The sequence below is a fragment of the Frankia sp. Allo2 genome (assembly GCF_000733325.1).
GTDB classification, from domain to species: domain Bacteria; phylum Actinomycetota; class Actinomycetes; order Frankiales; family Frankiaceae; genus Frankia; species Frankia casuarinae.
Window position 1 is genome coordinate 115343 of the sequence record NZ_JPHT01000003.1, and the last position, 57671, is coordinate 173013.

Sequence of the window (57671 nt, forward strand, 5' to 3'; positions counted from 1 at the left end):
CAGGCGGGCGTCATCCGCTATCTCACCCTGGGTATGTCCCGGGAGCCGATGACGGCGGCGACGACCGTGCGCGACCCCGCCGGCCCGCGGGCCGAACTCGTGCTGTCCCTGCGCGGGCGGCGCGACAGCGTGCTGCGGCGGTTGGCCGTGCTGGCCGCCGTCCCGACGGTCGAGGGCCGTCCGGTGGCTCCCGGGTCCGGCCTGGATCTCGGGGAACCGCTCTGGGACGGCGCACCGTTCACCGCGGTGCTCGTCGGCGAGCCCGGCGGGCTCATCCCCGATCTCGCCACCGGGCTCGCACCTGTCCGCTTTCTCCCCCTGCTTCCGATGACCCCCAACGAGTCCGCCTACAAGCGGGTGCACGGCCCGGACGCGCTGCACCAGCGGTGGCTGGCGGCCGGGACGGATCTGCGCGACCCCGGCCGCCGGGAGGTCCATCTCGGCTGACCCCCGGCGTGGGGGTGATCCGCTGTGAACGGGCCGCGAGTTCATCCGTTTCCACTACTCTCATCCAGTTGTGACCCGTGACGCCGCGGCCGGCTCTCCGCGTTCCCGCCGATTCCCGCGGGCGCCCTCGCCGTCAGCCGCCACCGGCTCGCCGTCAGCCGCCACCGGTCAGACTGGTCGACCGGCCGGCACCGATCCGTCGGCACGCGCCGATCCGGGCACCGGTCCTCGCGCCGCCGCCCGGTCCGGCCACGGGACGAACCCGGGGGCCGATCCACGTCGCCGTGCCGTCCTGCTCGGCGGCCTCGGGCTGGCGGGCGCCGCGCTGGGCGGGGCGAGCCTGGCGGCCTGCGGCGGCTCCGGCGGTTCGATCCCNGCCCCCGCGCCGACCCTGCGGGCACCCACCCCGATCGCGGGCGTCACCGACGGGGTCTTCGGGCTCGGGGTCGCCAGCGGCGACCCGTTGCCGGACGGCGTCATCCTCTGGACCCGGCTCGCGCCGAGGCCGACCGAGGGCGGCGGCATGCCCACGCGGGACATTGAGGTCGACTGGCAGATCGCGACGGACGAGGGTTTCCGCGATGTGGTGCGCGCCGGCACGCAGACCGCGCAGACGGCGTTCGCGCATTCCGTCCACGTCGACGTCCGCGGACTCGCGCCGGAGCGTGACTACTTCTACCGGTTCCGTGCCGGCACCGTGCTCAGTCCAGTCGGCCGGACCCGGACGGCCGCGGCACCTGGGAGGGGACCGGAATCGACCGGCGGTGCCCTGACCTTCGCGCTGGCCTCGTGCCAGGACTTCCAGAACGGGTACTGGCCGGCCCTCGACGGCATCGCCACCGACGCGCCGGACCTCGTCGTCCACGTCGGCGACTACATCTACGAGTACGACCCGAAAAGCAACTACCCGGACCGGCGGCACACCACCCCGCAGCGGCCCGGTCTGGACCAACTCCAGACGCTGGCGGACTACCGCAACCGGTACGGCCAGTACAAGTCCGATCCTGCCCTGCAGGCCGCTCATCACGTGGCCCCCTGGGTCGTCACCTGGGACGATCACGAGGTCGAGAACAACTACGCCGGACTGATCGACGAGGCCGGCGACGCCGGGGAGCAACGGCAGGNCCCTGCGGTGTTCGCCCGCCAGCGTGCCGCCGCCTACCAGGCGTACTACGAACACATGCCGATCCGCGCGGAGCTGAATCCGGGATCGCCCGACATGCGGATCTACCGGCGGTTNGTGTTNGGGNANCTGGNGNCGNTNAACGTCATGGACACCCGGCAGTACCGGACCCGGCAGCCCGGCGACTCCCCGCAGGGCATCGGGCTCGCATCCCTGGGCCGGGACAACACGGCCGGCACGATGGCCGGCGCCGCCCAGGAACGCTGGTTGCGCGACGGCCTGACCACGTCGCGGACCCGCTGGAACGTCCTCGCCCAGCAGACGATGATGGCCCAGCTGAACGGGCAGCTACCCCTCGGCGAGGGACCACGGCTGGCCAACCTGGATCAGAACGACGGGTACGGCCCCTACCGGACCCGGCTGCTGTCGGAGATCCGCGACAGCGGCGTGCGCAACCCGGTGGTGCTCTCCGGTGACATCCACTGCGCCTGGGTAAACGACCTCCGGGTCGATTTCGACCGGCCCGAGACGCCGGTCGTCGCGACGGAGTTCGTCTGCACCTCGATCAGCTCGGCCTTCTTCCTCGTCAGCGAGGACTTCATCCGGCAGAACAATGCCCGGCTCAACCCGCATGTCCGGTATTTTCGCGGTGACCGGCGAGGTTACACGCGCGTTCGCGTCACCCCGGACGAATGGCGCGCGGACATGCGGGTCGTCGCCGACATCGCCCATCGCCACTCGCCCACGTCCACGGATGCCACCTGGGTGGTCGAGAACGGGCGGCCCGGCGCGCGGCCGGCCTGAGAGCGAGCGTGCGGCGGCACGCTCCGGCCCTGCCGGCCCGCACTGCCGGCCCGCACTGCCGGCCCGCGCCCTGCCGGCCGATTTCCACCCGATTCATCGGAAAAGGCGCGGGAATTCGACCACCGGGTGGCCTCACTGGCCTGCGCATCGCGAATAAATCCGAAGAAACTCGACGGTTCTACGGCCAGGACACCGGTCGCCACGTTAGCCTTTCCCCGGCCCGTCCGCCGCTTTCCACACGCCTTCTGGCGCCGCGCGGACGACGAACATCGGGAGCCGAACGTGACGATTCTACACCAACCGAGAGAACCGGGCGGAGCGGCGGATACCGGGACGCAGCCAGCGGATATCGTCGCCGCGCACACCAGGCCACGTACCCCTTTGCTCGGCTATCTGCGGACGACGTCCCACAAGGACATCGCCNTCNTGTACNNCGTCACGTCGTTCGGGTTCTTCCTCTTCGCCGGTGTCCTGGCCATCATGATGCGGGCGGAACTCGCCCGCCCGGGGCTGCAGTACTTCTCCAACGAGCAGTACAACCAGTTTTTCACGATGCACGGCACGCTGATGCTGCTCATGTTCGCGACCCCGNTNGCGTTCGCGTTCGCGAACTTCCTCGTGCCGCTGCAGATCGGCGCGCCGGACGTGGCGTTCCCGCGGCTGAACGCGCTGTCCTACTGGTTCTTCCTGTTCGGCAGCCTGACGGTGATCNTNGGGTTCCTGACCCCGAACGGCGCCGCGTCCTTCGGCTGGTTCGCCTACTCGCCGCTGAANANCNAGGTGTACTCGCCGGGGGCCGGGTCGGACCTGTGGATCGTGGGNCTNNCGGTNTCCGGTNTNGGTACCATCCTCGGCGCCGTCAACATGATCACGACGATCCTGACGATGCGGGCCCCGGGCATGACGATGTTCCGGCTGCCGATCTTCTGCTGGANCTTCCTGGNGACCTCGATCCTCGTGCTGNTNGCCTTCCCCGTGCTCGCCGCGGCGCTGCTCGCCCTGGAGGCCGACCGGCGCTTCGGCGCGCACGTGTTCGACGCCGCCAACGGCGGCGCGCTGCTCTGGCAGCACCTGTTCTGGTNCTTCGGCCACCCCGAGGTCTACATCNTCGCCCTGCCGTTCTTCGGCNTCNTCAGCGAGATCCTGCCGGTCTTCTCCCGCAAGCCGCTGTTCGGCTACAAGGGTCTGGTCTTCGCCACCATCGGCATCGNAGCCCTGTCCGTCGNGGTGTGGGCGCACCACATGTTCGTCACCGGCGCGGTGCTNCTGCCCTTCTTCGCNNTNNTGTCGTTCCTCATCGCGGTNCCGACCGGGATNAAGTTCTTCAACTGGATCGGCACGATGTGGCGCGGGCAGCTCACCTTCGAGACGCCGATGCTGTTCNNNNTCGGTTTCCTGGTGACCTTCCTGTTCGGTGGTCTGACCGGGGTACTGCTGGCCAGCCCGCCGATCGACTTCCACGTCAGCGACAGCTACTTCGTCGTCGCCCACTTCCACTACGTCNTCTTCGGGACCGTGGTGTTCGCCGCCTACGNNGGCACCTACTTCTGGTTCCCGAAGGTCACGGGCCGGCTGATGAACGACCGGCTCGGGAAGATCCACTTCTGGACGGTCTTCCTCGGCTTCCACACGACNTTTCTGGTGCAGCACTGGCTCGGCGTGCAGGGTATGCCCCGCCGGTACGCCGACTACGGACCGAACGACGGGTTCACCACGCTGAACACGATCTCGTCCGCGGGTTCGTTCCTGCTCGCCCTCTCGACGCTGCCGTTCATCTACAACCTCTGGCACTCCTACCGCAAGGGCCCACTCGCCGTCGTCGACGACCCCTGGGGCTACGGGAACTCGCTGGAATGGGCGACCTCCTGCCCCCCGCCGCGGCACAACTTCCGGACGCTGCCGCGCATCCGCTCCGAACGCCCGGCGTTCGACCTGCACTATCCCCAGGCAGCCGGCCACATCGACTATCATGCGACCCCCGAGATCACACTGACACCCGAGACCACGCCGAGGCCCGAGACCGCGGACCCGGCCGAATCCACAGCGGCCGAATCCACAGCGGCCGGACCCGACCGCCCGGCGCCGGAATCCGGCTTCAGGACGCCGGAATAACCGGCACGAGCAGCCGCAGGGCACCGGGGCGCACGACGATCTCCGCCGGCAACGACGCCAGCGGATCGCCGTCGGCGTAGACGGCGAAGGGCCGGTCGGCCTCGATGCGCACCCGCCGGGCCCGCAGCACCCGCACGTGCCGGGTGTCGACGTGACGCCCGGAGAACACCCGCGGGAACAGCGCCAGGAACGTCAGGCGGGAGGTGCGCGAGATCAGCAGGACGTCCAGCAGCCCGTCGGCGATGTCCGCCCCGGGGGCGAACCGCATCCCGCCGCCGTAGTACGCCGAGTTCGCCGCCGCAACCGTCCACCCGACCAGGTCCCGAGGCGCGAGGTCGTCCACCGTCACCGTGAAGCGCGCCGGGCGCCAGGCGGCCAGCGCCCGCAGCGCCGCGTAGGTGTAGACCTGCTGGCCGCGCAGGAACCGGGTCCGGTTGGCGATCACCTGGACGTCGGAGTCGTAGCCAACGCTCGCGATCCCGAGAAACGGCCGGCCGCCGACCTCGGGCAGGTCGACCCGGCGTTCCCGGGCGTGCGCAAGCCCGGCCGCGACGCGGCACGGGTCGCGGGGCAGGCCGAGACCACGCACGAAGTCGTTACCGCGCCCGCCGGGGAGCACCGCGAGCACGCCGCCGCAGCGGGCCACCCCCCCTGCCACCGAGCCAGCTAGGCCGTCGCCCCCGAGCGCGACCACGACCCGGCCCTGGGCGGTGGCCGCCGCCGCGAGATCGTCCGCGTGGGCGAGGTCGCGGGTCGGGGTGACCCGGACGTCCCGCGCCCAGCGCGCGAGCTCGATGCGGACGCCGTCGAGCATCCGCATCGCCCGCCCGTGACCCGCGCTCGGGTTGACGATCACGGCCAGCCGGTTGCGGTCGACCTCGGCGGGTTCGACCCGCAGCGGCTGCGGCGCCACCGCACCGAGGCTTCCCCGGGNGGGNGTGCGGGGGGCAGCGGCGTCCGTCATGGTGAGCGAGCTTACGGGCGGGTGCGGCAGGTCCCCCAGCGGCCGGGGATTCGGAGCCGGGGATGCGGAGCCGGGGATGCGTGACCATGGCGGCTCACCGCCCGGGCAGCGGCCCCGCGGACAGGTGCTGGCTCGATGCACCGAAGAACGACCGCTCGNCGAGCTGCGGATCGTCGCGCAGGTCCCGCAGCACGAGGTGTTCCAGCAGGAGCAGGGCCGCGTCGGCCGGCCAGAGCACCAGCCACAGCCACACCCCCCGGGCCTCCCCGACGAACGCCGCCCGATCGGGGGGTACGACCAGCGGCCACAGCGCCGTGGGATGCCCGGCGGCCTCTACCTTCGCCTCCGGTACGCCGGGCAGCGGTTCGGGATCGGGACCGCTGATGCCCGCGAGCCGGGCGCCGAGTCCCACCCGAGGCGCCTCGGCGACGAGCACCATCTCGGCCGGCCCGCCCAACGGAGAGGGCCCGGCGGCGGCGACTGCCGTGGCACGCGGCCCGGTACGCTCGTCACCGGCCCAGCCGACGCCGCTGACGTACCAGTGGACCGGCATCGGCTGCGGCAACCAGATCGGGACCGTCGAGGTCTTCGACAGCGCGTGGAGCGCCTGTTCCCGCGACGACACGGCGGTGCGGTAGGGACTCACCTCCCCGTGATCGTCGCACCGCCACTGGCTGCTCCACAGATCGGGTGGACGCAGCGGTCCGAGACAGCGCGGGCAGGCCGCAGCAATGGTCACCGGGCGCCTCCTGGCGTAGGTGGAGATGTCGCCGAACATCGGCACTCCGGCACCGGTATGCCCTCGGCTTTCCACCCGCAATCGCCCCACCAGGTTCCCACCCGCAATCGTCCGACCTGGGCAGATATGCCGAACAGCCGGGTGCGCCATCCCTCCGTCACCCCTCCGGGCGGGCCGGGGAGGGAGGCTGACGGCGCGCCGCGAGCTCCGCGAACGCCTCGTCGAGGAGATCGAGGCCAGCCAGCAGCAACGGCTCCTCGATCACCAGCGGTGGCAGCAGCCGGAGCACGTTGCCCCAGGTGCCCGCGGTGAGCACGATCAGGCCGCGACGATGGCAGGCGGCGGCCGCGGCGGCGGTGAGGACCTTGTCCGGGCTGTCGTCGCCGGCGCCCCGGACCAGCTCCAGGGCGACCATCGCGCCCCGCCCCCGGACATCCCCGACGAAGTCGTACCGCTCGCGCAACGCGTGCAGGCGGGGCAGGGCGATCTCGCCGATCCGGCGGGCCCGGCCGGCCAGGTCCTCGGACTCGATGAGGTCGATCGCGGCGAGAGCCGCGGCGCAGGCCGCCGGGTTCCCCCCGTAGGTGCCGCCGAGCCCGCCGACCTGGGGGGCGTCCATGATCTCCGCACGGCCGGTGACGGCCGCGAGCGGCAGGCCGCCGGCGATGCCCTTGGCGGTGGTGATGAGATCCGGGACGACGCCTTCGTGCTCGCAGGCGAACATCGTCCCGGTCCGGGCGAACCCGGTCTGCACCTCGTCCGCGACGAACACGATCCCCGCGACCGTACAGAACTCGGCGAGGCGGGGCAGGAACCCNGTCCCGGGGNCGATGAAACCGCCCTCCCCCTGGATCGGCTCGATGACCATCGCGGCGACGGACGCGGCCCCGATCTCGTCCCGCACGAGCTCGATCACCCGCTCGGCGGCCTCCTCCCCACAGCGGTCGGGACCGGTCGGCCAGCGGTAGGGATACGCCAGCGGCATCCGGTAGACCTCGGGCGCGAACGGCCCGAACCCACTCTTGTAGGGCATCGACTTCGCGGTCATCGCCATCGTCAGGTTCGTCCGGCCATGGTAAGCGTGCTCGAAGACGACGACCGCGCCCCGGCCGGTCGCGCTGCGCGCGATCTTGACGGCGTTCTCGACGGCCTCCGCTCCGGAGTTGAACAATGCCGAGCGTTTCTCATGGGTACCCGGCGTCAGCCGGTTCAGCGCCTCACAGACGGCGATATAGCCCTCGTACGGCGTCACCATGAAGCAGGTGTGGGTGAACCGGCCGATCTGCTCACGCACGGCCTCGACGACCCCGTCCGCAGCGTTGCCGACGCTGACCACCGCGATCCCCGAACCGAAGTCGATGAGCGAGTTGCCGTCCACGTCGACCACGACCCCGCCGCCCGCCGCGTGCGCGTAGACCGGGAGGGTCTCACCGACCCCCCGGGCCACGGCGCCGACGCGGCGCGCGGCGAGTGCCCGGGACCGCGGGCCGGGGATCTCGGTGTGCAGACGCGGCTCCTGGGGCAGCCGCGGGCCGCCGGTGGCGGGCAGGCCGATTCCGGTCGCCGCCGGGTTGGGANTGGTCATCGTCGGCTCCTACCTGATCGTATGCGCGCACGTACCTGTCCACGGCCCGGGCCACGCCGCCGCGCCGCGGCCCTGGTCCGGTCTGGGCCGGGCCGGGCCGGGCCGGGCCGGGCCGGCCATCGTCCCCCGCCGCCGGGATCCGGCCGGTGGTCCTCGGGCGGGACCGGGCGCGCCGCAGGCGCCCCGCCCGCGCGGGCGCCTAGAATGAGCTCGATGGTGATGACGACGGCAGGCGGCTCGACGCCAGGCGGCCCGGTGGCCGCCCGCGCCGACCGGTCATCCGCGCGATGAGCGAGCCGACGCCGTTCTGGCTGGCAGGCAAGCCGGCCACCGGGTCGGCGACGACCACCGTTCGGCACCCGTTCGACGGCGCGGAGGTCGCCGTCGTCGCGCAGCCGGACCCCGACCAGGTTGAGACGGCCGTGGCCGCCGCGGCGGCGGTCGCCCCGGCGTTCGCGGCGCTGCCGGCCCACGTCCGCGCCGGCGCGCTCGCCGGCGTGTCGAAGGAGATCGCCCGTCGAGGCGACGAACTGGCCCGTCTCATCACCGCGGAGAGCGGTAAGCCGCTGACCTGGTCGCGTGCCGAGGTGGCCCGGGCAAGCTCCACCTTCCGCTGGGGGGCGGAGGAGGCCCGGCGTTTCGCCGGGGAGCTGACCAGGCTGGACACCGATCCCCCCGGGGAGGGACGGCTCGCGCTCACCCGGCGTTTCCCCCGCGGGCCCGTGCTGGGCATCACCCCCTTCAACTTCCCGCTCAACCTGGTCGCCCACAAGGTGGCGCCGGCGCTGGCGGTCGGCGCGCCGATCATCGTGAAGCCGGCCCCGCGCACGCCGCTGTCGGCGCTGTTCCTCGGCGACCTGCTCGCCGACGCCGGCTTGCCCGAGGGGTCGTGGTCGGTCCTCCCGATCCCCAACGACCGCCTCGGCCCGCTCGTCGCGGACCCTCGGCTGCCCGTGGTGTCCTTCACCGGCTCCGGCCCGGTGGGCTGGTCCATCCGCGACACGGTCCCCCGCAAGCATGTGGTCCTCGAACTCGGCGGGAACGCGGCGGTGCTGGTCGCCGCCGACTACGCGNCCCCCGCCGATCTGGCCCGGGCCGCCGGCCGCATCGCCCTGTTCGCCAACTACCAGGCCGGCCAGTCGTGCATCGCCGTGCAGCGGGTCTACGCCGACCGCACGATCGTCGACGAGCTGCTCGCCGAGATCGTCGCCGCCGTGCGGGCGCTGCACGACGGGGATCCGGCCGACCCGGCCACCGACGTGGGGCCGCTGATCGACGTCGCGGCGGCGGAACGGGTCGAGGCGTGGATCACCGAGGCCGTCGAGGCGGGGGCGACACTCGTCTGCGGCGGGACGCGCCACGGCACGAGTCTCAGCCCGGCCGTGCTGACCGGCGTTCCGCCCACCGCCAAGGTGGTGAGCGAGGAGGTCTTCGGCCCGGTGATCGTCGTGGCGGCGGTCGACGGCGTTGACGAGGGCTTCGCCCGGATCAACGACAGCGCCTACGGCCTGCAGGCCGGGGTGTTCACCCACGACCTGGCCACCGCCTTCCGCGCCCACCGGGAGCTCCAGGTCGGGGGGGTCGTCATCGGCGACGTCCCGTCGTACCGGGCCGACCAGATGCCCTACGGCGGGACGAAGGGTTCCGGCATCGGGCGGGAGGGGGTCCGCTCGGCCATGACCGACCTCACCGAGGACCGGGTGCTGGTCCTGACCGGTCTGGACCTGTAGGCCTCCCTGCCGCCCGCCGTCGCCCACCACCACGGCCCGCACCGCCCGCACCGCCGTCTCACCCCGGCCTGCCGCCCCGGCCTGCCGCCCCGGCCTGCCGCCCCGGCCTGCCGCCCCGGCCTGCCGCCCCGGCCTGCCGCCCACATCATCGCCGCGCGGCGAAAAGCTGCCACTATGAAGCATTATGGAGCGGGTGGCCATCGACCTGCACACCCATTCGACCGCCTCGGACGGCCTGGAGTCACCGGAGAACCTCGTCCGGCTCGCAGCCGGGCAGGGCCTGTCGATCCTCGCGCTCACCGACCATGACACCATCGCGGGCATCGGCCGCGCGGCCGCGGCCCTGCCTGCCGGGCTGACCCTGGTGCCGGGCGCCGAGATCTCCTGCCAGGTCGAGGTGGCAGGTGCGTGGGTATCCCTGCACGTGCTGGCCTACCTGTTCGACCCGGCCGAGCCGGCGTTCGCGGCGGCCCGGGCCCGGGTGCGGGAACATCGCGCCACCCGGGCCCGTCGGATGGTCGACCGACTCGCCGCGGACGGGCATCCGGTGCGCTGGGAACGGGTCCTGGAGCTGGCGGCCGGCACGGTGGGCCGCCCCCACATCGCCGCGGTCATGGTCGAGGCCGGGCTGATCCCCGAGGTGGCGGCCGCGTTCAGCAACCGGTGGATCGGCGCGGGCGGACCGTACTGGGTGGGCAAGGAGCAGCCGGACGTCTGGGAGGCGCTTCGCCTCATCCACGGCGCCGGCGGGGTGAGCGTGTTCGCGCACCCGTTCGCGAGCAGGCGCGGCGTCACAGTCGGTCCCGAGGTGATCGAGGCGATGGCGAAGGCGGGCCTGACCGGCCTCGAGGTCGATCATCCCGATCACCTACCCGTCGCGCGGCGCCGGCTACGTGGCCTCGCTGCCGAGCTCTCGCTGGTGGCGACCGGTTCCAGTGACTTCCACGGCGCCAGCAAGCCCCAGGGGCTCGGGGCCGAGACCACCTCCCGGGAGGCGTACGAGGCGTTGATCTCCACCGCGCGGGGGGCGGTCCCGATCACCGCGTCCGGATGACCGGCCGCGCGGTGCCGGGCACGCGCTGCCGGGCACGCTGCCGGCAGGCCATGGCCGCTCAGGCGTTCGCGTCGTACCCCCGGCCGTTGCCGCCCGGCCTCGGCGGGCTCAGCCGGCCCAGCAGCTCGGCGAGCAGGTCCTGCTCGGTTCGGCTGAAGTGGGAGAGCACGTGCCGGGCGACCCCCTTGAGGTGGGTGCCCGAGGCCGCCCGCAAGCGGTCGAATCCCTGCGGGGTGAGGGTGGCGAGCGTGCCGCGGGCATCCGACGGGCAGGACCGCCGGGCGACCAGTCCCTCCCGTTCCAGCCGGTCGACCAACCGGGTGAGACCGCTGCGGGAGAGCAGCACCGCCTGGGCGAGTTCGCTCATCCGTAACTCGCCGTTCGGGGCCTCGGCGAGCTGGACCAGCACGTCGTACGAGGCCAGGGGAAGCCGGTGAGCCGCCTCGAGCTCGGCCTCGAGGACCCGGGTCACGTGGGCATGGGCGTGCAGCAGCTCACGCCAAGCCCACATCCCATGTTCGTCGACCCAGTCCTCGCCGGTCTCGGAGCTGGCGCCGAACATCTCTTCGACTGCCATCGCGTCCTCCCGCCTCCGCACGATCAGCCTACGTCGCGGCCCGCCCGCAAAACCGTCCCAAGCAGCCGCCTCCGTCACCGGGACACATACCAGGCACATACCGGGACACAATCACCCCTGGTCATGACGATGGGCACGCTCCGCACCCGTCGTGAAGCCGACAGGGCGGCTCACGCTCCCCGGTCCGCCGAACACGGCGGACCGGGGATCGTGAGCCGGCGCCGTCACGTCCCCCGCGGGCTATCGTGGACCCACAGGCGGCCCGGCGGGCCGCACCTGATACCAACCTGTGACTGAGGTTTCCCTTGTCCCTATCCCGGCCTTCCCCCGACGCGATTCAGTCGGCTCTGGCGACGGTGCACGATCCCGAGATCGGTCGTCCCATCACCGAGCTGGACATGGTCTCGTCGGTTCGCGTGCTCGACGACGGCTCGGTCGACGTCGGGGTCCTGCTCACCGTGTCCGGCTGCCCCATGCGCGACGAGATCATCAATCGGGTCAGTCGAGCCGTCAGCGCGGTCGAGGGCGTCCGCGAGGTCCGCGTCGATCTGCAGGTCATGTCGGACGAGCAACGCGGTGCCCTGCACGCGAAACTGCGGGGGGGCAACGCCCCCAAGGCGATTCCCTTCGCCCAACCAGGCTCGACCACCAGGGTCTACGGCGTCGCCAGCGGCAAGGGCGGCGTCGGCAAGTCCTCGATCACCGTGAACCTGGCCGCCGCGATGGCCCGTTCGGGCCTGTCGGTCGGTGTGCTCGATGCCGACATCTATGGGCACTCCGTGCCCCGCATGCTGGGCATCGACCGCCCGCCCACCCAGGTCGAAAAGATGATCATGCCGCCCCAGGCACACGGGGTGCGAGTCATCTCCACCGGGATGTTCACGCGCGGCAACCAGCCAGTGACCTGGCGCGGACCGATGCTGCACCGTGCCCTGGAGCAGTTCCTGTCAGACGTCTTCTGGGGTGACCTGGACGTCCTTCTCCTGGACCTACCGCCCGGCACCGGTGACATCGCCATCTCCCTGGCCCAGCTGGTGCCGTCCTCCGAACTGCTGCTGGTCACGACCCCGCAGCTGGCGGCCACCGAGGTCGCCGAGCGGGCCGGGACCATCGCCGTGCAGACCCGGCAGAACGTGGTCGGGGTCGTCGAGAACATGGCGTGGCTGCCCTGCCCGCACTGCGGCGAGCGGGTCGACGTGTTCGGCTCTGGCGGCGGGGCTGCGGTGGCCGAGCGGCTGACCAGGGTGCTCGGTCATGACGTACCGCTGCTGGCCCAGATCCCGGTGGACGTCCGGCTCCGGGAAGGCGCCGACAACGGCATGCCGCTGGTCATCGGCGAGCCGGACAGCGAGGCGGGCAAGGCCCTGCACGCGGTGGCGGGCCGGCTCACCTACCGCTCCCGTGGGCTCGCCGGACGCAGCCTCAACCTCACGCCGGTGGGGCGCTGAACACCTACGATCGGCCGTCCGTCCGGGTTCGCGCAGCCTGATCGACGCGAGCCCGGCCCCGGCTGGCCCCGCCCCGGGGCGGGTGCATCGAGCCGGCGGCGACGCCGAACCTCAGGCGACGCCGAACCTCAGGTGGCGTCCGAGTCGAAGGGCACCTCTGTCGCCGGGCCGTCGCTCCGTGCCGGCTGCGCCGGCACGGAGCGGGCGGCGGACGCCTTGCTCGGCGAGACCTTCGACAGCATGGGGGACACCGGACCGGGCGGCGCCGCCGGAACCGCGGCCTCGGCGCCGGGACGAGCCGGATCCTTGGCCGCGGGATCTCTCGGCAGCGAGGACTTGGTCAGTGACGGCGCCGCGGGCGGATCGTCACCGAGGAGCAGCGAGTCGAGCGAGGTCCGCTTGGTGAGGTATGGCGGCAGAACCGGATCGTCCTCGAACAGGTGCTTGCGGACGAAGGTCTTGGGATGCAGGTCCCGGATATCCAGATCGGCGAATTCCGGGCCCAGCTCGGACCTGAGATCGTTACGCATGCCGTTGGCCAGCTGACGCAGCTGACGCAGCACGCGTCCCGCGTCCCTGGCGGCCTTGGGCAACCTGTCCGGGCCGAAGACGAACAGCCCGATCAGAAGCAAGACGACGACTTCACCCCACCCGACACCGTTGAACACGCGCTGAGCGTACCTCTCCCGGTGTTGCGGGCAAGGAGCTCGTGGGCAACGAAAAGATGTCTGCGGCTCAGCGCTGTTGTTCCTGCAGCGTCAGCTGGGTGGTCGCGGTGGCACCGGCGCGTTCGTAGGCGACCGACACCCGGTCACCTACCCGGTGGAGCCGGGCTGCGACGATGAGGTCGTTCATCCCGCTGATAACCCTGGTGTCCACCCGCGTGATGATGTCGCCGACGCGCAGCCCGGCGCGCTCGGCGGGGCCACCGGGCGCCAGGTTGACGACGCGGGCACCCGACGTGGTCCCCATGGCCTTCGCCTGGCCGGCGGTGACGGTCGCGGCTGACACGCCGAGGTACGGGTGGGTCGCCCGACCGGTCGAAATGATCTCCTGAGCGACCGAGCGGGCGAAGTCGATCGGGATGGCGAACCCCACGCCGATGCTGCCGCTCTGGCTCTGGGACTCATGGCCGGGCACCGCGGCGATCGCGGTATTGATCCCCACCATCTGGCCGAGGCCGTCGAGCAGCGGACCACCGGAGTTGCCCGGATTGATCGCCGCGTCGATCTGGATCGCCCCGATGAGCACCGTGGGGTCGGTGCCGCTCTCGGCCGGGACCATGGGATTGCGGTCGAGCGCGCTGACGACGCCGGTCGTCACGGTGCCGGCGAGGCCGAACGGCGCCCCGATGGCAACCACCGGCGCTCCCACGACCAGCGAGCCGGACTGGCCGAGCGTCACCGCCGGCAGGGGCTGCGGGGCCGGGATCCGCAGAACGGCAATGTCAGTCTTGGGATCCCGCCCGACCAGGTCGGCCCGGACCTGGCCGAACTCCTGGTAGCGGCGCACGGAGATCGGAGTTCTGGCGGCGACCGCGGACGCCACGACGTGGTTGTTCGTCAGGATGTACCCCTCCGGGCTAATGATCACCCCGGAGCCGGTACCCGCGGCATCGCCGTCCCCCCCGCCACCGGCGTCGATCGTCACCACACTGGGCAGAGCCGTCGCGGCGATCGACGCGACCGACCTGCGGTCGGAGCTGGGCGCGGCGGTACCGACCGGCAGGGCCGCCGACGCCTGTTGGTCGCTGCCGCGCTCGGTCATCGAGACGAGCAGCGCACCGATCCCCCCACCCAGCAGACCCGCGACCAGGATGCTCGCGAGGAGGACCCGGTGACCGAGAACGACCGGGCGACCAGGAGCGACCAGGCGCCCCCGCGGCGCCGAACGACCAGTCAGGACATCGGCGAACGGCACGGCGAACGGCGCGGCGTTCGAGCCGCCGCTGTCGGAGCCGCCGCTCTCGGAGCCGCCGCCGTCGGAGTCCGCGGGCAGCGGATACGGCGTCGAGGTCGGCGACCACGCCCGCGGGGAGCCCGTCTCGGCGGGCGGTGGGGCCGGCGGCTGCGTGCCGAAGCCACGCACCGCGGTCACCGTCGGCAAGCCTCCCGACGGCTCCCGCGGGTTCCCGTCCGCCGCAGCGCGCCCGCGGTCGGTCGCGGCGGCGCCCGGGTCGCAGCCCGCCCGGGCGCCCGGCGCCCCCGGACCCGAAACGCCCGTCCTCGAAACACCCGCCCCCGGAGCACCCGCCCCCGGAGCACCCACGCCCGGAGCACCCACGCCCGGAGCGGCCCCCTCGACCCGCCCGGAATGCCGGGGGTGGCGATGCCCTCCAGGAGCGGAGCCGGCCCTGTCCTCACCGGGTGGGAGGGTCGGCGGACGCCGGCCGGGCTGACGTACCGGAATCCGCGCCGCCCCGGATTCCGGCGTCGCACCCTCACGGGCCGTGGGCCGCGGCTGCGGCCCCGCACCCGATGGACCCGCACCCGATGGCCCCGCACCCGATGGCCCCGCACCCGATGGCCCCGCACCCGATGGCCCCGCACCCGATGGCCCCGCACCCGATGGCCCCGCACCCGATGGAGTCCCCGGGGCCGGCTCAGGAGCGCGTGCCGCCGGGCTACCCGTGCCCGGCGTCCCGGCGGCCGTGGGTCGCCGCTCGGGCCGGGTCTCCTCCGCCGGCCCGGTCATCGCGGTGGTGGATGCCGTACGAGGCGATTGCGGACGGCGTGTCCCGGCCGCCGGTTCCGACCCGGACGGCTGCACGGGTCCCGACGGCTGCACGGGGACGACCACCCCGGGCTGTACCCGCGGCCCGGCACCGCCGGCCGTGGTGGGCCGGGGCGTGGCGGGAAGGCGGAGCCGACTGACGGGTATCGTCCCACCGGTCGAGGGGACGGTCGTCTCGTCGCGCGCCGCCGCGACCCGGCCACCGGCCTGATCGGTCCGCGGCTTGCCGTCGGTGGCGGAAGGCGCCGCGCCGGCGGCTCGCGGGACACCAGGGCGGGAAGGATCGGCGCGGTGGCCCGGGCCGGCGGGAACCGACCGCATCGTGGATGACCGCTCGAGACGTCGGGGCCGTACGGGCGGGTCGACCGGTTCCACGCTCGCGACAGGCACCTCGTTGTCGCTGACGTCCACACGTCCTCCCCGACTCGCTCGTCGCACGGCACGGCGGAACGCCGGCGACCGGTTCCGTCCTGGAAAGCACGCGCGACGCGTCCGAGCGGGTAACACGGTAAAGCCTCACATCAGGCCAGACGAGACCTCTCCTCCAGAACACCCAGAAAATGTCTTTCAGGTACCGGAAAGATGCGTCCCGCCGGTTTCCGGCGGCGACCGGGGCGGACAGCCGGACAAAGGCGACCAGCCAGGGCTTGGCGCCGGGAGACGGAGCAGGCGACACCCTGAAACTCACGGCCCCGACCGCCTCCCGGTACCCGGGACGGCCTACCCCGTCCGAATACCCCCGTTCAAACACCCCCGACCGGGTCGATGGGGAACGTGTTCGCCCGGGTCGGCCCGAATTCGCCCGAGTCGGCCCGAACGGGCGGACGATCAACGGCGCAAGGACACCCGGACCGGGGCGAACATCGGGGTGAGCCGGCTCGGGACGCCGTTCGCAACGCCCGGGGCGACGACCGAGGACACCGTCGGCACCGCGACGGGCCCCGGCGTCTGGGTACTCTCCTGGCCGTCGGCGATGGCGGCACCAGCGACGGCGAGCAGCATCAGCGCGGCGGATCCGAGGAGGGTTCGGCGCATGCTGGTCCGGGGGGTGGGACGACGGTGCGGGGCCGGCAGCCGCCGGCGCGGGGCGGGCGAAGCCGGCCGCCGCAGGTGCTGACGCGCGGGCCCCGGCGCGGGACGGCCCGCCTGACCCGGACCGCGCGCAGCCCCGCCGGTGGCTGCCGGCGCCGGTCGAGCGGCGGGCCTGGGCGAGGCGGGACGAGTGCCGGCGCCCGGGCGAGGATCGAAGGGGGGCTGTCGGAGCTCGACGGAACGCGGCAGCAGGGCCGGTACTGTCACCGTGAACGCCCCGGGAAGCCTGACCGGGTCGAGACGGGTAGGCCCCCGCCTGTCCGGCGCAGGACGGAACTGGGAGCGCTGGGATTGCGGGGAGCGCTGGGATTGCGGGGAGCGCTGGGAGCGCGGGGAGCGCTGGGAGCGCGGGGACGAACCCGGCGGGGGCGCGGGCAGCGCGGTCAGACCGCCCAGGCTCAGCAGCCGGACCGCGAGGCCGCCAGGAAGATCCGGCCCATCGAGAGCAACCAGCCGTGCCTTGACCATCCGCAGGGCCGCCACCTCCCGCTGGCACTCCCCGCAGCGGGCAAGATGCGCGAGCGCGCGATCACGAGCGTCATGATCAAGCTGATGGTCGATGAGAGGCGAGATCCGATCGCCGAGATGCTCGGTCACGCCCGCCGCTCCCGCGGAGCACCACCCTTGCTCCCGGCGGCGACGGGCCCATGCCGTCCCCTGCTTCTGGGCCGCCCGTCGTCGCCTCGGTCCCGACGCGGTCTGGTCGTGTCCGGCGGCGCCACGTCCGCCTCGGCGAGCTCCGCCGCCACCGGCCCGACGGCGGGCTCCGCGGTGAGAAGGGCGTCGTCCGAGACCGTCACGGCGGCGGACAACGCGGCGCCGTCACCAGTACGTGGCGCGCGATCAGCCAGCGCCGCGCGCAACATCGCCCGACCGCGCGAGATCCGGCTGCGCACTGTGCCCAGTTTCACGCCCAACGTCTGAGCGATCTCTTCGTAGGAGAGCTGCTCGATGTCGCACAGCACGACGGCGGCCCGGAAGTCGGGCGGCAGAGCGGCGAGCGCGGCCTCGACGTCCGCGTCGAGATGAGCCTCGGCGTAGACCGCCTCCGGGCTCGCCTCGCGGCCGGCCAGCCGCTCGGTGTCCTCGGGCAGCGCATCGAACCGGATCTTCTGCTGGCGACGCATGCGGTCGAGGAAGAGATTGGTGGTGATCCGGTGCAGCCACCCCTCGAAGGTGCCGGGGGTGTAGTCCGCCAACGACCGGAACACCCGGACGAACACGTCCTGCGTCAGGTCCTCGGCGTCGTGGGCGTTACCGGTGAGGCGGTAGGCGAGGCGATAGACCCGGTTGCCGTGCTCACGGACCACGTCTTCCCAGGAAGGAGGAACCCAACCAGAAGCTTCTGCGGTGGCGGCGACGCCGGCGGCGTCCGAGCCCGCCCCGGGGTCCTGAGCAGCCACGGCCGCCTCTCGGTCGGTTCGCGTCAAACGTACCCGACGAGCCGGCCAGGGAGCGGCGAATCCCGCTGCGGACACCGATGTTTCTCCCCTCGATCCTCGACACGATGCGCGTTGACCAGATGAACGCGCGTCCTCGGTCTCCCGTTCCCGTAGGCTGAGGAAGTCATGCCGGACACTGACATCGGCGANCTCGAGTCCGCCGCCGCCTATGCCGAGGGCTTCCTGCTGGAAGACCCGATCCTTCGCGCTGCCCGCGCCCGAGCCGAGGAGGTCGGGATCGTCCCGGTCAGCCCGGGTACCGGCGCGGTCCTACGCTTCCTCGCCGCTGCCGTGGGCGCCCGCGCGGTGGTCGAGATCGGCACAGGTACCGGGGTCTCCGGTACCTGGCTGTTGCGCGGGATGCGGCCCGACGGAACCCTGACCACCATCGACGTCGAGGCCGAGCACCTTCGGCTGGCCCGGCGCACCTACGCCGACGCGGGGATGACCCCCGGGCGCAGCCGGCTGATCACCGGCCGCGCCCTCGACGTTCTCCCCCGGCTGACCGACGGCGCCTATGACCTCGTGTTCTGTGACGCGGACCGGCGTGAGGGCACCGAGTACCTCACGCAGGCCCTGCGGCTGCTGCGGCCGGGCGGCGTGGTGGCGTTCGCCAGCGTGCTGGCCTTGGCCCAGGGCCAGGCCACCGGCCCCGAGGCGGTGGCGGTCCGCGAACTTGCCACAGCTGTACGTGACGACGTGCGGCTTACCCAGATGCTCCTCACCACCGGCGGCGGCCTCCTGGTCGCCGTGGTCGCCAAGTCCTCCCCGGTCGGCTGACCGGCACCCCGGGCGAGGTGGCCGGCACCCCGGGCGAGGTGGCCGGTCCGCGGTAACACGATCGGGGCCGGCCGATCGTGCCGGTACCCGGTGGCTCCTCAGTGGGCGCGTAAGGTGCGCTTAAGCGTGACATTCCTACGCCTTGGGGAGTAAATGGCACCGGCCGCGCAGGAGTACCGGCGCTACGACGTCTACGACGACTACGGCGACTACGACAGCCGGGCCAGGGACGACTACGACAGCCGGGCCAGGGACGCCTACGACAGCCGCGCCGAGCCACCGCCCGCCCCACGTGAGAGCCTGCTGCCCTACATCACGTTCGTCCTCGTCGTGGCGGTCCTAGCCGGGATCGCCGGTTACACGCTGAACCGCCTGGTGGGACCGGCGCACGGCGCGCGCTCCGCCCACCCGTCCGCACCGGGCGCCACCCCCTCCCCGACGGCCGTGCCCACCCCGTCGGCCGTGCCCACCCCGTCGGCCGTGGGAGGCGGCCTCGCCGGCCTTACCGCCGAGCAGGTGGCGATCCGGCTGGCCGGCGCGGGCCTGCCGCTGCACACCACCGTCGTCTACAGCGCGGCCACCGACCCGGATCGTCTCCTGGGCCGGACGAACGGCTACACCAGCAGAATCGCCTTCAGCGATCCGCGGGTGGGCGTCAACGAGGTCTCCGGAAGCCCCGCGGGCGCGATCGAGCGCGGCGGCGCGATCGAGGTCTTCGCGGACGCGGCGAGCGCGCAGCAGCGGGCGACGAAGCTCCTCACCGTCACCGCCGACAACCCGCTCGTCACCGAGTACGTCTTCGTCCAGCGCACCGTGGTGCTCCGGGTCTCCCTGGTCCTCACCGCGGACATCGCCCGGGAATACGAGGCCGCGCTCCTGCGTCTCGCGGCCTGAGATCCCCTCGCGGCCCGGCAACATCCAGGACATCCAGGGGTATCGGGGTATCGGGGTATCGGGGACGTCTGGAACATCCGGGAGTTCCGGGGGCTCTACACTCAGGCCGCCGGTGTCTGGGATGGCCCACTCGACAGCCAGGTCAGCAGGGTACGCACCCCCCACCCGGTGCCGCCCCGGCTGATCTCGCCGTCGTCGGCGTCCGACCGTGCGGTGCCCGCGATGTCCAGATGTGCCCAGGGCCGCCGGCCCGCGAACTCCCGCAGGAACAGCGCCGCGGTGATGGAACCGCCCCCGACGTCCAGCGCCCGGCCGATGTTGGCAAGGTCCGCCACCGGCGAGTCGATCGCCGCCCGGTACTCCTTCACCAACGGCAGCCGCCACACCCGTTCCCCGGCGCTGTCCGCCGCGGCGGACAGCGCCGCCGCCAGCCGGTCGTCCGAGCTGAACAGCCCGGCGGTGCGCCGGCCGAGCGCCACGGCGATCGCTCCGGTCAGCGTGGCGAGATCGACGATGACATCCGCGTCGAGCGCGCCCGCGGCGTAGGCGAGGCCGTCCGCCAGCACCAGGCGGCCCTCGGCGTCGGTGTTCAGTACCTCCACCGTGGTCCCGCCCCAGCAGGTGATGACGTCGCCGGGACGCATGGCAGTCGCACCGATCATGTTCTCCGCCAGACAGAGCAGGCCGGTGACGCGCCCGGGCACGTTCAACGCCGGCAACGCGGTCATCGCCCCGAGCNCCGCCGCCGCGCCCGCCATGTCGGTCTTCATGCCGGCCATCGGGACGGCCGGCTTCAGGGAGAGCCCACCCGAGTCGAAGGTGATTCCCTTCCCGACCAGGACCCGGTGACCATCGGTGAAGCGGCCCGCCGGCGAACCATCCGGCTCCGCCGACCCGATGGATCCCGCCGACCCGATGGATCCCGCCGACCCGGTGGATCCCGCCGACCCGGTGGATCCCGCCAACCCGGCCTCGCCAGAAGTCCACGGTGGCCCGTGATATTCGAGTTTGACCAGGTAGGGCGGCCGCGGGGAACCCTCACCGACGGCGCACAACCCCCCGAAGCCCTGCGCCGAAAGATCGTCGGGGCCGAGCAGGGTCGTGTCGAGACCCGCCGACGCGGCGATGCGCACGGCACGGTTCGCCAGCCACTCGGGTGACTTCACCAGACTCGGCATGTTGACCAGATCGCGGGCGATGTACACCCCGGTGGCCACCGCCCGCGCGGCGCCGACCGCGGCCACCGCCCCGGGCTCGTCCGCCCGACCGGTGAGCACGATGACGTTGCCGGGCGCGCCGTTCTCCGGCCCGGGCCGGCCGGCCGGGTCGGGCACTCCAGCGGCCCGGTCGAGCACTCCAGCGGCCCGGTAGGCGCCTAGCGCCAGGCCTTCGGTGAAGGCCCGCAGGCCCGGATCGCCGGGCTCCGCCACCACCGCGAGCCGGTCCGGTGCCCCGGCGCGGCGGGCGAGCGCGGCGCCCGCGGCCCGCCAGTCACCCGGTTGACCGGCGCCGATGCCGACCACGAGCAGCCGGGTCGGCCGAGCCGTCCGGGCCAACGGCACCACCAGCACCGAACCCGCATCGCCGCGCAGGGACTCGGACTCGACCAGCAGCGCAAGATCCAGTCCGAGATCGGCGCCGACACCGCGGGCAGTTTCGTCGAACACGGGTCCGTTCTCGGACGACGCGAGGACCAGGGCGACGGTCGAGGGCTCGACGTCGGCGACGGTGGCGGACCGTAGGGTAACGCCGGGAGGAAGCCTGATGAGCCCGTCGATCGCCGGGCCTGACGCGGAATCAACGATGCTCATGCCGGCCTTCTCACCGGGACCGCCGGACTCACTGGGACCGCCGGACCACGACGGAACCCGGCTGCCGCGGGACGGACGCGAGGACGGCGCACGCGGACGGACACCCGGGCGGACGCACGGACGGTTAACTGACCGCGGTCTTCAGGGCATCCCCCAGCGCACTCGCCTCGTCGGCGGTGAGTTCCACGACGAGCCGACCGCCCCCCTCCAGCGGGACACGCATGACGATGCCGCGCCCCTCTTTGGTCACCTCGAGCGGACCGTCACCCGTCCGCGGCTTCATGGCCGCCATCGGTGCACCTCTTCCTGCCGTCGGACCTGCATCTGACGACGATTATCCCGTAGACCGGACCGCAAACCNAAACACGTCTCTGCGCGGCATCACAACAGTCGCCCGCCGCAACATCGAGAGGTGGGCGTCGATGTTGACGACAACGCCTGCGCGTGTCCCTGCATAGGCCAGATCGATCGGCTACCAACAGTCGACTGTGATGCCACAGACAGTCGGCGGCGATCACTCGTCGATCTGTGGCGAGCGAGTATCCCGATGCCCGTCCGGCGATGGCGCGGTGTCGACGCGCGCGAAGGCGGCCAGCCGGACCAGCTCCTCGTCCCGCCGGGCCAGCTCCTCGTCCCGCCAGGCCAGCTCGTCGGCGAGCCGAAGCAGGACGGCGTCGACCTCGGCCATCCGGTAACCACGCAGCGCCATCCCGAACCGCGTGCGGGCAACGTCACCGGCTGTCACCATGCCGGCAGGTAGTCCGGTAGGAGCGCCGTCCGGCGGCGCCGGGGCGAGCCGATCGAAGCGACCGACGGCCAGCGCGGCCACCGCGAAGACGACGGCGGCCACGATCACAATCTCGATGACGAGCACCACGCATCCGATCGTGCCACGGCCCGCCGATCGTGGTGATTCTGGCAGGCTGGCCCGGTGCATGCCGACACTGCCCACCCGGCCCCGCAACGACTGGATCCGCAACGACTGGATCCGCAACGACTGGATCCGCAACGACTGGGTCCGCTACGACTGGGTCCGCGGACCTTCGAGCCGACCGAGCTGATCGTGATGGCGATCGTCAACCGCACCCCGGACTCCTTCTTCGACCGCGGGGCGACATACGGTGCGGCCGAGGCCTTGGCTGCGGTCGACCGTGCGGTCGACGAGGGGGCGGGGATCATCGACATCGGCGGGGTGAAGGCCGCGCCCGGCGGCGAGGNGAGTGCGGCCGAGGAGCTGCGCCGTGTGGGTGGCTTCGTCGCCGAGGTCCGGGCCCGCCATCCCCGGCTGGTCATCAGCGTCGACACCTGGCGCGCGCAGGTCGGACGGGTCGTCGCGGGTGAGGGCGCCGACCTGCTCAACGATGCCTGGGGCGGGGTGGACCCGGCGCTCGCCGAGGTCGCGGCCGAGTTCGGCGTCGGTCTGGTCTGCACCCACGCCGGCCATCTGCCGCCGCGCACCCGGCCGCACCGGATGGTCTACGACGATGTGGTCGCCGACATCGTCGCCACCACGGTGGGGCTCGCCGAGCGGGCGGTGTCGCTCGGGGTCCGGCCGGATGCGATCCTCGTCGATCCGGGGCACGACTTCGGNAANAACAGCCGCCACTCCCTTGAGGCCACCCGCCGGCTGCCGGAACTGGTTGCTACCGGGTGGCCGGTGCTCGTCGCGCTGTCGAACAAGGACTTCGTCGGGGAGACCCTGGACACCGGCATCGACGAACGCCTGGAGGGCACGCTGGCCGCGACCGCGGTCAGCGCCTGGCTCGGGGCCCGGGTCTTCCGGGCGCACCAGGTGGCGGCGACGCGGCGGACGCTGCGGATGGTCGCGGCGATCCGGGGCGACGTCGACCTCGCCGTCGCTCGCCGCGGCCTCGCCTGAGGAACAGGAACGGGCTCAGTCGCCTTCGACGATCTCCCGCGGGGTCGGGGTCGGGGGCGGAGGGGAGGTGACGGTCGCCGCTGTCACGCCCGCCTCCAGGAAGTCCACCGCCTCGCCGATGCCGGTCGCCCAGCGGAGGGTGTCCCGGGCGCGCGGGCGGACGAACCCGCGGTCGACCATCTCGTCGACGAGGATCCGCAGGTGGGCGAAGACCCCGTCGGGGTCGAGGAGCACCACGGGCTTGGTGTGCATGCGCAGGACCCCGGCGACCCAGACCTCGAGCAGCTCCTCGAGGGTGCCCAGGCCCCCGGGCAGCGCCAGGAAGGCATCCGAGCGCGCGTCCATGAGCGCCTTACGCTCCCGCATGGTCTCCGTGACGATGATCTCGTCCGCGTCCAGGTCGCTGACCTCCATCGCGACCAGCGCCCGCGGGATCACGCCGACCGTGTAACCTCCGCTGGCCCGCACCGCCCGGGCGATCGCCCCCATGCACGACACCGAGCCTCCGCCGGAAACCAGGGTGTGGCCGCGCCGGGCGAGCTCGGTGCCGGTCTGGGCCGCCAGCANGACGTACGAGGGGTCGATCAGCTCGGAGGACGCGCAGTACACGCAGACGTTCACGGAATATCCATACCTGCGGGCCGGGTGTGCCCGGCGGTTCCCTCCAGGATGATGCGCACGGCCTCGTGGATGTCGTCGGTGATCGAGAGGATCTGCAGGTCCCGCTCCTGGACCAGGCCGGCGGGCAGCAGGGTCGTCCGCATCCAGTCGACGAGTCCCGACCAGTACTCGGAGCCGATCAGCACCACCGGGAACCGGGTGACCTTGCCGGTCTGGACCAGGGTCAGCGCCTCGAACAGCTCGTCGAGCGTGCCGAACCCACCAGGGAGGATCACGAACGCTTCGGCGTACTTCACAAACATCGTCTTGCGGACGAAGAAGTAGCGGAAACTGACACCGAGGTCGACCCAGTCGTTGAGCCGCTGCTCGTAGGGAAGCTCGATGCCGAGGCCCACCGACAGGCCGCCGGCCTCCTGGGCCCCACGNTTCNCCGCCTCCATCGCGCCCGGCCCCCCGCCGGTGATCACCGCGAAGCCGGCCTCGGCGAGCGCGGCGCCGAGCAGCCGGCCCTGCCCGTAGAACGGGCTGTCCGGGGGAATCCGGGCCGAGCCGAAGACGGTCACCGCCCGTGGCAGTTCGGCGAGCAGGCCGAAACCCTCGACGAACTCGCTCTGGATCCGCATGACCCGCCACGGGTCGGAATGGACGAACCCCGAGGGGCTGCGGGTGTCGAGCAGGCGCTGATCCGTGGTGGAGTGCTCCACCTGGCCACGCCGGGCAATGACTGGCCCACGGAACTGCTCCGGCGGCGGGATGCGGCGCTCGCGCCCCATCGCGATCCCCGTGTCGCTACCGGTCCCGGTCCCACCGCCTGCGGGAGCTCCCGGACGGGCCGAGGTTCCCGGATCGGCAGCGGGACCAGAAGCCCCAGAAGCCGTGGGACGTCCCACGGGCGGGTCGTCAGAAGAAGGCACGGCGCCCTCCTCCTCAGCAAGCGGCGGGGAGGGCGGCTCCGGGCTCAAGGACGGCGTCACCACGGCACCATAGGCCACGGCCCGACAGACACATCACGATGCCCGCACGGTAGTAGGACGACGGTGGACGAGGTCAGGGCGAGGCTATGGCGAGCTGACCAGGCCGAGCGACGCCCTTCTGGCCTCGTCCCGCACCATCCCGAAGTACTCGACATACTCGAAGGCGCCCCGGCTCGAGACCACGCGGGCAGGAGCACCCACCGCGACCGATCGAGCAGCAAGCGATCGGGTTACCACGGCATTGGCGCCCACCAAGGCGTCGTCTCCCACCTCAAGACGACCCAGGATCCTCGCTCCAGTCCCGATACTCACCCGATCGCCGATTGTCGGGCGACCGAACTTCTCGCCAGTACCACTCTTTCCTATCGTCACATCGTGTCCTACGTTGCAGTTCTCACCAATTTCACAGGCACCAATGATCACACCCCCAAAATGGGCGATAAAAAATCCCGGACCTATCCTGGCGGCGGGGGAGATCCAGATACCCGTCACGATCTGCGAAACCCGAGACAGAACGCGGTAGACAACCGTGCCCAAGAGCCGCCCTGCCGCCCCGGCTACGCCTTTCTGCGGACTTGCGACGAACGCACCGAACCGGTAGACGAGGATCGCCTGGAGGCCGGGGTTGTTCAGAACAGCAGCGATGCGACTGGCCCCGATCGAGCGGGGTCGACGGCCATCGTTGTCGTAGTAGACAAATCGGTCAATGTCCCGAAGAACAACATTCTTCAACGAACACTCCCCTGGCAAAAAATGGATGAGAAATGGTCGTCCACTGCCGGTAGATCGTTGATTTCAGCCGGCGGGTATAAGCCACTTCGCAGGGCACTGCCACAGTATCGTCGGGGCGCCAGCCGAAAAAATCTTGGAAGTCCGGCCTTTCTAAGGTCTGCCTGAATAGACACGCACATAGTCTACGAACAGCGTCTGCGGGAACGCGGAGGCCGGCGGAAGCGGGGGGCTCAGCTTCGCGCTGACGGCGACATCCATGATTATATAGAAGTCTTTGTTCCACAGCCAAACCGGCGTGTCCTTCGGCTCGAGATGGCGGATGAGAAGGCCGTCGAAATAGAAGTCGAGCCTGTTCGGCCCCCAGTCAAGAGCATAGTTATGATAGCGATCCGCAAGCGTGCCACCTGGGTAGACATAGTTCTTTCCCCGCCCCCACCAGCCGGCCTCCCAACGATTTCCAGAGCCATCCACTCCAACAATGTTGGTATGGACCGTGGCCGGCTCGTTTGCCGTCGCCTCGACGACATCGATCTCGCCGGAGCGAGGCCAGTCATAAATTCCGTTCGGCCCTAGGAGCCAGAGAGCAGGCAACGTCCCGGTACCGATCGGCAGCCGGGCCCGGAACTCGAAGTACCCATATCTCCAGGAGGCCTTACCGCGGGTCTCCACCCGGCCCGACGAGAAGTGAGTATCCCCACAGGTTTTTACGGGAGATTTCTCCGCAATCGCCGTCAGCTTGAGATGGCCCTTGCCGTCCAGGCCGACGTTACGGGGATCGGCCGTATAACAGGAGACGTCCGTCGGCCCCCATTTCCCCCCTTGCGTGATCAACCACCTGGCGGGATCAACCGAGGCGTTCGCCGGACCGTCAAATTCATCGGACCACAGCAGTCGCGGCTCCATCCCGTCATCCTCTCGCGGAGTCCGCGGACCATTCGGCGGAGAAACCTCTCCGGAGGATCGGGGACTAGAACCTGCCGAGGCGCCGGTCGCCGACGGTGGGCCGGATGGTAGCGCGGAGGAGGTCACCATGCCGCCAACGCCCGGACCAGCCACCGAAGGTCGAGGCGTGGCCTGCGGCGAACCAGATTCCCGTTTCGAGGTTCCACATCCCACGACCAGGCAGACGAGAAGAAGAGCGACCAGTCCTCCGCGTCGACTCCGTCTCCAACGCCTCACCCGAGGTTTCATCCACCACGCCCCACATCTTCCGCCGGCATGACCAGTTGACTCGACGGTAAGCCATCTCACTTTCCGCAGAAACTACCATCCGTCAGAGGAGGTGAGCAAATGGGGATCCCGCCGTCCTGGCGCAGGCATCATCCCACCACAAACCCGTAGGACACCCACAGCGACAACAAGAGAGCCATCGGTCGAGGAACGCCGCGGTCACCGGTCGATCGAAGCCTCGATTCGTGCATGCTACCGGGCTGATCATTAACCGTTACGGCTGCAGGGTGGTGACAGCGCCCTGGCCATACCAAGTGGGCAAGGAGCCTAGACGCCATTAGGCCGGCCGTTCCGCCTGCGGCGAATGGGTATCGCCGCAGCGTGGTTCGACGGAAGGTGACAGGCGATTCACAGCATGTGCTGATCGACTGGCGGGCGCGCGTCGCCACTCCGGGCCTCTGGCGTCAATACGAATCCGGCACGCCCTCCAGGTCCCACTCAGCGCGGGAACGGACGCAACGATACACCGAGTTCCTTGACACGCTCATAGTTCACCACCTGTGGGGCGGGGCGGACAAGACCGAGTATCGAATCCGAACGTACCGGCAGTGGTATCCGCATCGCCTCCAAGGCCACGAGAGAACCGTACAGCGCCTTCCACGGGACGGGGAGGAATCGTGGCGAACGACCCGCCTCGCCCGCAAACTTCGCAACGATGTGCCGGAAGGACACCGGCTCTGGATGCGCGACACCAAGCGGCACCGAAATTTGACTATCCTTGACCAGGATCGCAGCCACCACAGCAGCCAGATCTTCCTCCTCCACAGTGAACTGGTAGGGGTTCCCACTCGGAGCCGGACTCACCGGAAGGCGGGACAACCGGGTGAGCGTGGCGGCCATCCCCCCCGCCCTCCTTCCGTAGACCAGGCCCGGCCGCACTACCGAGGCGCCGAAGGCGAGGGCGTCGCGTTCGATGGCGAGTTTCGCCGTCCCATATAGTTGCGCCGTCCCCTCATAAGCCGACATCGACGAGATGACGACGACCTTCGGGACGAAATTCTGCGCCGTTTCCAGAAGAGCTCGAGTCGGGTGGATGTTTGCCGCCTGAATATCCGGCCAGCGCCGGGCTCTCATGTCGTAGGCACAATGCACAAGCGCATCCAGACCATCGAGAAGGCCGGGGGCGAGAGCTCGCCTGGAGTCATAGAAGCGCCATTCTTCCGTCAGGTCGGCTGGCGGCCGTCGAACCAGTTGCACGGTCGTCCAGCCATCCTTGCGTAGCGCGTCCTGGATCACGCCGCCCACATAACCCTGGGCACCGGTGATCCCCACGGTGCGCGTACCCGTATTCGTCACAACCCTCGCACCTCTGATCCTATTCGGTGTGCATTTGCCATGATCGTAAAAGTGAATGTCGTCGCCGCCACCGAAGGGAACACCGATGCGTCAACCAGGTGAATACGCCGCCACCCCCCTACCCGGCCAAGCATGTCACTTGTATGCCGGGTTCCCGAAACCCCGGAGGAATGCGGGAAGCTCCCACCCCAGTGGTAGCTCTTACCCGGCGCCGAACAGGAAACCATCGGCACCACCGGCCACAGATCGAGGAACGGGGCGGCGGTGACGAGCCGTCGCACCACCTTCCGGAGCAGCCCATTTCCGAGGACGCCGTCACGGGTACCGCTCAGGTGAATTTCCGGGAGATCCGCTTCACCAGCAGACGGGACAGCCTGAACCCGTAGCCGCGGAGAGGCCCACGACGGGAGATAACCCAGACCGACCGTAAGCCGCCGAAGAACCTCGTCACCAAGTACGGAGCCCCAACCGGACTGCAGGACCCGCGGAAGCGCCTCGGTGATCGCGGGATTATAGGGATAAAAGTGGATCTGTGATACATCGAGACCGACGTCATCCAGCACAACAATCATATTGAACTGGTTGAGAGTCATCTCCCCGTCCGCACGCGGATCAGGTGTCCGGCGCCGCGACAGCATGGGAACCGTGAACTGCGCAGATTCGGCGAGCTCGATCCGCTCATCGAACCAACGCAACGAGTTCAGAGCAATCCTCGTGCTGCCCAGGGCGCCCGCGGCGAGAAAGATCCGATCTCCTTCTAGCTCCTGGGTCTGGCCACTCACGGTCTCCCGGGCGAACAGACNGGCCCCGGACTCGGACTCCTCAACCCGGAATACCAGGAGTCCCGGCAGGTACTTGACCCGACCTTCGCTGATCAACTGGTCGAATGTCTGTGCGGAGGAATAGATCAGCCGGTAAGGACAGCCTGTCATACAGAGACCGCAGCGGACACACTCGCCACCCCGGAGGGCCAGGCGAGCCTTTCCGACGGTGATGCCGTCGCGGCGCAGCCGCTCCCGATGCCTACCGTAGTCACCAATAACCTGGCGGGTCCGCGGTGCCAGGGTCGGCAGCGGTCGTGGCTCCCGGAACAATGGAAACAACTCGGCCAGATCGTCGATCGCGCCGGACATCGGGACATGGTCAAGGATTCGGCGGTAATGCGGCTCCAACTCCTGGAGGGTGAAGGGCCAATGGCCGAAAGTCGCCTTGCTGAAGGGCATCAACTGCGAGCCCCACACATTACTGAAACCGCCGTACGCGCTGGAGACTACGGCCCGGTTCGCACCCACCATCGCACTCACCCCGCGGAGCTGCCCCTCGTCCCGGAAGGGGAAGTCGGATCCGTAGACCCGCTTCTCCGGAAGGGCCCGGCGCGAGGTGGGCACCGGCTGACGACTGATGATCTCAACCTGGTCGGAACGCCACTCGTCCGACTCTGAGCGACCGAGCTCGTCGACGATGTTGGCAGCTTCGGCCTCGAGCCGCGTCCCGATGTCCACGACCAGGATTTCCTGGGTCGGGTCCTCGGCCAGTGCCAGAGCCGCTCCCGCGGCAGCGGGACCCGATCCCACGATTATCGTCCGGGACATGTCACTTCCTTTTCCTGGCTACCGGATCGACCACAGCGGCGTACGTTCCCGGGAGAATCACCGACCGGCGCGGTACTGGTGAAAAGTGCCCACGAGGTATCCGCTGCCGGCCGCCGCGACCCCGGCCAGCATGGTGGCCGATCGCAACGCCCCGGAGAGTTCACCCGCACGGACCGCCCGGAGTTCCCGTGCCAGGCCACCACTCAACGTCTGCGCGACGAAACGCCGCTCGGCCGCCATGCTGGCCGCGCTTCCCATGCCTCGGAATGCGGCGACCTTGCCCTTGTTCACCGTGTAACAACGCTTCCAGAAGTACCGCCAGGTCAGCCTCTCCTTCGGCACGTGATGGTGGACCACTGCCGCCGGCTGATACATCACCTTCAGATGAGGCCAGCGGTCTGCCAGCCGATGGCACATATCCATGTCGTCATGGTTGTCGGAGTGGAATCCGTTGATCTCAGCCAGGGCGGAACGACGGACCGACATGGCGGCGCCGATCAGGCGTCGGGTCGGTGCGAGAGTCTTGGGCAGGCCCTCATAACTGCATCCAAAGACCCAGTCGAACTCGCCGGGAAACCAGCGAGGGCGAGGAACGGCGAAGTCCGGAAGCGGCGCGCCGCCGACCGCGACCACGTCGCGACGGCCGAAGACCGCTACGATCTCCGCCAGCCAGGAAGGGTCAGCGCGAGCATCATCATCGAGGAAGGCCAATATCTCACCCGCAGCGATTTCGGCTGCGGTGTTGCGAGCTGATCCCAGCCGTCCCGGATAGCGGTTCTCCACGACCACTACCCGGACATCCGCGTCTCGATCAGAGAATCTCTTGGCGGCCATCTGGAAAAGCTCTTCATTGTGGTCGATGCAGAGAATTATCTCTATCGGACGGTACTTCTGTGCGAGCAGGGAGTCGATCGCTCTGTTCAGCAGTTCCCATCTTTCGAGTGTGTATGCGCATACAATCGCACTCACCGTCGGTTCCGTCGTCGAATGCAAAACGCTTACCTTCCCCCTGATATCCCGGCATTCGTCCATGGGTCTCGCTCGTCGAATCTCCGGCGCCGAGTACAGGTCGTCAGTCGCTGTTCCGTCACCTCACGACCACCCCAAGACGCTTCTGGTCACCGCTCTGTTTCGGGTGCCATGCCAATTCATCCGGGTACCCGCTCGATGGCCACCGATGACGAACCAGACGTCTGCGGCCGGTCACGCCACACGTTCAGGAGGACCGGCGCTACGACGACCGCCTCGATGAAGACGGCGGTGACCCAGCCGACGCATAGACCCGTCGTCCCAAACATGCGGCCCCCCCCGAAGGCCAACGCGATCTCAAGAACCGTTCCGCAGGCAATCACCCTGGCCGCCGCGGCCATGCGGCCCTGTACTCGACGAAGAGTCACATAGTGATCCTTGNCGACCAACGATATCGTGGCAAGGATGAGAATCCGGAAGGCGGCGACGGACCTACCATCGGTGTAGGCTTCTCCGAACGGCAGCAGAATCAGACTCGTGACGGATGCCGCGAGTGCGCAGAGCGTCACGCTGATCAGGAGCCCGAGCGGGATTGTCAGGCGCATCTTGGCACGCGCCTCCTCTTCGGCGCGGCCCGTGTGCGCAAGCAGGGCCGTCGGCAGTGCATAAGGAACAACGAAGAGAAAGGAAGCGGCCAGCCGAGCGGTCGAGAATCGAGCGGTGTCCGCCGGTGTCGTCGTCAGGGCGGCGATTACAGGAAGAATCAGAGTCGGCACGGTCAGCGCGAGGCTCAGCACGTAATTGCCGGCTATCTCACCCTTGATCGCCTTCAGCTCGGCGATCCCGGTCTGCCGTTCCGCTCGTCTGGAGTTTCGATAGGGTGGTCGCCTGAAGTACTTGTAGCAAACCGGGAGGGAGACGACCGACGCAATAAGCCAGGTGGCGTAGAGGTCCATGCCGGTGCGCAGGCCCACGATGACAAAGGCAACGAGCAGACCTGCTCTGACGATTGCGGCGAGCAGATTCCGAACAAGCTGGATCGCCCCACTCGCCGCCCGGAGGATCGCGTAGTCGAGAGTGGTGGTCACCGTAAATGCGGCCACTCCCAGACTGAAGGCAGCTATACTGCCTGGACTGCTACCGATTGGCTGCAGAGTGGTCGAGAGCCAGCGGGTACAGAACGCCCACAACAGGCCGAGTAGCAGCCCGGCCACCGTGACCAGCGCCATGCAGGCGCGGACCAGAGTCAGGCGGCGGTCCTCCGGCAGGTCGGGAAGATGCACCATGAGAAGCGTCCCGAGCCCCAGCATTCCGATCGTGCCGAGGACCGTCATCGAGGACACCGCCGCCGCGCCCACCCCAACGGCGTCGATGGAGAGCGTTCTCGCCGCGACCGACCAGAACACAGCTCCAAGTAAAGACGTTCCGAGCTGGGTGCCGAGTAGGGAGCTCACGATCGTCAACAGGCGCGCGAAACCGGCACCGGAAGCCTTCTGCACGGATTCGCTCGGGACGATACCGCTCCCGGCTGGCGTCTGGCGCCTTAAGAAGATCGTCTCCTCATCAGACCGACTCACGATAAATCCTCGCCAAGGCTTCCGCGCAGCCGTCCCAGGTCGGCAGGGTGGAGATTTCGGGAGTCGGCCTCGTCTCGCTCGGTGAGTCCCCAGCGCTGGCGAGCAGGTAGATGCCCAGCGTCTTCGCCACGAGTTGTTCATCGGCCGGATCCGCAACGCTCTGCGCGAGCCCTGCCGCAGCCAGCTCTCCCAGTCCGGCAGTGGGCGCCACCACCACCGGCCTACCCAGGGCCACGGCTTCCATGACCGCGACCGGATGAGCCTCATACTCGCTAAGCAGGGCCACGACACCCGCTCTCGCGATACAGTCAGACATTGCCTGCCGGTCCTCCGGTGGGATCGAGGTGAAACTCACCCGGTCCACCACACCCAGCCGGTCAGCCAGGCGCCTCAACTCCGGCTCATCAGGGCCCCGCCCCACCAGCATCAGCCGTACGTCAGGAACTAGAGTAATCAGACTCGGCAGAGCGCGGACAAGGTGCCGCTGTCCCTTGTACTTCTCCAACCGGCCGACGCAGACGACAAGCGGCTCACTCGTATCGGGTTTGACATGGCCACTCGGTGGAACGATGGACACTCCGTTCGGGACGACCGAGATCCGGTCTGCAGCGACCCCGGCTTGGCGCATGAAGATGTGGGACTCGAACTCCGCGACGCAGATGACGCGGCGGGCGTTCCTGATCAGTGGCCCGAGCAGGCCCCACTGTACTCGGCGCGCCGTGTTCCGGACCTGCGAGGAATGACCGCCGGTATGCGGTGAGACAATATACGGAATACCCCTCAGGCGAGCCGCCGCCATCGCCACCGGCGGCACGAGATTGTGAATTCCCTGACAATGAACAAGATCATAAGAACCGAATCCGACCACTTTGGCAACGGCCGGCGCCAAATAATAGTCTTTCTCTTGCGGCCACGCCGCGACCCGGTGCACCACCGTTCCCGCGACATTCTCCCTGCTGGGAAGCTTGCCGCTGCGGTCGGTCGTCAATATCTCCACGGTAATGTCACTAGTAGCGTTGAGTCGACGACTCGTCTCGTAGACATGCGTCTCGGTACCACCCATGTCCGGGAAGAATCGTGCCGCCACCTGGAGCACCCTCAGTGCCGTCCCCATTTCCCCCTCCTCAGGTCGACCCATCCTTCCGGGACCGGCTGTCCCGGGGTTCAAGCGCACGTCACCCGCGCCTAATCCTCGATCTCAGTGGAACGGACCACGTAACTACCGACCATCAGTTGAACCGTTGCGACGCGCGGGTCCCCGACATCACGAAGATCAACATAGAGCCGGACGTCATCGTCCCCAAAAAGACGACGAGTCCATACCGACCCGTCATCCCGTACTATCTGTAATATAAAAGACCGCTCATCCTGGTAGCCACGCACCACCTCGATTTCCACCTTGCCGTCGATACTGCGCGCGGCGATTGCTGTGACCGGTCGCCGCGCTACCGATCCCGACTGCCAGGAAAGCGCGATCGCCCCGCAGAACACAGCGACGACAATCGCCAAGAACAGCGCGCTGGACGGTTTCGGCATCGGGATCATGACCAGCCTTGCCGGTCTCCACGGTGCACCAGCCCGGAGAAGAAGTGCCACCACTACGGCAAGAAAAATGTCGTAGCCCACTGCGTGGGTGGCTAACCCCAAAGCGGAGAGAGCGAGAGAGACGAACATCAGGATGCACACGACTGCCAGCGCCGCGCAGGTATGCACATAGAAGCCGGTTAGCTGAGGCCGGCGTTGTAAAACCAGCCAGCGGATCCCCTGATACACGAAGGCGATTAGCGAAGTTCCCACGAGCCCCTCGAGCACGAGGATCAAGACTCTCATCGGCCGGCCCGGACAGCCGAGGTCGAGTCTTCCCAGAGGCCCGAGACGTCATAGATACGGACGGCTCCGTTGTCGTAGATCCGCCGCGATCCAGGCGTGATATCGAACTTGCCGAGTTCTGCATGGGTGAGACGCGTCCCCTTCGGGGCCTCACCATTCACCACGTAGTACGTCTCATGCGGCAACCCCTCGGCCAGCCGCTGATCGATCACATAATACCGTATCTGACCTCTCCGGAGCAGATCCCGCGCCTGGGCATGGAAGGACGGCGCGAAAAGGATCTGTCCGGTGTTCCCACCTCCAGGTACACCGATCACCAAATACTGATTTCCGGTGGCAGCCAAAAGCGCCCCTAGCTCCCGGTCCGCGGCAAAGTGGGCGCCGTCGGGAAGATTCCGGGCCGCCCACTGCGCCGCGGCGTTGGCGGAGCTATCGATGGAACGGCCGTCGGCAACGACGAGGTAGGGGCCCGGTATGCGGTTCCAATCGAGTCCAGAGCCCATCAGGGTGCCCCCCATGAAGGCTATGGTGCCGAAAAGGGCCACCACCCACCGCAGCGGCCTCCGATGGTTCTCGATATACCAGCCAATCGAGTATGCGGTGATGATCGACAACCCGATGAAGATGAAGGTCGATAGACGTACGGATATCTCCGCCGCCTTCGGGGCGATCGTGGCCACCAGGGCGATCGGATACAGGAGTTGTAGCAATCGAAGCGACCGCAGCACCGCACCCGCACGTCCGTCCGCCGCAGGTCTCCTCCGGAATGGGCCCAACGGCATGAGTGTCGCCATCCAGATAAGCAGCGAGAGCACAATGAGAACAGTTTCCCAGCGCGGGTTCCTGGTGCCACTCGAATCTGTCGAAATTTTTCTCGTCTCACCGGTCCCGCTCGCGATTCCCGTCAACTGGAAAACGGCATCGTGAAAAACTGGACCGAGATATCGGTTGAGCAGCGGACCACTGACAATCGCCCAAGACGCGACCAGGACAAGGTCCGCCACTGTGATACCCAGGAATATGGTAGCGGTGCGGCGGTCCCGTCGGGTAAACGCGGCGACCGTCACCATTCCCAATATGGCGACGAACACCCAGCTCGTGGCATGGTGCGAGAAGGTGAGAGCCAGCGCCGCGCCCGCCGCCAAGACGGTTTCAGTGCGGCCCGCCGCCTCGTTCGTAACCAGCATGAGAAGCAGAACACCGAGAGCCACGGCTAGCGTCTGATACGAGTACTGCGCGTTGAAGAAGAAGAACTGCGGGCTACAGCTGTAGATACCGACAGCAATACCCGCGGCGTGGGCGGAACGAGTCACCTGCTCGGCGAGAAGGAACAGGCCGGCGATCAGCAGACCCCGAGAGAGCACGATGACAAGAAAGGCGGAGAGCTGTGGTGGCAGACGGGTGATCTGTGCCACCGCGTTGGTGACCACCTCGAGTCCAGGGAAGCGCGGGCTGACCGGCAAGCCAGAGTTAGCCGTGAAGAGACGACCCGTTTCCCGGATGTCATGCAAGGTCCGGATATGGAGCATCTCGTCAAAGCGGACGAACTGGTGGATCTGGAGTATCAGATACGCCAGCAGGAGGCCCATGCCCAACAACAAACAATCCGTTATTCTCGCCCGCCGAGATGTTGCCGGATCCAAGAGCCCCAGACCGGCCGGAACGAAGATCAGGAGCAGGCCAATCCAGTAGAGCAGGAGGCCCGTGCCACTCTCACCCTGGCGCCCGAGTACGTAGCTACCAGAGACGGCCAGCAGTCCCACCGCGGTGGCTGCCGCCACCGGTAGCGTCTCCCTACAGTNCCTCTCGNAATCAGCGCGNAAAAGTANCCCGCCACGATCGCGGTAGTGCAGATCGGTCAACAAACTCGCACTCAGCCCAGCGGATACCACTCTCCGGGTCGCCTCCGGCCCCCGGCCTCGCCCGGTGCGTGCGGTACGAAGATTCCGGGGTATGAGAGTCGTCTCCTCCTCATGGAGGCGGTAGGCCGGCATTCCGCCGACCGAGGATGAGTCGAGTTTCTCGACTGGTGAGGCCTCGTTCCTCCGACGGTCAACGAAGCGATGCACGGACGACCTCGCGATAGACCTCCTCGATACGTGGCACCACCCGACTCGCGGTGAATTCTTTCGCACGCTCCTTCGCGGCAGTGCCCATGCGCGCCCGCCTAGTACCATCCGCCAAGAGATGCTCGATCGCGTCGTGGAGAGCCACCGGGTCGGCCGGGGGAACCAGGACTCCCTCCCGACCGCCAGTGATCATATCGGCGATGCCTCCCATCGGCGTGGAGATTACTGGTGTCCCGGACGCCATAGCCTCGAGGACAACGGTCGGACAGGGATCATGCCAGGTAGATGGCAGAACAGCGAAGCTGGCGTGAGCGAAGGCACGCATGATCTCAGCATGAGCTCGCGGCTCGCTCAGAATCACCCCGGGCGGAAAATAGCTCGGTGAATCTGCCGTCCGACGGCCGACAACGAGCAGCGGCGGACGATGATCCGGAAGCCTCTCGTAAGCCCCGAGTAGTGCCCCTATCCCTTTGTCCAGGCTCAGATCACCGACGAAAACCAGGTAGCCATCGGAGACGAGCCCGTCCGGCGGTCCGCCAGGCTCCGCGCCGATGAGCTCGTCGGGGATAAAGTTCGGGACGACCTCATAGGGAATCCGCCCACTGTCCAGCCGGTTGAGCCGGGCCACGGCGTTGCTCACCGCAAGGTATCGGTCGACGGCCCTGTCGCGCCGTCGTGTGCCACCGCGGTTAGCCGCGAAGGTCAAGGGCCCCACCACCCCGGAGTAGTGGTTTCTGGTGCATCGTATGCATCGTGACAGTGCTGGGCCGGAGCACACCAGCTCCCCCATAAACATCATCCGCTTAGTGGCACAGACATGGCTGTAGTCATGCAGGGTGACGACGATCGGGACGTCGAGGTACCTGCGCAGCGGCAGCGCACTGTTCACGATCCAGTTGTGCGCATGGATAACGTCGGGCTTCACCTCACGCACGATCCTGGCGATCGCCGCTGCTACTAGCGGATCTGGCACCGGCGGCGCATAGACTCGGTCGGTCGTGTAAAGCAATGGAAGACCTGCGGTTGTCGGCCGCACTAGACGCACGTCCAAGCCATCCCGCTTCTCGGCCGCCGCCCGAGGGCCAAAAGTTATCACCGTGACGTCGTGGCGTTCAGCCAGTTGCTTTCCGAGATTGAGGACATGACGTTCCTCCCCACCGACGATCGGCGGAAAGAACTGTGCCAGCAGAATTACTTTCACGATGATCGCGGTCCGGACCCCCGAGGCGGGACTCTTGACGGTTTGGGTGAAGTCATAAGAGGCGGTCTCGGTTCATGTCGTGGTAGGACCGCCTCATGGGTAGGGGAACTATCAGGCTTCTGATACATCGAAATTTGACCATCCGCCACACCGGCGGAACCGCTCCGCACGGCCCATACTCGGGAACAATCGTCCCGGCACAGGGACATCAGGCCGTTTCTTCGAAAGCGGGTAGGGCGCTCACCGTTTCGGCACCCCGCTGGATTGGAAGCGGATCGGTCCTAGGATAGATCGCCAATTCAGCCTTCTCGCTCGACGCGGAAGACTCGACGAAAATCGTGCGCAACACCCGGAAACCATCCGAGAATGCGTTCAGGTTACTGACCCCATGCAGGCGTGGATGTTCAAAACTCGGGACCTCCGCTATGCGAAGTCCAGCCCGCACGGCCCGCATGTTGATCAACGTCTCGATCTCGAATCCGTCCCCCCACTGCTTTTGGGGTCCGGCACCGCCTGTGTCCAAGTCGAAGATGGGGACGACCCGTCGCCAAAAAGCGTTGTAACCGTAGCAGAGGTCGGTGAAGTCCGAGCCAATGAGCATGTTGACCAGGAAGTTCAGGAGACGGTTCCCGAGGCGACGGAGACGAGTGATGTCGGCGCTTCCGCCGTTGGCGACGAAACGCGAGCCCTTGGCAAAGTCAGCACCCGCTTCGAGCGCATTAACGAACGCAGGAATCTCGCTCGGGTCGGCTGAGCCGTCGGCATCGAGCATGACAATGATGTCACCACTTGCCTGGGCGAACCCACAGGCCAGAGCGTTTCCCTTGCCACGGCGATTCTGGTGTGTCACGACTATATCCGGCCGAACACGACGAGCGACTTCGACGGTTCCGTCGGTCGAGTGGCCGTCAACCAGAATTATTTCAGCATCGCCCGGTAGTCGAGCGAGAACATGTGGTAGATTTTTTGCTTCGTTGAGAGTCGGGACGATGATACTGACAGTCGGCGAAATACGGCCTCGCATAAGAGGTCCCCCCGATTTCGATATACTACTGAATTTGGAGTCTTCTCACGCTTCTCGTGCACTAGCGACAGCAAAGCCTGACGGAAATCTGCGGCAATCAGGAATGGACGGAGCAGGTCGCTAGAAGAGACTGCGAGACAGGACTCGATCAGCGTCCGCTCAGCGAAGCAAAGACTCAACTACCACCCCCGCGACGGCTTGCCACTTCTTTACGAAAAAAATTAAGCTGAGCGCCTCACTTCGCCCCCGATCTCAAAGCGTGCCTCACCTCGCCAAGAAGCGCCGTCGCGTGCGGTAAGTGTACCAGGTAACCTTCTACAGGTTACCCCTATGGGCGTCGCCAACAGAGTGTGCACTGCAACACTATACGAAGACACACCGGATCACCGCTCCAACCCCCCTAGATCGCTACTCTCTGTAGGACTCAACTCCCGTTCNCCCTCCCGCCGACACCGCGGCACCAGCATTCGAGACGGCCATCGGTGTCTTCATTTTGCTGCCACGACCCTCCACCGCAAGCAAGAAGTTGATGGGGGAGACGGCCAGAGATGGGCCCACGATCTGCTTCGCAGAGCATCCTTTGATGCATCTCCGCTCGGCCAGCGAGATAGAGCCGCCGAGCCAGGTGGGTCTCAGGCCAGGCGCAACAACGCGTCGTCGATCCGGTTAGAGTCCGACACGTCTCCCCGATCGACGGTGGGTCACACAGCTCCTCGCGCGCCCGACACCAATCGTCAGATCGCCCGGCATGCTGAGCTACCGGTCGTTGACGGGTTCCGGCTGGCAGGCTGCACGAGTCCTTGCCTGGGGCAGGACGGGACAAGCCAAAGTGATCATTTTCGGCAAACATCCCGGGACCCGCGGTCCCAAATACTCCCCGAAGGCCCCGGCCAACCGTCCCGGGAGGATCCCGTTCGGGATCCTCCCGGGAGAGAACCCGGACGACACCCAAGATCGCGAATCACGTCAGAGTACTGCCACTACGTGAGGAAGGCTCAGTACGCACCCTCGCGGCGCAGGACCGCGAACACGGTGCGCCAGAGGATGTAGAAGTCGAGGGGGAGCGACCAGTTCTGCACGTACCGCAGATCCAACCGCACCGACTCGTCCCATTCGAGGTCCGACCGGCCGCTGATCTGCCACAGGCCGGTCAGCCCCGGCTTCACCATCAGCCGGCGGTGCACGTCGTCCTCGTAGCGGGCGACCTCCGACGGCAGCGGCGGACGCGGCCCCACCAGCGACATCGTGCCGTTCGCGACGTTGAGCAGCTGCGGCAGCTCGTCGAGCGACCACTTGCGCAGGAACTTCCCGACCTTGGTGATCCGCGGGTCGTCACGCATCTTGAACAGCAGCCCCTCGGCCCGCTCGTTGCGCGACTCCAGCTCCGCCTTGCGCGCCTCCGCGTCGACGTACATCGACCGGAACTTGTACATGGTGAAGTGCTCACCACCCCGNCCNACCCGGATCTGCTTGAANANNGCCGGNCCNCGNCTGGTCAGGCGCACCGCNAGCNCNAGNNCNAGNANCANCGGNGNGNACAGCAGGANNANCNNNNCGGCCACNCNNCGGTCGAANANNNNCTTCATNNCCCGNCGNGNNCCGGTGAGCTCCGGCTCCTCGATGTGCAGCAGCGGCAGCCCGGCCACCGGACGAATCGAGATCCGCGGCCCGGTCACGTCGGTCAGCGCCGAGGAGACCAGCACGTCGACGTCGCTGCCCTCCAGCGTCCACAGCACCCGGCGCAACGTCTCGCCGTCCATCTGCGGACTGATGGCAACCGTGGTGGCGTACGTCGCCCGGATGGCCGTGTGCAGGGTTTCCGAGGTGCCGACGATCGGCACCCCGAGCAGGTCGAACCCACTGCGTTCCGGGGAGTCGTGACTGTGCCGGCCGGGCGAGCGGTCGAGCACGACACCGACGACCGACCAACCCGACGTCGGATCCCGCTGGGCCAGCCGGACCANNGNNGCNGCNGANTCCCCNGCCCCGACCACNAGCACCCGGTGCAGGCAGCGGCCCGCCCGGCGCATCCGGTGCAGGTAGCCGCGCGCGGTGGCGCGGCCGGCCACGGTCAGCAGCAGCGCCGTCGGGAAGGCGATCAGCACGTAGGCACGCGCGAGCTCGGCCTTGGTCGCATAGGACAGGACGGCCACCACCGCGGTGAGCTGCGCGGCGGCGTTGAGGACCCGGCGGAACTCCTCCGAGCCGCTGCCGAGGAACCGGCTCTCGTACGCCCGGCTCAGGTACATCGACAACACCCACGCGACGGGCAGCAGGATCGACATGGCGACATACGGCGTCGCGGAGACCGGCTTCAGGTCGAACTCAACCAGTCCGCCGAACCGGACCAGGTAGGCCACTCCCGCCGCGACCACGCAGGCGGCCGCGTCGGAACCCACGAGCAGCCAGCCGTACGGCCGTTCCCAGCGAACCTTCGCCCGGTAGTCGACGACACCGTCGGATGTTCCGTCCGCGCCGGGGCCCGCGCCCACCTCGTACCCGTCGTACCGGGCGGGCTCATCGGCCCCGTCCAGCGGTTTCGGGATGGCATCCGTGCCCGGCCCCGCGGCCAACCCCACCTGTGCATGGCTGAAGACAGTGTCCGTCACCTGGCAGACCCCCCACGGCCGCAACATCTTCGGACCGACGACGACGGGGGGAGCGCTGCTTGGCGCCGACCACGCGTGTCNCCTGCGTATCGACGTNCCCAGGCCTGGTNCCGANCCCCCGAACCCGCCGCACCACCGGCCATCCGGACCCCCCATCCGACCGGCACCGCACATACGCGAGTAACTCTAACGTGCCGAGATAGGAGGATCCACGACGTCAACCCCGATGACTCATACGCGTAACAAAAATCGCGACTAGGCGGTCAAGGGACACGACAGTCAGGAGACACAACAGTCAGGAGACACAACAGTCAGGAGACACCGGACAGGTACGCCCGTAGCAGCCGCTCGGCCTCGTCGATCGCGGCGAGCTCGACGTACTCGTCCCGGGCATGGGCCAGGTTGGGATCGCCCGGCCCGTAGTTGAGCGCCGGGATCCCGAGCTCGGCGAAGCGCGCCACGTCCGTCCAGCCGTACTTCGCCACCGGCACACGACCGGTGGCGGCGACGAACGCCGCCGCGTGCGGGGCGGCGAGCCCGGGCAGCGCCCCGCCGACGAGATCGGTGACCTCGACGTCGTAGCCACCCAGCACCTCGCGAACATGCGCCACCGCCTCGTCGGGGCCCCGGTCCGGAGCGAACCGGAAGTTCACCGTGACCTGGCACCGGTCGGGGATCACGTTGCCCGCCACCCCACCGTCGATCCGCACCGCGCAGAGCCCCTCACGGTAAGTGCAGCCGTCCAGCGTCACCGTCCGCGCCCGGTAGCCGGCGAGGCGGCGGAGCAGATCGCCGGCCTTGTGGATGGCGTTGTCCCCGAGCCACGACCGGGCCGAGTGCGCCCGGGTGCCGGGAAGCGTCACGACCACCCGCAGGGTGCCCTGGCAACCCGCCTCGATCTCGCCGGAGGTCGGTTCCATCAGGATGGCCAGATCCGCATCCAGCCAGTCCCGGTGCCGGGCGGCGAGCCGACGCAGCCCGTTGCGGGCCGCCTCGACCTCCTCGTGGTCATAGCAGACCCAGGTGACGTCGTGGCTCATCGCGCCGGGCGTGGCGACCGGGAGCGTGGCCGCGAGCCGCAGCGCGACCGCGACCCCTGCCTTCATGTCCGACGTCCCGCAGCCGTAGAGCCGCCCGCCCACCACACGCGAGGGCAGGTTGCCCGCCAGCGGAACGGTGTCCAGATGGCCGGCAAGCAGGATCCGGCCGGGCAGCCCCAGCTCGGTCCTGGCCACCACGGCGTCACCGTCCCGGTCAACCCGCAGCCCGTCCACCGCGGTGAGCGCCTTCTCCACCGCGCCCGCGAGGGCGGCCTCGTCCCCACTCACCGAGGGCACGTCAACCAGCGCCCGGGTCAGCTCGCCGACGGGCGCCGTGAGGTCGAGGCTCATGCCGTCACACCCTACGGTCACCGGGCCAGCGGATCGTTAACCGGCGATAAGATCATTAACCGGCGACAGGACGCCAGCCGGCAACAAGATCGTTAGCCGGCGACGCCATGCTCCCGCAGGATGTCGTTCAACGCCAGCTTGTCGTGGATCTCGCCCTCGGCGAGCGTCCGCAGCACCAGGATGCAGGGCATCGCGAACTCTCCGCCCGGGAACGACTTCACCCGGTTGGAACCGACCGCGACCGCCCGCTCCGGGATCTCCCCGCGCGGGTACTCCGCGCCGGTCGCGGCGTCGAAGACATGGGTGGAGGCGGTCAGGATCGCCCCGGCGCCGAGCTTGGCCCCGCGGCGCACCCGCGCGCCGTCCACCACCATGCAGCGACTGCCGACGAAGGCGTCGTCCTCGACGACGACGGGGACCGCGTTCGGCGGCTCCAGGACCCCGCCGAGCCCGACCCCACCGGACAGGTGCACGTTGCGGCCGACCTGGGCGCAGGATCCGACCGTGGCCCAGGTGTCGACGAGGGTGCCGGCGCCGACGTAGCCGCCGATGTTGGTGTAGCTCGGCATGAGGACGGCCCCGGGCTCGACGTGCGCGCCCCAGCGCACGATCGCGCCCGGTACCACCCGCACGCTGTCGAACCGGGTCTTGAGCGGCACCCGGTCATGGAAGTGGAAGTCGCCCGCGGACGACTCGACCATGGCGAGAACCTTGAAGGACAGCAGGATCGCCCGCTTGGCCCGCTCGTCAACGGCGACCGAGCCGTCCACGGTGACCGTGGCGACCCGGGCCACTCCCGCATCGATGGCGTCGACGGCGGCCACCACGATCTTGCGGGCGTCGGCGTCGGCGGGGGTCAGCTCCGCCCGCCGTTCCCACAGTTCGTCGACGGCGGGATCGATCGGAGAGTCGAGGGATGTGTTCGAGGCGCTCACAAGCCCGACCCTACGAGGNGACCCCGGCCGCACGAGATGGCGGGGCCGCGGATCCGGGCCGGGTGCTAACGGATGTCCGGCTCGGCACCCCCATAGCTGCCCTGAGTGACCGGCTGACCGTAGTCGGGCCGAGCGCCATGGTCAGGCCGAGCGCCACGGCCGGGCCGAGCGCCATGGTCAGGCCGAGCGCCACGGCCGGGCCGAGCGCCATGGCCGGGCCGAGCGCCATGGCCGGGCTGCCCCGTGGCGGCGACCGGCGACAGCATCGTCATCCGCTCGGGAACGGTCGCCACCTGCGAGTCCGCGGCGGTCAGGGCGATCCGGACGTGATACCGGCCAGCCTCCCCGTAAAACGTCCCGGGCGCGACGAGTATCCCGACCTCGGCCAGCGCGTCCACCGTGGCCCAGGCCTCCTCACCCCGGGTTGCCCACAGGTAGAGGCCGGCCTCGCTGTGATCGATGGTGAANCCCGCGNCCGCGAGCGCCGCCGCGAGGACGGCCCGCCGGTTGGCGTAGCGCGCCCGCTGATCCGCCACATGCATGTCGTCGGCGTACGCAGCCGCCATGGCGGCCTGCACGGGCGTCGGCATCATGAAGCCGGCGTGCTTGCGGACCGCGAGGAGACCCTCGACCAGGGCCGGGTCACCGGTGACGAACCCGGCCCGGTAGCCCGCGAGGTTGGACCGCTTCGACAGCGAATGCACCGCCAGCAGTCCCTCGTGGGAGCCGCCGCACACGTCGGGGTGCAGCACCGAGACGGGCCGGCTCTCCCAGCCCAGCTCGATGTAGCACTCGTCGCTGGCGACGATCACACCGCGCTCCCGCGCCCAGGTGACCACGGCGCGCATCTCGTCGACCGTGAGCACCCGCCCGGTCGGGTTCCCCGGCGAGTTCAACCAGATCAGGGTCACCCCGTCGGCCGGGCCCGCCACCGGTTCGCAGCGGGCGAGCAGCGCGCCGACCTCGTAGGTTGGATAGGCCGGGGTCGGCACCCACACCCGGTCACCGGGTTCGAGCCCGAGCTGACCGGGGAGCTGGGCCACCAGTTCCTTCGTCCCGAGCACGGGCAGCACCGCGCCCGGGTCGACGAGCACGCCGAGCCGGCGGGCCAGCCAGCCGGCCGCCGCCTCGCGCAGCTCCGGGGTACCCGCGGTCAGCGGGTACCCCGGAGCGTCAGCGGAGCCGGCCAGCGCCTGCTGCACGACGGCCGGCGTGGCGTCGACCGGAGTACCCACCGAGAGGTCGACCAACCCATAGGGATGCAGCCGGGCCTTCTCCTTGAAGGAGACCAGCTGGTCCCACGGGAAGTCGGGCAGTCGCACCCGGGACCGGGCCGGTGACCGCGGGACTCCGGAGATGTTGCCGGGTCTCCCAGGGCCGCTCAGGACTCGCCCTGAGGAGCCAGCGCGGCGACCGTCGGCGGGTCGAAGTCCAGGGCGCCGACCTTAGATGCGCCGCCAGGCGACCCGAGCTCCTCGAAGAAGTTCGCGTTGGTGTCGGTGTACCCCTTCCACTGATCGGGAACGTCGTCCTCGTAGTAGATGGCCTCCACCGGGCAGACCGGCTCACAGGCACCACAGTCGACACACTCGTCAGGCTGGATGTAGAGCATCCGTCCGCCTTCGTAGATGCAGTCGACCGGGCACTCCTCGATGCAGGCCCTGTCCTTGACATCGACGCAGGGCTCTGCGATGACGTAGGTCACCGGTTTTCCTCCTCGGGCTCACGGGCGACTGAGTCCTTAGTATCGACCTGGACAGTTCCGTGTCGACAACAAGGGCGTGCGCTGGTGGTGTATGTCGTCCGCATCACTCCGGCCGATGTTGGCGCGCGAGTTATGCTTCGCCACCGCATCCCCGGACCGGTATCCCTCAGTGATGTTCTCGGAACGTTGCGGTCATGGTCATCGGGCGTGCTCACGGTTGTCACTGCCGAGGGCACACTCGTCCAGGTTACCGAGGATGCCGTCGTAGCGGCACGCGTCATCCCACCCCGCCCACCGACACGACGTACGCGGAATGTCCCGGATACGACGGCTCTCATGGAGATTGTCCCGAATACGACTACCCTGAATACGACTACCCCGAAGGCGACTATCGCGGGGGCGACTGTCCTGGGGACGACCGTCCCGGACACACCCGATCCGGACACGCCCGATCCGAAGGTGCCCGGCCTGAAGGCTGCTGCCCCACCAGGGGCGGCTGCCCCGGAGACGGCCGCCCCTGGCGTGAACGCTCCGAGCGAGCTCTCGTGAGCACCCGCAGCCGCGGCAGGTTCGCCGAGGTCGTGCGCCGCGAGCCGATCGACCTGGCGGTCGCCTGCCATCTGCTCGCCGCCGAGGTCGACCCGGCAGCCGACGCTCCCGACGCCACCGCCACCCTGAGCGCCCTCGACGCATTCGCCGCGCAGGCCCGTCCACTGCTCGCCGCGCGGACGACCTCGAGCCGACGGCCCCGGTTCCCCCGGGCCGAGCACGGTACGCCGGTGGCACGCCAGACCGGCGCACCGGGGCAGGCACAGCCGGAATCCGGATCCGAGGCGGCAGGGCGCCTGGAGGGGTTCGGCCCGGGAGCGGGGAATTTCGATCCGAGGATCGCCGCCGAGACGCTGCACGAGTCCCTGGGGCTCGCCGCCGGCTTCGCCGGGGCCGAGGACGACTACACCGACCTGCGCTCCTCGCTGCTCCCCGATGTGCTGCGCCGGCGGCGCGGCCTGCCGATCCTGCTCTCCGTCGTCTGGCTGGAGGTGGCCGCCCGGCTCGGGGTCCCCGCCTATCCTGTCGGGCTTCCGGGGCACGTCGTGGTCGCGGTGGGTTCCCCCCAGGACCACGTGCTCGTCGATCCGTTCGCCGCCGGTCGACTACTGACGGTGCACGACGCCGCGGAGAAGGTACGCGCGGCCGGGTTCGCCTTCACCCGTGCCCACCTCGCCCCGATGAGCGCGCAGGACGTGCTCACCCGGATCCTCGGCAACATCCGGATCCTCGGGGCCCGCTCGGACGCGCCGCACATGCGGCTGTGGGCCGTCGAGCTGTCCCTGCTGCTCCCCCACCACCCGGCGAGCCTGCGCCGGGAGCGCGGCGAGCTCCGCGTCCGGTTGGGCGACTTTCTCGGCGGGGCCACCGATCTGACCGCGTTCGCCGACACGGTGGCCGCGGTCGAGCCAGCCGCCGCGGCGGCCGCCCGCCAGGCCGCCGCCGCGGCCCGCGCCCGGCTCAACTAGCCCCGGAGACCGTCCGCCCGCCCGGGAACCGTCCGTTAGCTCTGGGAAGCGCCTGTTAGCTTCGGGAACCGTCTGTTTCCCTCTGCGCCTCTGTTCCTCCCGTATCCGCACCGACCGGGTCGAGGTAGCGCCCGTCGTAGAAGACGAGCGGTCCGACATCGTCCCGCGGCTGGGCGAACGAGACGACCTCACCGAGGACGAGGGTGTGATCCCCCCCGGGATGGGTCGTGACCGTCCGGCACTCGAAGACCGACAGCGCGCCGTCGAACAGGACCACTCCGGTCTCCGGCCCGATCGAGTGCTCCCATCCCGCGAACATGTCGCCGGGCTGGTCATACGCGCGTTTCGCAAAGCAGCGCGACGTCTCGGCCATGTCCTCGGCGAGCACCGAGACTCCCCACACCCCCGAGGCCATGAGCGGACCGTGGAAGCGGGCGTCCCGGCGGATGCTGGCGAGCACCAGCAGCGGGTCGAGGGAGACCGAGACGAACGAGTTCGCCGTCATGCCGAGATGGCGACCGTCGGCGACGGTCGTGAGAACCGTCACTCCGGTAGCGAACCTGCCGACCGCCCTGCGGAAGTCCGCCGTCCGCAGGATCGACCGGTCGGCCTGGGAGACCTGGAAGACCGGAGAGACCGGAGAGACCGGAGAGGCGGGCGCGCCGGCCCGGNTCTCTCCNCGGNGCGCAGGGCTACCCACCCGGCCACGCTACCCGCTCCGCTCACCACGTGGGCGACAGTCCCCAAGGGCCGGTGACATCTCCCACATCACAAGAGCCGGTGACATCTCCCAGGGCGAGACAGGCGACCCGGTGACCGGGTGACCGGACCGGTGCTCAGCAACCGGGAGGAAGCGCCGTGAGCCCCCGCCGTGCCCCGACGAGGACGGCGACCGCGATCGGGCTCAGTGCCCCGAGCAACAGGAACGCGTAGCCAGATCCGCTCGCCCGCAACAGCAGGTCCCCCTCGGGGCGGGAGCTGGCGAACAGCAGCACGACGACGGCCCAGCCGATGAGCACGGTCGTGGGTCCCAGCCGGGTGCCCGTCAGCCACCGCACCAGCAGCGCGGCACCCCCGTTGCCCACCAGCGCGACCAGTACGCCGAGCGACAGCAGCATCCCCCCCGGCCGCGGACCGGCGGGAACGAGGAAGACGCCGTAGAGACCCAGCCCGACCCCCAGAAACACCCCCAGTGTGTAGGAGGCGGTCAGAAAGGCCCTGCCGGGTTGCGGGTCCGGGGACGGTTGCAACGACGGCCGTGCCGGCTGTCGTTGCAACCGGGTTGAGGGCGGCGTCCGGCGGGGACCGGCGCTGGGACGGGGCATTCTCCGACAGTAGGACATCGTCCGCCAGGCCCGCCCGGTCAGGCCGACCAGCCCCGAGGCCCCAGCCCCGAGACCCCCGTAGCGGACCCCGGTGGCAGATCTCGGTCCTCAGGCGATCACCAACTCGGCGGGTACGACGATCACGTCCACCAACGCGCCCCNCCGCCACACCGTGAGTTCCACTGGCCGGCCGATCGTGCCCTCGGTCAGCAGCCGCTGGAGATCACCCGGAGCGACGACGGGCGTCCCGGCCACCGACAGGACGAGATCCCCGGTGAACAGCCCGGCGATCCCGGCCGGACTGCCGACGACCACCTCGGCCAGCCAGACACCGTGGCGCTGCCCGATCCGCTCGGCCACGGCGGGTGGCAACGGAACACCCGCCCCCGCGACCCCCAGGTACGCCCGGCGGACCCGGCCGTCGCGCATCAACGCGGCGAGGATCTTCCTCGTCGTGTCGTTCACCGGGACAGCCAGCCCCAGGCCGACACCGGCGACGGCGGTGTTCACTCCCACCACCCGGGCGTCGGCCGTGACCAGCGCCCCGCCGGAGTTACCCGGGTTGAGAGCCGCGTCGGTCTGGATCACCTCGTCGACCACCCGCACGGCCGAGCCCGAACGGGTCGGCAACGACCGGCCGAGGGCGCTGACGACCCCGGCGGTCACGCTGCCGGTGAGCCCCAGCGGGTTGCCGACGGCCACGACGAGCTGGCCGACCCGCAGACCCGCGGCGTCCCCGAGGACGGCAGCCGGCGGGGTCGTGCCCCGGGCCCGCAGCACGGCCAGGTCCGAGAGCGGATCGGCACCCACCAGGTCGACCTCGCGCTCGGTGCCGTCCGCGAACTGCGCCAGCCCGACCGGTGCTCCGGAGGTGGCCCGATGCCCCTCGACGACGTGCGCGGAGGTCAGCAGGAACCCGTCGTCGGTGAACACCACCCCGGAGCCGGCTCCCGCGCCGCGCCGGGTACGCACCCGTAGGCTGGCCACTGACGGGGTCAGCGCCGCGGCCACCCGGGTCACGACCGCGGAGTAGGCGTCCAGCGGCTCGACCGGCAAGGAACCACCGGGCCGCGTCGGGTCGGGTCCGTCCCCCCTGGCACGTCTGGTCCGCATCCGACCTCCTCGGCCGACGCCACACTTACATTGATTACAGCGTTACGAACACGGGGCCGTCCAGAACATTCCCACCGAGGTGCCTGTGCCACCGCGGCGAGCGGGCGAGCGGGCGGGCAGGCGAGCGGGCAGCAGACGATCGGCCAGCGGGCAGGCAGGCAGGCAGGCAGGCAGGCAGCAGACGATCGGGCCGGGGCGTCAGCGGGCCGGGGCACCGGAGCCGATCAGGGCTCGCACACGAGACCGGCGAACAGGTCCCGCTCCCGCCCGTCCGGACCGTCCCCCGGCCCCCGGGCGCCCTCGGCCAGCACGAAGTGCTCGACACTCCAGGCTCGCTGGCCGATGCCGTCGGCGAGCGCGAAAAAGAACCCGTCAACGCTCATCTGCGTCCGGTGCGACCGCATGGCGGCGATCTTCGCCTCGAAGAAGTGGGGAGCGGAGAGCTCGGTCGTGATGTCCGCATCGTCGACAAGCGTCACCCCCAACTCGTCCACGGACGTCAGACCCGCGAACGGGTTGCTCTCAGCGGCGGAATCGCGGAAGTACTCGAAGCCCGCGACGGCGCTCGATCGCGCCAGCGCCGTCTCGTAGCGCTTGGCGACCTGCCAGACCGAACCGGCCTGCGGGGCGAAGGACGGGTCGGCGGCGTCGGTGAAGGCCCGCCGGGTGAGTTCGTGGGCCCGAATGTGATCGGGGTGCCCGTAACCACCACGGGCGTCGTAGCTGACGAGCACCTGCGGCCGGACCTCGCGCACGATCCGCACCAGCTCCGCCGCGGCCTCGTCCAGGTCCGCCCGCCACAGGCAGCGGGGATGGTCGTTGGCGGGGGTGCCGATCATCCCACTGTCCCGCCAACGCCCGGGACCGCCAAGAAAGCGCTGGTCGGTGATGCCGAGCGCGGCGCAGGCACCGGCCAGCTCGCCGATCCGGTAGCCACCGAGCTGGTCGCCCCGATCCGCCCGCAGATGGATCAGCTCGGGCACCAGTACCTCCCCCTCCTCCCCCAACGTGCACGTCACGAGGGTGACGTGGGTGTCGGGGGAGGCGGCGTACGAGGCAAGCGCGATCCCCGTCGAGATCACCTCGTCATCGGGGTGGGCGTGCACGAACATCGCCCGCCGGGTGGGAAGTGGCGCAGTAGAGGGTGATGATGGGGTAGCTGTCGTCACATTGACGACCCTATGGGTAGCTTTGCCGCAATGTAGGGACCGCTCAGGCTCGGCGGCGGGAGCGGATCTTCTCGCGCTCGGCGGCGGTCAGCGCCACCTTGCGCAGACGCACGAAGCCCGGGGTGACCTCCACGCACTCGTCCTCGCGGCAGAACTCCAGCGCCTGCTCAAGGGTGAGTATCCGGTGCGGGGTGAGCCGGACCAGCTCGTCGCCGGTGGATGAACGCATGTTGGTGAGCTTCTTTTCCTTGGTCGGGTTGACGTCCATGTCGTCCGCCCGGGAGTTCTCACCCACGATCATGCCCTCGTAGACCTCGGTCGTCGGCCCGACGAACATCGTGCCGCGTTCCTGGAGGTTGAACAGGGCGTATGCGGTCGCCACCCCGCTGCGGTCGGCGACCATGGAGCCTGTCGCCCGGGTGCGCAGCTCCCCGAACCAGGGCTCGTACCGGTCGAAGACGTGGTGCAGCAGCCCGGTACCGCGGGTCTCGGTGAGGAACTCGGTCCGGAACCCGATCAGCCCGCGGGCCGGGACCAGGTACTCCAGCCGGATCCAGCCGGTGCCGTGGTTGACCATCTGCTCGACCCGGCCCTTGCGCAGCGCGAGCAGCTGGGTCAGCGTGCCGAGGAACTCCTCGGGCGCGTCGATGGTGAGGCGCTCCACCGGCTCGTGGATCTTACCGTCGACAGTGCGGGTGACGACCTGCGGCTTGCCGACGGTCAGCTCGAAGTCCTCGCGCCGCATCAGCTCGACAAGCACGGCGAGCTGCAGCTCCCCGCGGCCCTGCACCTCCCAGGTGTCCGGCCGCTCGGTGGGCAGGACCCGGATCGACACGTTGCCGACGAGCTCGGCGNCCAGCCGGTTCTTGACCAGCCGCGCCGTCAGCTTCTTGCCGGAACGGCCGGCGAGCGGGGAGGTGTTGATGCCGATCGTCATGCTGATGGACGGTTCGTCAACGGTGATAACCGGCAGCGGCCGGGGATCATCGGCGTCGGCGAGGGTCTCCCCGATCGTGATGTCGGGGATGCCGGCGATGGCGATGATGTCGCCCGGCCCGGCCGACTCCGCCGGTACCCGCTCGAGCGCCTGCGTCATCAGCATCTCGCTGATCTTGACGCGCTGCTGGCTGCCGTCGGCCCGGCACAGCGTCGCCGGCTGACCACGCTTGATCGTGCCGTTGTGCACCCGGCACAGCGCGAGCCGGCCGAGGTACGGGGACGCGTCGAGGTTGGTGACCAGGGCTTGCAGCGGCGAGTCAGGATCAAACGACGGCGCCGGCACGGTCTCCAGCAGAAGGTCGAACAGCGGCTTGAGATCGGGTGAGTCCGGGCTCACCCCGTCGGCCGGGCGGGTGGTGGAGGCACGACCCGCCTTCGCGTTGCAGTAGACGATCGGGAAGTCGATCTGGTCCTCGTCGGCGTCGAGGTCGAGGAAGAGCTCGTAGGTCTCGTCAACCACCTCGGCGATCCGGGCGTCCGACCGGTCCACCTTGTTGATGACGAGCACCACCGGCAGCCGCGCCGCGAGCGCCTTGCGCAGGACGAAGCGCGTCTGGGGCAGCGGGCCCTCGCTCGCGTCCACGAGCAGCAGGACGCCGTCGACCATCGACAGGCCACGCTCGACCTCACCGCCGAAGTCGGCGTGACCGGGCGTGTCAACGATGTTGATCGTGATGTCGCCGTAACGGACCGCGGTGTTCTTCGCGAGGATCGTGATGCCCTTCTCACGCTCCAGGTCCATCGAGTCCATCACGCGGTCGGTGAGCTCGGCATGCTCGCCGAACGCGCCGGACTGGCGCAGCATGGCGTCGACGAGGGTGGTCTTGCCGTGGTCGACGTGGGCGATGATTGCCACGTTTCGAAGATCGGCACGAAGAGACACGGTGATGCGCTCCGGGGCGGACATGGGGTTCGCGACCCCGCAACAACGACGACGTCACCGCATGAAACGACGGTAACGCATGAACCGGTGACGCGAACGTTCTGGCGAGTGTCCGCCATGGTGTCGGCGCCGCGGCACGACGATCTGCCCGTCACGCGTACACCGGCAACGGTCGCACCGCCACTCATGGTACGGGTGCACCCATGGCACGGGTGCACCCATGGCACGGATGCCTCGGCCACAACGAGCTTCACCGGTCCGGGGCTTCACCGGTCCGCGACCTCCCGTCGCCGACCTTCAGAAGAGTCGACGTTCAGAAGAGCGATCCGGGAGTCGACAGCACGCGGCGCAGCTCCGCCACCAGGGGACCGTCGGCCGGCATCCACCGGACATCGTCCAGTTCGGCCACGCCGAGCCAGCGCAGCTCGTCATGTTCGACGAGCCGGGGCTGCTGGCGCGTCNCCCGGCCGAGCCACACCCGCAGCACCCATCCGGGGCTGGACAGCCCGACCTCACCGAGCGGCGGACCGACCTCGATCTCGACGTCGAGCTCCTCCCGGCACTCCCGGACGAGCGCGTCGAGCTCGTGCTCGCCGGGCTCGACCTTGCCGCCCGGAAACTCCCACATCCCGGCGTAGGGATGCGGTTCCCGGCGCCGGGCGGCCAGCACCCGGCGATCATCGTCGAGCAGCGCGACGGCGACGACCAGACGTCCCTTCACCACCGGGGAGTCGGTGCCGTCCCGGTCCTCGGGTGTTCCACGCCGTCGTCCATGGGTAGAAGGGAGGGCATCCAAGCCCTCCACATCCGCGTTCATGGTGCCGGACTCTCCCAGAGTCCGGCCAGCCGTGGATCCGTTCCCGGCGGATCGTGTCTGATGACCCTTTCGGGTGGCTCCACCAAGACGGCTCGCCGAGCGGCGGGACGCGGACCGCAAGCCAGAGAATCCAAGCCAGAGAATCAGAGAATCACCAGCCGGAGGGAATCGGTATGCCGAGCAGACTGGACACCACCGAAGTCGCCGGGGCGCTGGCGGCACTACCCGGCTGGATCGGCGACGCCGACCGGATCCAGTTGGAGATCATGCTGGACGGGGACGAGGCCGACGCGATCGTGGCCGAGGTCATGCAGGCAGCGGACGTGATGAACCATCATCCGGTCGTCGAGCGGGGCCCGGGAACAACGACCTTCACGGTCTGGACCCACTCGGTCGGCGGCGTCACCGAACTGGACGTGGCCCTGGCCCGCAGGATCTCACAGATCCTGCGCTCTGCCGGCGTCTCGTACTGAGCGCTCGTACCGAACAGATGTCTCGTACCGAACAGACGTCTCGTACCGAACAGATGTGGAGATCACCAGAGACTGGGCAGCACCCGGAAGACACCATCCGGATCAGGCGGGAACGGTACGACGATCGTCACCGCTGCGGTGTCGATCGTCCCGTAGAGATGCGGGAAGAGCTCCCCTGGCGCGGGCGTGCCCCCAGCGGGCGCCTGGCCGGCGGGCGTCACGGGCGCCGGCGGCTCCCAGCGCAGCTCCGCGCTCAGCCGCTCCGGGTTGACGACGACCAGCAGCAGGTCCGCACGCCCGGCGTAGTACCGGTTCGCGGTTGCCACGGCCTGCTCCGGGGCGGNGAAATGGATGAACCCCTCGGATGCCAGGCTCGCCGGGCGGTACCCGTCAGCCCCGGCCGCCCACTCGGACCGGCCCACCAGATGGCAGATCACGCCATCCTCCTCTCCTCGCCACTCATCGGTCGTTGACTGCCGAGCCACGGTCGCGGTGCCCGTGTCGGCCCGGGAACGCTCCCGGCGGGCCGGACGAAACCCACCTCCGCCCGAAGACCAGTCTGAAGGGCGTGCCCGCGATGCTTCAGCCCCGTCACCCGCAGGCCGCCGGGGAAAGCCGCCTACGCGGAGTCGACGCGGCGCGGGGCCTCGCCCTGATCGGCATGGTCGCGACGCACATCTATCCCGCGGTCGGGGATGACGGGGCGGTGACCCCCGCGCATCTGCTCGCCGCCGGCCGGGCCTCGGCGGCCTTCGCGGTACTCGCCGGGGTGGCGCTGGCGCTGTCGACCGGCCGGCTGCCGGCGCCACAGGCGCGCGCGTCGACCGTGGCACGAGCGGTCTGCATCGGGACGATCGGCCTCGCCCTCGGCTACACCCACTCCGGCATCGCGGTGATCCTCTGTTACTACGCGCTGATGTTCATCCTGGCCGTGCCGCTGCTGCGGGCTCCGGTCGCAGCGCTGGTCGTCGTCACGGTGCTGGCGTTCGCNGTCGTCCCGGCCGCGGGCCTCCTCAGCCGGGACCATCTGCCACCCCCGACCCTTGCCGACCCGACCTTCGGCCGGGCGTTCACCCACCCGGTGAACCTGACTCTGGAGATGGGCTTCACCGGCTTCTATCCGGCGCTTGCCTGGCTCGGGTATCTCTGCGTGGGACTCGCGGTCGGCCGGCTGGATCTACGGTCCACGCGGGTCGCCGCCGCCCTGCTCGCGGGGGGTGGCACGATCGCCGCGGCGGCGTCGCTGGTCTCCTGGGCCCTGCTCCGGCACGCCGCGGGCATGGCCGCACTCGAATCCGTCGATCCCGTCGAGGTCGCGGGAGTCGGGCCGCTGCCGGTGCGGTCCATCCTCGACGCCGGGCTGTACGGCAGCACCCCGACGAACACCTGGTGGTGGCTGGCCGTCGACACCCCGCACTCGTCCACGCCCGTCGATCTGCTGCACACCGGCGCGGCCGCGATCGCCCTGCTCGGGTTCGTCCTGCTCCTGAGCCGGCTGCTGCCGCCCCTGATGCTGATCCCGCTCGTCGCCGTCGGATCGATGACGCTGACCCTCTACTGCACCCACGTGATCGTGATGTCCGCCTCCTTCCTCCCCGCGGATCCGACGCCGTCCTTTCTGCTCCAGGCGGCCGTAGCCCTGACCGTCGCCACCGCCTGGCGGGCGAGCGGGGCGCGAGGACCGGCCGAGGCGATCGTCGCCGCGGCCACCCGGGGCACCCGGCAGCTCGTTTAGCGCGGTGACCACGGCCGCCGGAGATCTTCAGGCCGCGGCCACAGCCTCGCTGTAGAGGCGGACGTTGATCCCAAAGCTACTTCCGGACTCGTATTCCTTCGCGGTCCGGCCATAGCGGTCGGGAGGCTGCGCCGGGCGAGAATCAATCTCATGAGTGCGGATGTCACGATCCCCTCGTACGGGGTACGCAACCGGGTTGAGCGCACCGGTCCGGCGGTCCGGGCCGCGCTCAGGCCTGACCATCGTGCCGAGTTCGAAGCCGAGTTCCACGCGGCGGCTGTCGAGGCCGACGACGCCCTTGACCTGGCGCCGCTGCACCGGGTCATTGACCGCTGGTGGCCTCAGGCCGTGCTTTGCGCCAACCCGGAGATCCAGGCGGGCATCGACGAGGACCGACGCCGCATTGCCGCCGGCGATCCGACCGTGATCGCCGAAATCTGGTACCCACCCGGCCATCCGCACCCGTCACGCACGGTCTGATGACTGCCTAAAACGTGACGATCAGTGGATAGCAACCTTCGGTGACGGTTGGAGACTCATCGTCTATACCATTGAAGATAGATAGATCATTATCACCGTGCTTCGCGTGATCTGGTTGAACGGCCGCGGTCTCAACAGGCATGTCGCCACGCGGTAGGTGCTTCTCATCACACGGGAACGGCCCCTGATCAGACGTTGAAGCGGAACTCCACGACGTCGCCGTCGGCCATCACGTAGTCCTTGCCCTCCATGCGCACCTTGCCGGCCGCGCGGGCGGCGGCCATCGAACCGGCCGCGATCAGGGCGTCGTACGAGACGATCTCGGCCTTGATGAAGCCGCGCTGGAAGTCGGTGTGGATGGCCCCGGCGGCCTCCGGCGCGGTCGCCCCGGCTCTGATGGTCCAGGCCCGGGCCTCCTTCGGGCCTGCCGTCAGGAACGTCTGGAGCCCCAGGGTGTGGAAACCGATCCGGGCCAGCTGGGCAAGGCCGCTCTCCTCCTGGCCGAGCGAGGCCAGCAGCTCCGCGGCGTCGGCCTCGTCGAGCTCGGCCAGTTCGGCCTCGACCTTGGCGCACAGCACGATCGCGTCCGCGGGCGCGACGGAGCCGACAAGTTCCTTGCGCCGACCGGGATCGGCGAGGACGTCCTCGTCGACGTTGAAGACGTAGAGGAAGGGCTTGGCGGTGAGCAGGAAAAGCTCCCGCAGGGCGTCGCGATCGATCTTCGGTTCCGAGGNCAGCGTGCGGCCGGCGTCAAGCACCTCGCGCGCGGCCTTCACCGCGGCCAGCAACGGCTGCTTCGCCTTGTCGGCACGGGCCTCCTTCTCCAGCTTCGGCAGGCGCGCGTCAACGGTCTGCAGATCGGCGAGGATCAGCTCGGTGTTGATCGTCTCGATGTCGTCGGCCGGGTCGACCCTGCCCTCGACGTGCACCACGTCGGGGTCGGAGAACACCCGGACGACCTGGCAGACCGCGTCGGACTCGCGGATGTTCGCGAGGAAGCGGTTACCCAGGCCCTGCCCCTCGGACGCGCCTCGGACCAGACCGGCGATGTCCACGAAGCTGACCGTGGCCGGCACCGTCCGGGCGCTGTCGTAGAGCTTCGCGAGCTCGCCGAGACGCGGATCGGGCACCCCGACCACGCCCACGTTCGGCTCGATCGTCGCGAACGGGTAGTTCGCGGCCAGCACCTCATTGCGCGTCAGGGCGTTGAACAACGTGGACTTGCCGACGTTGGGCAGCCCGACGATCCCGATCGACAAGCCCATGGCCGGTCAGTCTACGGACCTCACGGCTACGGACCTCACGGCTACAGGCCCCACGGCTACTAGGCCCCACGGCCGCTCGCCGGGAAGGGCCCGGCCGGGCAGCTTCCCGGCCGGGGACCGTCTCACCGCGAAACCGCGCGAAACTGTCGGAGGGCCGTGATTGCCTCTCTCCCGTGGACACGACCAGCGCGCTGCTGGCCCTGATCGGGCTGGCTCTCGGCGCCATGGGCGGATTCGCCGCCGCGCGCCGCTTCGCCGAGCCGCGGGTTGCCGCGCTCACGGCTGCGCACGCCACCGCCGTGCGGGAGCGCGACCAGGCCCGGGAGACCGCCGCCGCCGCTGCCGAGCGTGCGATGCTGGCCGAGTCGGACGTGTCCAGCCTGCGCACCGCGCTGGAGTACGAGCAGCGAGCGGCGGGCGAGCGGGTGGCGCTGGTCGAGCAGAGCCAGGACCGGCTTGCCGAGAGCTTCCGAGCGCTGTCCGCGCAGGCTCTGGAGGGCGCGAGCCGTCAGCTGGTAGAGCTGGCCTCCGCCCGGCTGGACGAGGCCGGCGCCCGCGCCCGCGGCGACCTCGACGCCCGTCGTTCGGCGGTCGAGAGCATGGTGACGCCGCTGCGGGAGGCTCTCGGGCGGATGGAGGACCGGCTGCGGGAGCTGGAGACCGCGCGCACTGAGGCCTACGCGGCACTCGTCGAGCAGGTGCGGTTCGCCCGCGAGGCGTCGGAGAACCTCCGGTCGCAGACCGCCGCGCTCGTGACCGTGCTGCGCCGGCCCCAGGCCCGCGGTGCCTGGGGCGAGATGCAGCTGCGCCGGGTGGCGGAGGTGGCCGGCATGCTCAACCGCTGCGACTTCACCGAGCAGATGACGATCCAGGGCGACGACGGCCCGCAACGGCCCGACATGGTCGTCCACCTTGCCGGTGGCCGC

At 69.4% G+C, this 57671-nt stretch carries 50 protein-coding genes and 1 pseudogene (2 of these 51 running past the window's edge); 14 read left to right on the top strand and 37 right to left on the bottom strand.

Features of this window, described 5'->3' with window-relative positions; genetic code table 11:
- From ALLO2_RS04115 to ctaD, 3 genes are all read left to right on the top strand, one after another.
- On the top strand, nucleotides 1-447 hold the 3' portion of the coding sequence (locus tag ALLO2_RS04115; RefSeq protein ID WP_023841348.1) for a suppressor of fused domain protein. 129 nt of this gene lie to the left of the window's left edge; only the last 447 of its 576 coding nucleotides appear in the window; the start codon falls outside the window, past its left edge; the stop codon is at nucleotides 445-447.
- Between the two features lie 70 nt (nucleotides 448-517).
- Nucleotides 518-2374: an alkaline phosphatase gene (locus ALLO2_RS04120; RefSeq protein WP_035729838.1), complete on the top strand. Its 1857-nt coding sequence runs from the start codon at nucleotides 518-520 to the stop codon at nucleotides 2372-2374.
- A gap of 282 nt (nucleotides 2375-2656) precedes the next feature.
- Entirely contained in the window at nucleotides 2657-4486 is a 1830-nt protein-coding gene (gene ctaD / locus ALLO2_RS04125) for a cytochrome c oxidase subunit I (protein ID WP_035729841.1), read from the top strand.
- Here the strand turns inward: ctaD and ALLO2_RS04130 are convergent.
- From ALLO2_RS04130 to gabT, 3 genes are all read right to left on the bottom strand, one after another.
- Nucleotides 4470-5450, bottom strand: a complete 981-nt coding sequence (locus tag ALLO2_RS04130; protein WP_232234871.1) for a diacylglycerol kinase family protein — start codon at nucleotides 5448-5450, stop codon at nucleotides 4470-4472. The genes ctaD and ALLO2_RS04130 overlap by 17 nt on opposite strands.
- 94 nt (nucleotides 5451-5544) lie before the next feature.
- On the bottom strand, nucleotides 5545-6189 hold the full coding sequence (locus ALLO2_RS04135; RefSeq protein ID WP_035729844.1) for a DUF6758 family protein: 645 nt from the start codon (nucleotides 6187-6189) through the stop codon (nucleotides 5545-5547).
- A gap of 157 nt (nucleotides 6190-6346) precedes the next feature.
- Entirely contained in the window at nucleotides 6347-7774 is a 1428-nt protein-coding gene (gene gabT, locus ALLO2_RS04140; RefSeq protein WP_051874840.1) for a 4-aminobutyrate--2-oxoglutarate transaminase, read from the bottom strand.
- 287 nt (nucleotides 7775-8061) lie between these two features.
- On the opposite strand from gabT, the gene ALLO2_RS04145 reads away from it, so the two are divergent.
- Entirely contained in the window at nucleotides 8062-9504 is a 1443-nt protein-coding gene (locus ALLO2_RS04145; RefSeq protein WP_035729845.1) for an aldehyde dehydrogenase family protein, read from the top strand.
- A 184-nt stretch (nucleotides 9505-9688) separates the two neighbouring features.
- Entirely contained in the window at nucleotides 9689-10558 is an 870-nt protein-coding gene (locus tag ALLO2_RS04150) for a PHP domain-containing protein (RefSeq protein ID WP_011438200.1), read from the top strand.
- A 58-nt stretch (nucleotides 10559-10616) separates the two neighbouring features.
- Here ALLO2_RS04150 and ALLO2_RS04155 read toward each other — a convergent pair whose 3' ends face one another.
- Entirely contained in the window at nucleotides 10617-11135 is a 519-nt protein-coding gene (locus ALLO2_RS04155) for a MarR family winged helix-turn-helix transcriptional regulator (protein WP_011438201.1), read from the bottom strand.
- Between the two features lie 305 nt (nucleotides 11136-11440).
- Between ALLO2_RS04155 and ALLO2_RS04160 the strand changes: the two genes are divergently transcribed.
- A complete protein-coding gene (locus ALLO2_RS04160) occupies nucleotides 11441-12583 on the top strand; it encodes an Mrp/NBP35 family ATP-binding protein (RefSeq protein WP_011438202.1) in 1143 nt (380 codons plus the stop codon).
- Between the two features lie 128 nt (nucleotides 12584-12711).
- On the opposite strand, the gene tatB is transcribed toward ALLO2_RS04160, so the two are convergent.
- The 4 genes from tatB to sigE all read right to left on the bottom strand — a co-directional run bounded on the left by tatB (nucleotide 12712) and on the right by sigE (nucleotide 17811).
- Nucleotides 12712-13251 (bottom strand): Sec-independent protein translocase protein TatB, encoded by a 540-nt coding sequence (gene tatB / locus ALLO2_RS04165; RefSeq protein ID WP_011438203.1) that lies wholly within the window; start codon nucleotides 13249-13251, stop codon nucleotides 12712-12714.
- Between the two features lie 67 nt (nucleotides 13252-13318).
- Entirely contained in the window at nucleotides 13319-14680 is a 1362-nt protein-coding gene (locus ALLO2_RS04170; RefSeq protein ID WP_023841761.1) for a S1C family serine protease, read from the bottom strand.
- A 1464-nt stretch (nucleotides 14681-16144) separates the two neighbouring features.
- Nucleotides 16145-17005, bottom strand: coding sequence for a hypothetical protein (locus ALLO2_RS25365; RefSeq protein ID WP_035729848.1), 861 nt, complete (start codon nucleotides 17003-17005; stop codon nucleotides 16145-16147).
- The gene (gene sigE, locus ALLO2_RS04185) at nucleotides 17002-17811 is read right to left on the bottom strand and encodes an RNA polymerase sigma factor SigE (RefSeq protein WP_023841759.1); all 810 of its coding nucleotides are present in this window, start codon (nucleotides 17809-17811) and stop codon (nucleotides 17002-17004) included. Before sigE ends, ALLO2_RS25365 begins: the two co-directional genes overlap by 4 nt.
- A 165-nt stretch (nucleotides 17812-17976) precedes the next feature.
- Between sigE and ALLO2_RS04190 the strand changes: the two genes are divergently transcribed.
- Together ALLO2_RS04190 and ALLO2_RS04195 are read left to right on the top strand one after the other, a co-directional pair.
- Nucleotides 17977-18630 (top strand): O-methyltransferase, encoded by a 654-nt coding sequence (locus ALLO2_RS04190; protein ID WP_035729851.1) that lies wholly within the window; start codon nucleotides 17977-17979, stop codon nucleotides 18628-18630.
- A gap of 153 nt (nucleotides 18631-18783) precedes the next feature.
- Complete coding sequence (locus tag ALLO2_RS04195; RefSeq protein WP_023841758.1) at nucleotides 18784-19524, top strand: hypothetical protein; 741 nt, start codon at nucleotides 18784-18786, stop codon at nucleotides 19522-19524.
- Nucleotides 19525-19625: 101 nt separating this feature from the next.
- Here the strand turns inward: ALLO2_RS04195 and ALLO2_RS04200 are convergent, their stop codons facing one another.
- The 3 genes from ALLO2_RS04200 to ALLO2_RS23085 all read right to left on the bottom strand — a co-directional run bounded on the left by ALLO2_RS04200 (nucleotide 19626) and on the right by ALLO2_RS23085 (nucleotide 22212).
- Nucleotides 19626-21335 carry a M17 family metallopeptidase gene (locus ALLO2_RS04200; protein WP_035729853.1) on the bottom strand — a complete coding sequence of 570 codons (1710 nt, stop codon included), beginning with the start codon at nucleotides 21333-21335 and terminating at the stop codon, nucleotides 19626-19628.
- Nucleotides 21336-21459: 124 nt separating this feature from the next.
- Nucleotides 21460-21627, bottom strand: a complete 168-nt coding sequence (locus ALLO2_RS23945) for a DUF3117 domain-containing protein (protein ID WP_011438211.1) — start codon at nucleotides 21625-21627, stop codon at nucleotides 21460-21462.
- A gap of 222 nt (nucleotides 21628-21849) precedes the next feature.
- Nucleotides 21850-22212 (bottom strand): DivIVA domain-containing protein, encoded by a 363-nt coding sequence (locus ALLO2_RS23085; protein ID WP_063579555.1) that lies wholly within the window; start codon nucleotides 22210-22212, stop codon nucleotides 21850-21852.
- A gap of 189 nt (nucleotides 22213-22401) precedes the next feature.
- Here ALLO2_RS23085 and folP point away from each other — a divergent pair, with 189 nt between their 5' ends.
- Nucleotides 22402-23214: a dihydropteroate synthase gene (folP, locus tag ALLO2_RS04210; RefSeq protein ID WP_084588350.1), complete on the top strand. Its 813-nt coding sequence runs from the start codon at nucleotides 22402-22404 to the stop codon at nucleotides 23212-23214.
- Between the two features lie 15 nt (nucleotides 23215-23229).
- Here folP and ALLO2_RS04215 read toward each other — a convergent pair whose 3' ends face one another.
- From ALLO2_RS04215 to fdxA, 18 genes and pseudogenes are all read right to left on the bottom strand, one after another.
- Nucleotides 23230-23835 (bottom strand): TIGR00730 family Rossman fold protein, encoded by a 606-nt coding sequence (locus ALLO2_RS04215; RefSeq protein ID WP_035729855.1) that lies wholly within the window; start codon nucleotides 23833-23835, stop codon nucleotides 23230-23232.
- Nucleotides 23832-24608: a TIGR00730 family Rossman fold protein gene (locus tag ALLO2_RS04220; protein ID WP_035729857.1), complete on the bottom strand. Its 777-nt coding sequence runs from the start codon at nucleotides 24606-24608 to the stop codon at nucleotides 23832-23834. Before ALLO2_RS04220 ends, ALLO2_RS04215 begins: the two co-directional genes overlap by 4 nt.
- A 285-nt stretch (nucleotides 24609-24893) precedes the next feature.
- Complete coding sequence (locus tag ALLO2_RS04225) at nucleotides 24894-25541, bottom strand: serine O-acetyltransferase (RefSeq protein ID WP_011438216.1); 648 nt, start codon at nucleotides 25539-25541, stop codon at nucleotides 24894-24896.
- Nucleotides 25542-25691: 150 nt separating this feature from the next.
- Nucleotides 25692-26444 (bottom strand): glycoside hydrolase family 16 protein, encoded by a 753-nt coding sequence (locus ALLO2_RS04230; RefSeq protein ID WP_023841754.1) that lies wholly within the window; start codon nucleotides 26442-26444, stop codon nucleotides 25692-25694.
- 765 nt (nucleotides 26445-27209) lie between these two features.
- Nucleotides 27210-28067 (bottom strand): NAD(P)-dependent oxidoreductase, encoded by an 858-nt coding sequence (locus tag ALLO2_RS04235; protein ID WP_011438218.1) that lies wholly within the window; start codon nucleotides 28065-28067, stop codon nucleotides 27210-27212.
- Nucleotides 28064-29659 (bottom strand): 4Fe-4S ferredoxin, encoded by a 1596-nt coding sequence (locus ALLO2_RS04240; RefSeq protein ID WP_035729859.1) that lies wholly within the window; start codon nucleotides 29657-29659, stop codon nucleotides 28064-28066. Before ALLO2_RS04240 ends, ALLO2_RS04235 begins: the two co-directional genes overlap by 4 nt.
- A gap of 57 nt (nucleotides 29660-29716) precedes the next feature.
- Nucleotides 29717-30691, bottom strand: a complete 975-nt coding sequence (locus ALLO2_RS04245; RefSeq protein ID WP_023841752.1) for a glycosyltransferase family 2 protein — start codon at nucleotides 30689-30691, stop codon at nucleotides 29717-29719.
- A 116-nt stretch (nucleotides 30692-30807) separates the two neighbouring features.
- Nucleotides 30808-32034, bottom strand: coding sequence for a lipopolysaccharide biosynthesis protein (locus ALLO2_RS04250; protein ID WP_232234872.1), 1227 nt, complete (start codon nucleotides 32032-32034; stop codon nucleotides 30808-30810).
- Nucleotides 32035-32191: 157 nt separating this feature from the next.
- Complete coding sequence (locus tag ALLO2_RS04255; RefSeq protein ID WP_011438222.1) at nucleotides 32192-33319, bottom strand: glycosyltransferase family 4 protein; 1128 nt, start codon at nucleotides 33317-33319, stop codon at nucleotides 32192-32194.
- A 71-nt stretch (nucleotides 33320-33390) separates the two neighbouring features.
- Entirely contained in the window at nucleotides 33391-34035 is a 645-nt protein-coding gene (locus ALLO2_RS04260) for a hypothetical protein (RefSeq protein ID WP_011438223.1), read from the bottom strand.
- The gene (locus ALLO2_RS04265) at nucleotides 34032-35816 is read right to left on the bottom strand and encodes a glycosyltransferase (RefSeq protein ID WP_193359372.1); all 1785 of its coding nucleotides are present in this window, start codon (nucleotides 35814-35816) and stop codon (nucleotides 34032-34034) included. Before ALLO2_RS04265 ends, ALLO2_RS04260 begins: the two co-directional genes overlap by 4 nt.
- Before the next feature lie 271 nt (nucleotides 35817-36087).
- The gene (locus ALLO2_RS04270) at nucleotides 36088-37305 is read right to left on the bottom strand and encodes a glycosyltransferase family 4 protein (RefSeq protein ID WP_023841750.1); all 1218 of its coding nucleotides are present in this window, start codon (nucleotides 37303-37305) and stop codon (nucleotides 36088-36090) included.
- Between the two features lie 208 nt (nucleotides 37306-37513).
- Nucleotides 37514-38329, bottom strand: coding sequence for a glycosyltransferase family 2 protein (locus ALLO2_RS04275; protein WP_011438226.1), 816 nt, complete (start codon nucleotides 38327-38329; stop codon nucleotides 37514-37516).
- 995 nt (nucleotides 38330-39324) lie between these two features.
- A pseudogene (locus ALLO2_RS04280) lies at nucleotides 39325-40938 on the bottom strand (sugar transferase).
- A 311-nt stretch (nucleotides 40939-41249) separates the two neighbouring features.
- Nucleotides 41250-42329, bottom strand: a complete 1080-nt coding sequence (gene dapE, locus ALLO2_RS04285; RefSeq protein ID WP_011438229.1) for a succinyl-diaminopimelate desuccinylase — start codon at nucleotides 42327-42329, stop codon at nucleotides 41250-41252.
- Between the two features lie 92 nt (nucleotides 42330-42421).
- Nucleotides 42422-43264 carry a 2,3,4,5-tetrahydropyridine-2,6-dicarboxylate N-succinyltransferase gene (locus ALLO2_RS04290; RefSeq protein ID WP_023840104.1) on the bottom strand — a complete coding sequence of 281 codons (843 nt, stop codon included), beginning with the start codon at nucleotides 43262-43264 and terminating at the stop codon, nucleotides 42422-42424.
- Between the two features lie 65 nt (nucleotides 43265-43329).
- Complete coding sequence (dapC, locus tag ALLO2_RS04295) at nucleotides 43330-44586, bottom strand: succinyldiaminopimelate transaminase (protein WP_304413235.1); 1257 nt, start codon at nucleotides 44584-44586, stop codon at nucleotides 43330-43332.
- A gap of 59 nt (nucleotides 44587-44645) precedes the next feature.
- The gene (gene fdxA, locus ALLO2_RS04300; protein WP_011438232.1) at nucleotides 44646-44969 is read right to left on the bottom strand and encodes a ferredoxin; all 324 of its coding nucleotides are present in this window, start codon (nucleotides 44967-44969) and stop codon (nucleotides 44646-44648) included.
- Nucleotides 44970-45514: 545 nt separating this feature from the next.
- Here fdxA and ALLO2_RS04305 point away from each other — a divergent pair.
- The gene (locus ALLO2_RS04305; protein ID WP_023840102.1) at nucleotides 45515-46486 is read left to right on the top strand and encodes a transglutaminase-like domain-containing protein; all 972 of its coding nucleotides are present in this window, start codon (nucleotides 45515-45517) and stop codon (nucleotides 46484-46486) included.
- A 55-nt stretch (nucleotides 46487-46541) separates the two neighbouring features.
- Here the strand turns inward: ALLO2_RS04305 and ALLO2_RS04310 are convergent, their stop codons facing one another.
- The 6 genes from ALLO2_RS04310 to ALLO2_RS04335 form a co-directional block, all read right to left on the bottom strand.
- The gene (locus tag ALLO2_RS04310; RefSeq protein ID WP_035729869.1) at nucleotides 46542-47186 is read right to left on the bottom strand and encodes a flavin reductase family protein; all 645 of its coding nucleotides are present in this window, start codon (nucleotides 47184-47186) and stop codon (nucleotides 46542-46544) included.
- A 136-nt stretch (nucleotides 47187-47322) separates the two neighbouring features.
- Nucleotides 47323-47811 carry a DUF6113 family protein gene (locus tag ALLO2_RS04315; protein ID WP_232234873.1) on the bottom strand — a complete coding sequence of 163 codons (489 nt, stop codon included), beginning with the start codon at nucleotides 47809-47811 and terminating at the stop codon, nucleotides 47323-47325.
- 108 nt (nucleotides 47812-47919) lie between these two features.
- A complete protein-coding gene (locus tag ALLO2_RS04320) occupies nucleotides 47920-48924 on the bottom strand; it encodes a S1C family serine protease (RefSeq protein ID WP_051874843.1) in 1005 nt (334 codons plus the stop codon).
- Between the two features lie 224 nt (nucleotides 48925-49148).
- A complete protein-coding gene (gene mshB, locus ALLO2_RS04325) occupies nucleotides 49149-50036 on the bottom strand; it encodes an N-acetyl-1-D-myo-inositol-2-amino-2-deoxy-alpha-D-glucopyranoside deacetylase (protein WP_023840098.1) in 888 nt (295 codons plus the stop codon).
- A 100-nt stretch (nucleotides 50037-50136) separates the two neighbouring features.
- Nucleotides 50137-51999 (bottom strand): translational GTPase TypA, encoded by a 1863-nt coding sequence (gene typA, locus ALLO2_RS04330; RefSeq protein WP_369808121.1) that lies wholly within the window; start codon nucleotides 51997-51999, stop codon nucleotides 50137-50139.
- A 289-nt stretch (nucleotides 52000-52288) separates the two neighbouring features.
- On the bottom strand, nucleotides 52289-52792 hold the full coding sequence (locus ALLO2_RS04335) for a (deoxy)nucleoside triphosphate pyrophosphohydrolase (RefSeq protein WP_035729873.1): 504 nt from the start codon (nucleotides 52790-52792) through the stop codon (nucleotides 52289-52291).
- 173 nt (nucleotides 52793-52965) lie between these two features.
- Between ALLO2_RS04335 and ALLO2_RS04340 the strand changes: the two genes are divergently transcribed.
- Nucleotides 52966-53265, top strand: a complete 300-nt coding sequence (locus ALLO2_RS04340) for a 4a-hydroxytetrahydrobiopterin dehydratase (protein WP_011438241.1) — start codon at nucleotides 52966-52968, stop codon at nucleotides 53263-53265.
- A gap of 62 nt (nucleotides 53266-53327) precedes the next feature.
- Here ALLO2_RS04340 and ALLO2_RS04345 read toward each other — a convergent pair whose 3' ends face one another.
- On the bottom strand, nucleotides 53328-53702 hold the full coding sequence (locus ALLO2_RS04345) for a DUF952 domain-containing protein (protein ID WP_035729875.1): 375 nt from the start codon (nucleotides 53700-53702) through the stop codon (nucleotides 53328-53330).
- Between the two features lie 140 nt (nucleotides 53703-53842).
- Between ALLO2_RS04345 and ALLO2_RS04350 the strand changes: the two genes are divergently transcribed.
- Together ALLO2_RS04350 and ALLO2_RS04355 are read left to right on the top strand one after the other, a co-directional pair.
- Nucleotides 53843-55000 (top strand): heparan-alpha-glucosaminide N-acetyltransferase domain-containing protein, encoded by a 1158-nt coding sequence (locus ALLO2_RS04350; protein ID WP_023840097.1) that lies wholly within the window; start codon nucleotides 53843-53845, stop codon nucleotides 54998-55000.
- 150 nt (nucleotides 55001-55150) lie between these two features.
- Nucleotides 55151-55480, top strand: coding sequence for a DUF6247 family protein (locus ALLO2_RS04355; RefSeq protein WP_011438244.1), 330 nt, complete (start codon nucleotides 55151-55153; stop codon nucleotides 55478-55480).
- 188 nt (nucleotides 55481-55668) lie between these two features.
- Here the strand turns inward: ALLO2_RS04355 and ychF are convergent, their stop codons facing one another.
- Entirely contained in the window at nucleotides 55669-56745 is a 1077-nt protein-coding gene (gene ychF / locus ALLO2_RS04360) for a redox-regulated ATPase YchF (protein WP_035729877.1), read from the bottom strand.
- Between the two features lie 173 nt (nucleotides 56746-56918).
- On the opposite strand from ychF, the gene rmuC reads away from it, so the two are divergent.
- Nucleotides 56919-57671 carry the 5' portion of a DNA recombination protein RmuC gene (rmuC, locus tag ALLO2_RS04365; RefSeq protein ID WP_035729879.1) on the top strand. The gene runs 729 nt beyond the window's last position, so only the first 753 of its 1482 coding nucleotides appear in the window; it begins with the start codon at nucleotides 56919-56921; the stop codon falls past the right edge of the window.

Excerpts from the sequence above, each read along its gene's own strand:
- ALLO2_RS04150 (WP_011438200.1), top strand. The coding sequence starts at position 9,689 with ATGGAGCGGGTGGCCATCGACCTGCACACCCATTCGACCGCCTCGGAC.
- ALLO2_RS04155 (WP_011438201.1), bottom strand. The coding sequence starts at position 11,135 with ATGGCAGTCGAAGAGATGTTCGGCGCCAGCTCCGAGACCGGCGAGGAC.
- ALLO2_RS04195 (WP_023841758.1), top strand. The coding sequence starts at position 18,784 with ATGGCACCGGCCGCGCAGGAGTACCGGCGCTACGACGTCTACGACGAC.
- ALLO2_RS23945 (WP_011438211.1), bottom strand. The coding sequence starts at position 21,627 with ATGGCGGCCATGAAGCCGCGGACGGGTGACGGTCCGCTCGAGGTGACC.
- ALLO2_RS04230 (WP_023841754.1), bottom strand. The coding sequence starts at position 26,444 with ATGGAGCCGCGACTGCTGTGGTCCGATGAATTTGACGGTCCGGCGAAC.
- ALLO2_RS04245 (WP_023841752.1), bottom strand. The coding sequence starts at position 30,691 with ATGGACGAATGCCGGGATATCAGGGGGAAGGTAAGCGTTTTGCATTCG.
- ALLO2_RS04255 (WP_011438222.1), bottom strand. The coding sequence starts at position 33,319 with ATGGGGACGGCACTGAGGGTGCTCCAGGTGGCGGCACGATTCTTCCCG.
- ALLO2_RS04260 (WP_011438223.1), bottom strand. The coding sequence starts at position 34,035 with ATGAGAGTCTTGATCCTCGTGCTCGAGGGGCTCGTGGGAACTTCGCTA.
- ALLO2_RS04275 (WP_011438226.1), bottom strand. The coding sequence starts at position 38,329 with ATGCGAGGCCGTATTTCGCCGACTGTCAGTATCATCGTCCCGACTCTC.
- dapE (WP_011438229.1), bottom strand. The coding sequence starts at position 42,329 with ATGAGCCTCGACCTCACGGCGCCCGTCGGCGAGCTGACCCGGGCGCTG.
- ALLO2_RS04315 (WP_232234873.1), bottom strand. The coding sequence starts at position 47,811 with ATGCCCCGTCCCAGCGCCGGTCCCCGCCGGACGCCGCCCTCAACCCGG.
- mshB (WP_023840098.1), bottom strand. The coding sequence starts at position 50,036 with ATGTTCGTGCACGCCCACCCCGATGACGAGGTGATCTCGACGGGGATC.
- ALLO2_RS04340 (WP_011438241.1), top strand. The coding sequence starts at position 52,966 with ATGCCGAGCAGACTGGACACCACCGAAGTCGCCGGGGCGCTGGCGGCA.
- ALLO2_RS04355 (WP_011438244.1), top strand. The coding sequence starts at position 55,151 with ATGAGTGCGGATGTCACGATCCCCTCGTACGGGGTACGCAACCGGGTT.